This is a genomic window from Sphingomonas faeni, from assembly GCF_023195535.1.
In the GTDB taxonomy this organism is placed as follows: Bacteria; Pseudomonadota; Alphaproteobacteria; order Sphingomonadales; family Sphingomonadaceae; genus Sphingomonas; species Sphingomonas faeni_B.
Genome location: NZ_JALPNF010000006.1, coordinates 110,829 through 167,310 on the forward strand (window position 1 = coordinate 110,829; position 56,482 = coordinate 167,310).

Sequence of the window (56,482 nt, forward strand, 5' to 3'; positions counted from 1 at the left end):
ACGTTTGCCCGCTTATATGCCGGCAGCGCCCTCGTCCGGCGTCGTCGTTTCCACGACCGGCGGCGGGATAACCACGGGCGCCGGCTGCGGCTGGCCCGCCTGGCCAATCAGTGCGGTGTTCTCGATCACGTCGAGCGCCTGGCGTGCGGTGACGTAGCGCCGCGCGGCGTCCATCCAGTTGCTGGCCTGCGCCGCACCCGGCAAGCGCGCGACCTCGGCCCGTGCCGCCTCGACCTGGCCCGCTTCGAGCAACCGGCGCACGCGTGCGAGGCGGTCGGCGGGCATGGGCGAGGGCGTGCCGGCCTTGCGCAAAACTACCAGCGAATCGATCTGGTGCTGGATCGTGTCGAGCCAGCCTTCGCCGGTTGAGGTCGTGATGTCGGGCGCGATCGTGTCGAGGCCCTGGCGCAAATCCTCCAGCGTCACCGGCTGGCGCGCGGCCTGGATCAGCAGCATCGTCGCGCGCGGCTGGGCCTGGCCGAAGCGCAGCCGCAACTGCTCCTCGAGATAGCCGAGCCCGACCCCGCGATCGAGCGCGCGGCGGGCGGCGAACGCGACCATCAGCCCTTCCGCACGCGTCGCCTGTCCGCCGGCCGCACTGGCATCCGTCGTGATCGCCGCGGTGCGCGCCTCGAGCGCGGCCAATTGCGCCGCCAGCGTCGCCTCGCGCGTCGCCAGCACCGCGGTATCGACCGGCGCGGCCGCCTGCGGCTCGCCGTCGGGGCCCAGCGGCTGCGACGGGATATAGCCGGTCGCGGACGCCGAAGCCTTTTGCTGCGCCGTCGTCGCGGCGGCGGTGGAACGGGTGAAACCGAACCACGGCACGGTCTTGGCCGCATACGCCATCAGCGCGAGGCCGGCGATGAACGCAAGGCCCACCAGCGCAAGGATGACACCCATTCTAGGTCCGCGTGCCCGTGGGCGATCGGTCGGCACGTAGTCGCTCATGGCGTGCTTATCCCCGCCGCGCGCGCGCTGGTCAATCGCGCGCGTGTTCGCGGACGCAGCGGCCATCGCGACGACCGCCGAATCGCTCGGTTCGGGGGCAATCGCGACTTCGCCCCAGCCCGTCCCGGCCGCGTCGCCGACCGCCCGGCTGATCGCGACCAGCGCGATGCGGGAGCGATCCGCGCCTGCCCCATCGACCAGCTCGGCCAGCCGCGCGGCGGCGCGCGCGGAATGCACCAGGACCAGCGCATCCTCGAACGACCGCGCGACGTCCGCCGGCACCGGGACGGCCTCGCTCGCATAGACGGTGACCGCCTCGACGCCGTCCTGGGTCGGCGCCTGTTCGCGCCCGGCAAGATGCAGCAACCGCGCGAAACCCCGATCCCGCGCCTCGGCCACCACCGCGCGCGCATCCTCGCCGCCCGTCACCGCGACCGCGAACCCGGCCCCGCTCGCCGCCGCCGCCGTCGCCGCGCCGACCGCGACCACCGGCAACCGCCTGAAAAGGCCCAGCCCCGCGCCACCATGCCGCACCGCGTTCGCACTCGTCAGCAACAGCCCGTCGAACCCGGTGGGATTGGGCGGCGTCCAATAGACCGGCACCACCGCGAACAGCGGAACCTGCCGCACCTCCAGCCCGCGCGCGCGCAAGGCATCGGCGGTGCGCGTGTTGCCCGGTTCCGGCCGCAGCACCACGACCATGCGGGTCATCGGGGCTTCATGCGGAGAAAAGCCGCCTGACGCTGGCCGGCGCACGCGCGAGCAGATCCTCCGCGAGTGCCGTGCCGAGATCGTCGTCGACCGTGCCCTCGATCGATCCCGCGACGTCGCAAGACCCATCCTCGGCGATCAGCTCGGCGCGCAACGTCAGCGTCTCGCCTGCCAGCGACGCGAGCGCCGCGACCGGCGAATGGCAGTCCGCCCCCAGCCGCGCGAGCAGCGCGCGCTCGGTCAGCACGCACGCACTCGTATCATGGTGGTCGATCGCCGCGACGATCTCGCCCGCCGCGCTCCCCGCGAGCACCTCGACGCCGACCGCACCCTGGGCTGGCGCGGGCAACATCACATCGGTCGGGATCGCATGCCCGTCGTCGCGCCCGAGCCGGTCGAGCCCGGCGGCAGCGAGCAAAGTCGCATCCATCTCGCCGCTCGCCACCCGGCCGAGCCGCGTGTCGACGTTGCCGCGGATCAGCACGATCTCCAGGTCGGGCCGAAGCCGGAGCATCTGCGCGCGCCGCCGCGGCGAACTCGTGCCCACCACCGCGCCCGGCCGCAGGTCGGTGAGCGTCTCCGCCCCGATCAGCCGGTCGCGCACGTCGGCGCGTGGCAGCATCGCCGCGATCTTCAGCGTCGCGGGCCGGATCGTCTCGACGTCCTTCATCGAATGCACCGCGCAATCGATGTCGCCATCATGCAGCGCGCGATCGAGTTCCTTGGTCCACAGCGCCTTGCCGCCGATCTCAGCGAGCGCACGATCCTGCACGCGGTCGCCGGTGGTGCGGATCACGACGATCTCGACCGCGTCGTCGGACCAGCCATGCGCCGCGCACAGTGCATCGCGCACCATGCCCGCCTGGGTGAGCGCCAGCGGCGAACCGCGCGTACCGAGCCGAAAACGAGTCATCCTGCGCGCCATGCAGAAAGGGCGGGGCTTCGACAAGCTTCGCGCACCCATATACAGGTGTATGATGATCATCCTCGGTATCGAATCCTCCTGCGACGAAACCGCCGCCGCGCTCGTCACTGGCGACCGCCAGGTCCTCGCGCATCGGCTGTTGGGACAGGAGGCTGCACACGCCCCGTTCGGCGGCGTCGTCCCCGAAATCGCCGCGCGCGCGCACGTGGAGGCGCTGGAGCCGCTGATCGTCGCGGCCTTGGCCGACGCGAAGCTGACGCTCGCCGACGTCGACGCGATCGCCGCGACCGCCGGGCCGGGGCTGATCGGCGGCGTCATGGTCGGGCTGGTGACGGGCAAGGCGCTCGCGCACGCCGCAGGGAAGCCGCTGATTGCGGTCAACCACCTCGAAGGGCACGCGCTCTCGCCGCGGCTGTCCGATCCCGACCTGGAATTTCCGTACCTGCTGTTGCTGGTCTCCGGCGGCCATTGCCAGTTGCTGCTGGTCGAGGGCGTCGGCGCGTACCGGCGTTTGGCGACGACGATTGACGACGCGGCAGGCGAGGCTTTCGACAAGACCGCCAAGCTGCTCGGCCTCGGCTTCCCTGGCGGCCCTGCGGTCGAACGCGCCGCTGCGCTCGGCAATCCGAAGGCGGTCCCGCTGCCACGCCCGCTCAAAGGCTCGGCCGAACCGCATTTCTCGTTCGCCGGTCTGAAAAGCGCGGTCGCCCGGGTCGTCGGCCAATATTCGCCCGAGGACCTTGCCGCCTCGTTCCAGGCCGCGGTCGTCGACTGCCTGATCGACCGCACGACCAAGGCGCTGCGGACGTCGCACGGCGCCACCGCGCTCGTCGTCGCTGGCGGAGTCGCGGCCAACACCGCGGTGCGCGGCGCATTGCAGGCTCTCGCCAGCGATCACGGCCTCCGCTTCGTTGCGCCACCTTTGTGGCTCTGCACCGACAACGCCGCGATGATCGGCTGGGCGGGCGCCGAGCGCTTCGCCGCCGGACTCACCGACCCGCTCGACGTCGCCGCGCGCCCGCGCTGGCCGCTCGATCCCAACGCCGAAGCGGTGCGTGGTGCAGGGGTGAAGGCATGAAGATCGGCGTCATCGGCGGCGGCGCCTGGGGAACGGCACTCGCGCAGGTCGCGGCGCACGAAGGCCGCGACGTCGTCCTCTGGGCACGCGAAACCGCCGTCGTCGAATGCATAAACGCACACCATGAGAACAGCCTTTTCCTGGCCGGCGTTGCGCTCTCCCCGACGATCCGCGCGACCGACGACCTCACCGCGCTTGCCGACATGGACGCGATCCTCGTCGTCGCGCCTGCGCAGCACGTCGGCAGCGTCCTTGCCGCCGCCCCGGTCGGCCGCATTCCCCTCGTCCTCTGCGCCAAGGGCATCGAAGCCGGCAGCAAGCGCCTCGTCGGCGAAGTTGCCCGCGCCGTCCACCCGGACGCGCCGATCGCCGTGCTCTCCGGCCCCACCTTCGCGCACGAAGTCGCCGCCGGATTGCCCACTGCGGTCACGCTCGCCTGCGAGGATGCCGACCTCGGCGAACGCCTCGCGACCCGTCTCGCCGCACGCCATTTTCGCACCTACGCCTCGACCGACGTCGCCGGCGCGGAGATCGGCGGTGCGGTGAAGAACGTCCTCGCGATCGGTTGCGGCGTGGTCGAGGGCGCAGGGCTAGGCCAGAACGCCCGCGCGGCCCTGATCGCAAGAGGGTTCGCCGAAATGACGCGCTTCGGCCTCGCCCGAGGCGCGCGCGCGGAAACGCTCGCCGGGCTCTCTGGCCTAGGCGACCTAGTCCTGACCTGCTCCTCGACCAGCTCGCGCAATTTCTCGCTCGGCGTCGGTCTGGGGAGAGGCGACTCCGCCGCAACGCTGCTCGCCGACCGCCGCACGGTAGCAGAAGGCGCCTTCACCGCCCCCGTCCTCCGCGAAGCCGCCCGTGACGCCGGTGTAGACATGCCAATCACCGAAGCCGTCTGCCGCCTGTTGGACGGTGCCCCGGTAGGCGACGTAATCGGCGATCTGCTGGCGCGGCCGTTAAAGGGCGAGGCCGGCTAAAACTGTTTCCCCGCGAAGGCGGGGACCCAGACTGGGCTCCCGCCTTCGCGGGAGAACAAGGGGGGCTGACCTCGCGATCCTTCCCCGCCAGGGGGGGTGGCACCGAAGGTGACGGAGGGGGAGGACACGGAACAGACGTATCCCTTACCTCCCCCTCCGACTGGCAAGCGCCAGCCACCTCCCCCCGGCGGGGGAGGATTGAGGGTCACCGCAACACCCGCGCCGCCAGCCCCGCACAATCCGCATCCCCCGCGACCGGGCCCTGCTTCCCCGAAATCGCCCGCCCGATCGCCTTAAAGATATTCCCCACCGACTTCACCTCAGGCGGGATCGTCACGGTCGGCCGCTCGATCGTCCCCGTCATGTACGCCGCCCCCGGCAACCGCAGCAGCGCATCGCGTTTCGGCGCGCCGGTCAGTCGAATATCCAACGTCTCCCCCGGGAACACCACGCTGCCGGCCCCGCGCAACTGGCTGGCCGTCGTATCGACGATCATCGGATCGACCCGCCCGCGCCCGCCCGTCACGTCCAGCTTCAGCACCACGCACCGCAGGCCCGCCCGCTCGCCATCCTTCGCCAGCAGCGCCCGCGCCGCATCGAACCCCAGCGCGGCGGCGATTCCCTGCGGCAACTGCCCGTCGCGCGCGACGAACCCGATCGTCCCGTTGGACCGCCCGACCGCCGCCCGGATCGTCTCGCCGGGTCCTTTCAGCCGCACCCGCGCGCTGACGTTCCCGCTGAAATCGCCGCCGCCGCCCGCGATATCCTGAACGCTGCTCCCGCGCAGCGTCAGGTCGAGATCGACCGTCGGCACTTTCCGGTCGCCGCGCTGGTCAACCGTCACCTTGCCCGTGACGTTGCCATGCGGCAGTCGCGCGACCAGATCGCCGAGCGTCAGAAGTTGATGATCGATCGCCAGCGTGCCCTTTGCGGACAGGATCGGCGACTTGCCCTTGCCGCTGACGATCCGTCCGATCCGAAACCCCATCCGCGCATCGGTAGTGTCGATCTTGCCGATATCGATTCGCGTGTTGGGCACCAGCCGCGGCCCGATCCGGCGTTCCAGCGCGGCGCCCTCGGCCTTGCCCTCGTCCGACGCCAGATCGCCGAAATCGAACTGGCGCGACACGATGTCGCCGTCCACCTTGCTGCGCCCCGCCTGCTTGTCGACGGTCACGTGGCCCGCGAAATCAGACCGCCCGACCACGCCCTTCAGCTGCGTGATCGTCCATTTCGGCTGGTCGTGGCGGACATGCGCGCTGAACGACACCGGCTGCGTCCGGAACAGCCCCGCCTCGATCACCGCGTCGATCAGCTTCAGATCGGTCGCGCGTGCCGTGACGTCCAGCGTCATTGCATCGGTGTCGAGCGGCTTGTCCATGAGGCCCTTGGCGGTCACCGACAGCTTTTCGCCATCGATCGAGGCGGTGAACGGCCAGGGTTTGCCATGAAACTTCTCGACCGACGGCCCCGCGACGCCGATCCGCACCGCAGCGCCGCGGATCGTCCCACTCCCGTTCGCCCGGATCCCGTGGACCGGATCCGACGCGAACCGCGCCTTGAAGAAGCGATCCTCCTTGTCGTCGCGATACTCGATCACGCTGTCGCTGATCGTCAGTCCGTCGAGATCGGTCGAACTGCTCCCGCCTTTGGGCTTGCCGGGCCGCTCCCAATTCGTCCGCCCGTTCCTGTCGCGCACCATCACCAGATGCAGCCCGCGCGCCTTCACGTCGCGCGGCCCGAACGCGCCCTTCAACAAGGCGAGCCCGGAAAACGTCGCCTCGGCCTCGCGCAACTGCACGAAATCGCCTTTGCCGGCCCAGTCGGCCTGCGGAATCCGCACGTTCGTGATCCGGATCGTCGGATTGAACCCGAACGCGTCGACCCGCTCGATCCCGCCGATCGTCACAGGGCGCCCGAACCGCGCGGTCAACTGCCGCTCGATCACGCCTTTCAGCGATCCCCACGGAAACGCGGCAAGCCCCACCAGCCCCAACACGAGCACGCTCGCGACAACGATGCCGGTGACTTTAACCCAGCGTTTCTCGAATAATCCCCTCATCATAGCGGCGACGCGCCGCTGGGGAAATCGTTCCGCCTGCGTCAGGACCGCTGCCGCAGATTACATCCGTTCGCCCTAGCCATTGCACCACCCCGGCGGAGGCCGGAGCCCAATTGGGCAACGTCGCTAACGACGGACAGCGCTGCGTTACGACCACCTTTCCACTTGGGCCCCGGCCTCCGCCGGGGTGGTGAGGTGGGTCGAGCGCCTCAGAAATCGATCGCCATGCCCTTCAGCTCCCAATCGCCATAGCGCGTAGGATCGCGCGGCTCGGGGTCCTTGTCGGGCACGATCGCCTCGGGCTTCGGCACCGGCGTATTCTTCGCGAGATATTCGGGTGGCTTAACGTGATCGGGGCGCTGGCCCATCGCGGCTCTCCGGATTTGCGTGTTGGCGTCGTAACCGCCACATGGGCCCTGTCGCGCCGCTTTGCCACAACAGCCGCGAGACAAACCGAACGCGAAGGACCTTAATATGCCCGACTATACCCACGCCCCCGAGCCGCTTGGCGTCCCGACCCGCCGCGCCGCGCTCCGCCTGCTCGACGCCGTCCTGCGTCGCGGCGAGTCGCTCGAATCCGCACTGCCGGCCGCAACCCGCGCAATCCACGGTCCCGATCGCGGCCTCGCGCACGCGATCGCCGCGGAGACGCTGCGCCGTCTTCCCGATCTCGACGCGATGATCGATTCGGTCACCAAGACCAACCTGCCCGACGACGCGAAGGCGCGGATGGCGCTGCGGATCGCGCTGGTCCAGGTGCTGATCCTCGGCACGCCGTCGCATGCCGCGATCTCGACCGTGCTGCCGTTGGTAGACGGCGGCCCGCGCAAACTGGTGCACGGCGTGTTCGGGACGCTGTTCCGCGCGAACATGCTGCTCCCCGAAGTGCCGACGCTGCCGGCCCCCGTCGAACTGCGCTGGGAGGCCGCATGGGGCGAGGAGATGGTCGACGCCGCCGGCCGCGCGATCGCGCAGGTGCCGCCGCTCGACCTCACGATCGCCGACCCGTCCGAGACCGAAGGCTGGCGCGAGAAGCTCGGCGGCGAAAGCTTCATGCCCGGGCATCTGCGCTTGGGCGACCATGATTCGGTCCCCGACATGGCCGGCTTCGGCGACGGCGCCTGGTGGGTGCAGGACATCGCCGCCTCGCTCCCCGCACGGTTGTTGGGGAAGGGAGAGGGTCACGTGCTCGATCTCTGCGCCGCGCCTGGCGGCAAGACGCTGCAACTCGCGAGCGCCGGCTGGACCGTCACCTCGGTCGACAATTCGCAGAGCCGGATCAAGCGCCTCCGCGAGAATCTCTACCGCACGCATCTGAAGGCCGAGGTCGTCAACGCCGACATCCTCGAATGGGCGCCGGCCGAGCCCGCCGACGCGATCCTGATCGATGCGCCGTGCAGCGCAACCGGTATCTTCCGCCGCCATCCCGACGTCCTCCACCGCGTCCGCCCGTCGATCATCGCCGAGACCGCGGCGTTGCAGGCGCGGATTTTCGCCAGGGCGGCGGACTGGGTGAAGCCCGGTGGTACTTTGGTATACGCCACCTGCTCCCTGGAACCGTCCGAAGGCGAAGCGCAACTCGACGCATTCCTCGCCGCCCGCAGCGACTATTCGATCGCCCCGGTCGACCAGTCCGAACTCCCCGCCGGCATCACGCCAACAGAAACCGGCACCATCCGCACGCTCCCCGGCATGCTAGCGGACCAAGGCGGCTGCGACGGCTTCTTCATCGCCCGCCTGAAGCGCGCCTAAGCGATCCTCCCCCGCAAGGGGGAGGTGGCTGGCCCTTGCCAGACGGAGGGGGAGGGGGCGACAACACAGCTTCCGTGTCCTCCCCCTCCGTCACCTGCGGTGCCACCTCCCCCTTGCGGGGGAGGATTGAAAGACTTCGCACCAACCCAATCCCGCGCTAGGACAAATCCATGCAACCCGTCCGCATCGCCCCCTCGATCCTCTCCGCCGACTTCGCCAAACTCGGCGAGGAAGTCCGCGCCATCGACGCGGCCGGCGCCGACTGGATCCACATCGATGTGATGGACGGCCATTTCGTCCCCAACATCTCGTTCGGCCCCGCGGTCATGAAATCGGTCCGCGGCGTCACCACCAAGCCGTTCGACGTCCACCTGATGATCTCCCCCGTCGACGCGTATCTCGACGCGTTCGCGGAAGCGGGCGCCGACTGCATCACCGTGCACTACGAAGCCGGCCCGCACATCCACCGCTCGCTCCAGCACATCAAGGGCCTTGGAAAGCGCGCCGGAATCGTCATCTGTCCGGGCACCCCGGCGAAGATGCTCGACTACCTCATGGACATGGTCGACCTCGTCCTGGTGATGAGCGTCAACCCCGGCTTCGGCGGCCAGAGCTTCATCCCGAGCCAGCTCAAGAAGATTTCGGCGATCCGCACGATGATCGAGAAAAGCGGCCGCGCGATCGATCTCGAAGTCGATGGCGGCGTCGACGCCGAATGGGCCAAGCGCTGCATCGACGCCGGCGCCGACGCGCTGGTCGCCGGCACCTCGGTCTTCCGCGGCGGCCCCGACCACTACGCCGCCAACATCGCCGCGTTGCGGGGGTGAACGAGCGCTCTGATCCCGTGACCGATCCCGCCCCCGACGGGATCGACGAAGGCCGCCGCCTGATCCGTCTCGGCGGCGACAAGGGGCTGTCGCTCGCCGATCGCCTCGCCGAGCGCTTCCACCGGCTGACATGGCGCACCCCGCTCCACACGCTCCGCCTCAAGGGGCGTTATCCGCTCAAGCTGATCGCGGTCCCCGAAGACCCGATCCTCGGCGACATCCCCCGTGGCACGATGCTGCTCGAAGGCGTCCTGTCGTTCCGCGGCGAGGCGCGCGATATCGAGACGCTCGATCTCGCCAAGCCGCTCCCCAAGCCGTTCGCCGAATACCTCCACAGTTTCGCGTGGCTGCGTGACCTGTCGACCGTCGCGACCCGTGCGCGCGGCGCACCGATCGCCGAATACCTCATGGGCCTCTGGCTGTCCGCGCATGCCGACACGCAGGGCGGGATCGCGTGGCGCCCGGACATGTGGGGTCGGCGCATCCTCGCCTGGACCGCGCACGCACCGCTGATCCTGTCGTCGTCCGACCAGATCTACCGCTCCAAGGTCTTGAACGCGCTTGCGAAGGGCGCGCTCCACCTCGATCGCACCGCCGACAAGGCCCCGGCGGGCGCGCCGCGCATCGCTGCCTGGTGCGGAGTCGTCGCCGCCGGCCTGCTGATCCCCGGCGGCGAACCGCGCCAGGCGTTCGGCGAGGCCGGCCTCCTCCGCGCGCTCGGCACCGGCCTGTTCGACGATGACGGCTCGGTCTCGCGCAGCCCGGCGATGTTGCTCGACTCGATCCAGCTGCTGACGTTGCTTCAGGAAAGCTACGCCGCCCGCAGCGCCGAACTCCCCGAGACGGTGGCGGTCACGCTCTCCCGCATGGTCGCGGCGTTGCTCGGCGTCGCGCACGCCGATCGTGGCCTGTCGAGCTGGCAGGGCGGCGGCCCGGCCAGCGAAACGCAGGTCGCCGCGGTCATCGAAGCCAGTGGCGTCCGCACCCGCCCGCTCCGCCAGGCGCGCGACTGGGGCTATCAACGCCTCGCCGCCGGCACCGCCGTCCTGATCGTAGACGCGGCGCCGCCACCGATCGCCCGCCTCGTCGAAGGCGGCTGCGCCTCGACGCTCGCGTTCGAATTCTCGGACGGCCCGGCTCGGATCGTCGTCAATTGCGGCGGCGCGCGCGCGGGCATCGCCCAACTCCCGCCAGCGATGGTCGAGGGCCTGCGCTCGACGGCCGCGCACTCCACGCTGACGATCGCCGACAGCAATTCCACCGCGATCCACGCCGACGGCACGCTCGGCCGCGGCGTGGCGGAGGTCGAACTCAGCCGCCAGGAATCGGACGCTGCCAGCCGGATCGAGGCGAGCCACGACGGCTATGTCCGCCGCTGGGGTTTCCTCCACCGCCGCCAGCTGATGCTCACCGGCGACGGCCGCGAACTCCGCGGCGAGGACGCGCTGTTGCCGCAAGGCCGCAAGCGCCGCACAGGTTTGTCGTTGTTCGCGATCCGCTTCCATCTCGGCGAAGGCGTCCAGGTCTCCCCCACGGCGGACGGCCTGGGCGCGATCCTACGCCTTCCCGGCGGTCCGCTTTGGCAGTTTCGTTGTCGCGGTGGCGCGCTGGTGGTCGAGGGCAGCGTCTGGATCGACGCCGACGGCCGCCCCGTTGCGACGCAGCAACTGATGATTACGGGTGAAGCGGCGGCCGGCGGCGCGAGTGTGAGCTGGGCATTGAAAAAGGCCTGAAACTCTGATCCTCCCCTTGCAGGGGAGGTGGCTGGCGCTTGCCAGACGGAGGGGTGACACCCTCTCGATAGCGGATCACCCCTCCGTCAGCCCAAGCGGGCTGCCACCTCCCCTGAAAGGGGAGGATTAGCGCCCCCCTGTTCCCCAACGTCAACCGACGCTAAGGGACCGCCGCACGGCGAACCCCGACGAAAGACCCTCATGACCAGCATCCCGATCAAGCGCGCGCTCCTGTCCGTCTCCGACAAGACCGGGATCGTCGATCTCGGCAAGGCGCTCGCGAGCCACGGCGTCGAACTCGTCTCCACCGGCGGCACCGCCGCAGCCCTCCGCGCCGCCGGCCTGGACGTCCGCGACGTCAGCGAACTCACCGGCTTCCCCGAAATGATGGACGGCCGTGTCAAGACGCTCCACCCGATGGTCCATGGCGGGCTCCTCGCAGTCCGCGACGACGCAGGCCACGCCGCTTCGATGGCCGAGCACCAGATCGGCGCGATCGACCTCGTGATCGTCAACCTCTACCCGTTCGAAGCCACCGTCGCGAAGGGCGCGGACCGCGACACCGTGATCGAGAACATCGACATCGGCGGCCCCAGCATGGTCCGCTCGGCGGCCAAGAACCATGCCTATGTCGCGATCGTCACCGACCCCGCCGACTATGCGCTCGTCTCGGGCGGCACGACCACTCTCGAAGACCGCAAGCGTCTCGCCGCGAAAGCCTTCGCCACCACCGCCGCCTATGATTCCGCGATTGCGACCTGGTTCGGCACCGTCGACCAGGCCGAGGAATTCCCCGCCACACTGCCGATCACGCTCCAGCGCGGCGACACGCTTCGCTACGGCGAGAACCCCCACCAGTCCGCCGCCTTCTACACCGCCACCGGCTCGGTCCGCGGCATCGGCCAAGCTCGCCAGCTCCAGGGCAAGGCGCTCAGCTACAACAACCTCAACGACGCCGACGCTGCATTGGGGCTCATCGCCGAATTCCGCGACGCCGAGCCTTCCGTCGTGATCGTCAAGCACGCCAACCCCTGCGGCGTCGCCACCGCGTCCACGCTCGCCGAAGCCTATGCCGCCGCGTTCGCCTGCGACACCGTGTCGGCGTTCGGCGGCATCATCGCCGTCAACCGTAAGCTCGACGCCGAGACCGCGCGCGCAATCACCGGCATCTTCACCGAAGTCGTCGTCGCGCCCGACGCGGACGACGACGCGATGGCGCTGTTCGCCGCCAAGAAGAACCTCCGTTTGCTGCTCACCGGCGAGCTCCCCGATCCTGCGCGCACGGGGCTGACGGCGAAGTCGATCGCCGGGGGCTGGCTCGTCCAGGGACGCGACAACGGGACGCCGGGCGAGTTGACCGTCGTCACCAAGCGCCAGCCGACCGAGCAGGAGCTGATCGACTGCCGCTTCGCCTGGACCGTCGCCAAGCACACCAAGTCCAACGCGATCGTCTACGCCAAGGACGGCAGCACCGCGGGCATCGGCGCGGGCCAGATGAACCGCCTCGAATCCGCGCGCATCGCCGCGTGGAAGGCGAAGGACGCCGCGGACAAGGCCGGCTGGTCCACCCCGCGCACGATCGGCTCGGCGGTCGCCTCCGACGCGTTCTTCCCGTTCGCCGACGGGTTGCTGGCGGCGGTCGAGGCTGGTGCCACGGCAGTGATCCAGCCCGGCGGCTCGATCCGCGACGCCGACGTCATCGCGGCTGCGGACGAAGCTGGCCTCGCGATGGTCTTCACCGGCATGCGCCACTTCCGCCATTGAGTTGGGCGTGGCCGGCGGGGGAGACAAACCCCGCCACCCCACCCACTCCGTCATGCCGGGCTCGTTCCGGCATCCACGGTCCCGCAAACCAAACGCTCGCGAGTACGTGGCGCGGTAAATGCCGGAACAAGCCCGGCATGACGGAAAGATAGCTGCCCGTTTTTCGAGCACCTCCACCGCACTGCACAAGTTTTAATCCCAAACCGCCCCTCTACCCGCTCCCCAAGCACACCTCATCCCTCCACACCGCAACTGGCACGCACATTGCGAGGCGTCTCCCGTAACAAGGGGGAAGGGCCGCGATGAAACTCGTCATTGCCATCATCAAGCCGTTCAAGCTGGACGAGGTGCGCGAAGCGCTCACCACGATCGGCGTGGCCGGTATGACGGTCACCGAGGTCAAGGGTTTCGGTCGTCAAAAGGGCCAGACCGAGATCTATCGGGGGGCCGAGTACAGCACCAACATGGTGCCCAAGATCAAGATCGAGGTGGTCTGCGCCGCCAGCCTGTCCGACCGCGTGGTCGAGGCGATCCAGGCCTCGGCGAACACGGGCGCGATCGGCGACGGCAAGATCTTCGTGCTCGATGTCGGCCAGGCGGTCCGCATCCGCACCGGCGAAACCGACGATTCAGCGCTCTGAGGGGGGACATGATGAAGCTTGATATGAAGACAGCCGCCGTCGCGGCGCTAGGGTTCGGAGCGGCGATGATCGCCGCCGCACCCGCCTGGGCACAAGCTGCAGCCGCACCGGTGGTGGCCACCGTGAACAAGGGTGACACCGCCTGGATGATGACCTCGACGGTCCTCGTCCTGATGATGATCCTGCCCGGCCTCGCGCTGTTCTACGGCGGCCTCACGCGGTCGAAGAACATGCTGTCGACCATGACTCAGATCGGCGCCGTCGCGGCACTCGCGATGCTGATCTGGGTGATGTGGGGCTATACGCTGGCGTTCGGTCCGGACGTGAGCAACCCGCTGCTCAGCAACTTCATCGGCAGCCTCGACAAGGCGTTCCTCAAGGGCGTCACGCCCGCCTCGCAGGCGGCGACCTTCACGGCGGGCGTCGAGATCCCCGAATATGTCTTCATCTGTTTCCAGATGACTTTCGCCGCGATCACCATCGCGCTGGTCCTGGGCTCGGTCGTCGAGCGCATGAAGTTCTCGGCGGTGATGGTGTTCGGCCTGATCTGGCTTACCATCGTCTACTTCCCGATCGCGCACATGGTGTGGGCATCGAGCGGGTATTTCTTCAAGGCGGGCGCACTCGATTTCGCCGGCGGCACCGTGGTCCACATCAACGCCGGCGTCTCGGCGCTGGTCGCGGCGCTGATCCTCGGCAAGCGCATCGGCTACCCGAAGGAGCCGATGGCACCGCACTCGCTGGTCATGACCGGTATCGGCACCGGGCTGCTCTGGGTTGGCTGGTTCGGCTTCAACGCAGGCTCCGCTCTCGAGGCAAACGGCTCGGCCGCGCTCGCGATGCTCAACACCTTCGTCGCCACGGCCTCAGCCGCACTGTTCTGGATGCTTGCCGAGAAGCTCTCGGGTCACAAGGGTTCGGCCTTGGGCTTCTGCTCGGGTATCGTCGCCGGCCTCGTCGCGGTGACGCCGGCTGCGGGCAACTCCGGCCCGTTCGGCGCGATCATCCTCGGCGCGATCGCCTCGCTGATCTGCTTCATGGCGGTCTCGAAGCTCAAGCCGATGCTCGGCTATGACGACTCGCTCGACGCCTTCGGGATTCACGGCATCGGCGGCATGGTCGGCGCGATCGGCACCGCGGTGGTCTACGCCCCGTCGCTCGGCGGGCCCGGAGCTGCGGATTATGCGATGGGCGCCAAGCTCTTCGTGCAGCTCCAGGCGGTGATCGTGACGATCATCTGGGCCACGATCGGCACCACGATCGCGATCTACGTCGCCAAGGCCGTCACCGGCCTGCGGGTCTCGCCGGAAGTCGAGCACGAGGGTCTTGACATCGGCGAACACGGCGAGCGCGCCTACAACTGATCGGTAGCGGGCCGCCCGAGCCCGCACCCACGACGTTCCTCCTGCGGACAACCTTGGCTCGGTGTGGAAACACACCGGGCCTTTTTTTGGTGTCGATCGAAGGGGGACTTCGATCGAGGTCTGGAAAGCAGGAGCAGGATTGGGAGTGGGAGCGGGCGACACCTACTATGTTCTCCCGCGAAGGCGGGAGCCCAGTCTGGGTCCCCGCCTTCGCGGGGAAACAACGGCGCAGCGGGCGGACGAGTCCTGACCCAGCTTGGCGGGTCACCCCGAACCGGTTCCGTGCCATATCCCGTTCGACCCAACACCACCCCGGCGAAGGCCGGGGCCCAGTTGGAAAGGAGGCAATAACGAAGCGCCGCCGTCGTCAGCACCGTTCCCCCACTGGACCCCGGCCTCCGCCGGGGAGGTGCTTTTGCGATCCGGCTATTCTCGGAAGCATCGCATAGAGCCCGGTCACCCAACCCACCCCGTGGACCCCGGACTCGTTCCGGGGTCCACGGTTCCGCACACTCAAATCCGTCGAATACGCGGAACGGTGGATGCCGGAACCAGTCCGGCATGACGGAGCCTTTTGGAAAGGGACCGGTATCACGAAGCGTTGGGGGCGTGCTCAATAAGCGAGCCGGGCGGAAAGGAATCTCGCCGCTCTACACCCCCACACCGTTCGTGCTGAGTAGCGACCGAGTAGATCGGCAAGGAGCGTATCGAGGGCGCGTATCGAAGCACAGGCCCCGTGCCCCAACCCATCCTTCGATACGCCGCTTCGACAAGCTCAGCAGCTACTCAGGACGAACGGGGTGGGTGGAACGAACCGGCGAGGGGGTAGGCCGGGCGAGAGGAGCGGGCGCACAAAAGCAGCGAACCCAGCTAAAGCCCCCCGGCTAAACCCGAACGCTTTTCGGCGCCAACCGCCGGATATCCAGCACATCGACCTGCGCCAGCATCACCGCCCCCAGCGCACGGTCCCCGGTCTCCACCAGAATCCCCTCCCGCGTAGCGCGCACGCGCCGCCACGAAACCTCGCGCACAGCTAGCCGCTTCCCGATCCGCTTGACCGCCGCCACGCGCCCATCGTCCGCAATCGCCAGCGCCCCCCGGCCATCCGCCCCGACCACAGCGCCCGCCACCGCAAAACCGGCAAGCTGCGCCTGCGCCGCGTCCGCCGCTTCCTCGGGCGTCTCGATCTTCACGACCCGCCGCATCCGCACGACCACCCAGCCCAAGGCGCTAAGTAGAACCACCACGGCAGCCACGACGCCGCCGACGATCGCAGGCGTCATCGCGGCCCTGCGAGCGCGTCCAGCATCGGTCGAATCCCGCGCAGGTCATACCCGGCGTCCTCGGCCTGCGCGAGCAGCAGGTTCGGGTTCCGCCCCGCTTTCGCCGCCGCCAGCGCCCACAGATTGCAGCTCCGCGTCCCCGACCGGCAATACGCCAGCACCGGCCCGTCCGCATCGACCAGCGCCTGCGTCATCGCGTCGATCTGCGGATGCGAGAAGCCCGCATGAGTCACCGGGATCGCGACATAGTTGAGGCCCGCCGCCTCCGCCGCCGCACGGATCGCGTCGCCCGAAGGCTGTCCCGCATCCTCGTCGTCCGGCCGGTTGTTGACGATGGTCTTGAAGCCCGCCGCGGCGATCTCCGCGACGTGCTCGACCGCGATCTGCGGCGCGACCGAAATACTTTCGTTGATGTGCCGTATCATGCGGACTCGCGGATCACCTGGAGGAAGGCATCCCCATAGGCGTCGAGTTTCCGCGCGCCAATGCCTGAAAGCACCGCGAGCGCCGCCCGCGACGCCGGCCGCTGCGCCGCCATGTCACGCAGCACCGAATCATGGAAGATCACATACGGCGGAACGCCCGCCTCCTTCGCCAGATCGCGCCGCCGCACGCGCAGCGCCTCGAACAGCGGATCGTCCACGGGGTTCGGGGTCGCGCCCGGCGCGGCCTTGCGCCGCCGCTCGCGCTTCGGTGGCACGACGATCGACACCGTCGCTTCGCCCTTCAGGATCGCCTTGGCGGCAGGCCCGAACTCGAGGCCCCCATGCGGATTGGTGCGCAAGGCATCCTTCAGCATCAGCGCACGCGACACGGGCTTCAGCAACGCCACCTCGTCGCCGTCGACGATCCCGTACACCGACAGCGCCTCATGCCCGTTCATCAGGCTCCGCTCCGACGACACGCCGGTCAGGATCCCCTCGATATAGCCGACGCCGAACATCTGCCCGGTGCGAAACACCGCCGACAGGAATTTCCGCGCCGTCTCGGTCGCATCCACCGCATCGACATTGCCGAGGCAATTGTCGCAATTCCCGCAATCCTCGAGCCGCTCCTCGCCGAAATGCTTGAGCAGGATCCGCCGCCGGCATCCCGCGGTCTCGACCAGCCCGCCCATTGCGGTCAGCCGCTGCCGCTCGCCCGCCTGCCGCTCGGGCTCGACCTCGCCGATCCGCTGCCGGGCCCGCGCGAAATCCTCCGCGCCCCAGAACAGGTGCGCGATCGCCGGATCGCCGTCACGCCCCGCGCGCCCGGTCTCCTGATAATAGGCCTCGATCGATTTCGGCAGCCCGGCATGGCACACGAACCGCACGTCGGGCTTGTCGATCCCCATCCCGAACGCGACCGTGGCGCAGATCACCATGTCCTCGCTCGCGACGAAATCGGCCTGATTCTTTGCGCGCACCTGCGGATCGAGCCCCGCATGATAGGCCCGCGTCGGTCGCCCGCTCCGCCCCAGCGCCTCCGCCAACTTCTCGGTCGCCGCGCGCGTCTGTGCGTAGACGATCCCCGGCCCCGGTATCTTATCCAGGATGTCCGCGATCTGCCGGTTGACGTTGTCGCGCCCCGAAATCGCATAGCGGATGTTCGGCCGGTCGAACCCCGACACGATCAGGCCGTCTTGCGAAATCCCCAGCTGCTCGAGGATATCCGCCCGCGTATGCGCATCCGCGGTCGCGGTCAGCGCCAGCCGAGGCACCTCCGGAAAGCTGTCGAGCAACGGCCGCAGCAACCGGTAGTCCGGCCGGAAATCATGCCCCCACTCGCTGACGCAATGCGCCTCGTCGATCGCGAACAGGCTGAGCTTGGCCTGGCTGAGCAGGTTCCGGAAACTCTCGTTCGAAGCTCGCTCCGGCGCGACATACAGCAGGTCCAGATCACCCGCCCGGAACCGTGCGATCGTCTCCTCACGGTTCGTATCGACGCTCGTCAAAGTCGCCGCCTTGATCCCTACCGCGGTCGCCGCGCGCAGCTGGTCGTGCATCAGCGCGATCAGCGGCGACACGACCACGCACGTCCCCTCCAGCATCGTCGCCGGCAACTGGTAACACAGCGACTTGCCCGCCCCCGTCGGCATCACCGCCAGCGTCCGCTGTCCGGCGAGCACCCGATCGACGACATCGCGCTGCACGCCACGAAAGTCAGGAAAGCCAAAGATGCGCTGGAGATCTGGAAGGGGGTCGAGTGCCATTATCCCGGACCTAGGGTTCGTTCACCGTCGCCGCAATGGATGATCCGCGATCGGTCCGATCATCCCAATCGCCACGCTGCACGGACTAGATCGAAATCCGGGCAGGTTGTTCCGGTACCGTTATGGACCCGTGTAAATTCCCTGCGCATCCTCCCCCGTTCAATCCGGGGGACGCGCATGGAACTGAACATCAGGCTGGCCGAGCTGCAGAAGCGCACGATCGAACACCGCGAGGTGCTGCTGACCGAGGAAGCGGCGAAGACTGCGCTCGTCATGCCGTTCCTCCAGTCGCTCGGCTATGACGTCTTCAACCCGTCCGAAGTCGTCCCCGAATTCACTGCCGACATCGGCACCAAGAAGGGCGAAAAGATCGACTATGCGATCTGCGCGGGCGGGAAAGTGTCGATCCTGATCGAGTGCAAGCCGTCCTCGGTCCAGCTCAACGTCAACCATGCCGGGCAGCTGTTCCGCTATTTCAGCGTCACCGATGCGCGCCTTGCCGTGCTGACCAACGGCGTCGTCTACCAATTCTATTCGGACATCGAGCGCCCGAACAAGATGGACGACAAGCCGTTCTTCACCTTCACGATGGACGCGATCAAGCCCGGCGACATCCGTACGCTCGAGAAATTCACCAAGGCCGCGTTCGACATCGACAAGATCGTCCAGGAGGCCGGCAACCTCAAGACGCAGTCGCTGATCCGCCTCGAACTCGAAAAGGAGTTCGCCGAGCCCTCCGACGAGTTCGTCCGGATGATGGCGCAGCGCGTCCATGGCGGCCGTCTCACGCCGGCGATCAAGGACGGATTCGCCAAGCTTTTAGCTCCTGCGATCGCCGCGCTGATCCGCGATTTCGTCAACGAACGCCTTTCGTCGGCGTTGAAGGCGTCGAGCCCGGTCGAGGACCTGCCGCCGGGCGCGGACGACGACCCGTCCGACGGCGACGGCATCGTCACCACGCAGGAGGAGATTTCCGGCTTCCACATCATCCAGGCGATCGCCTCGCGCCTGGTGGATCCGAAACGCGTGATCGTCCGCGATGCGAATTCGTATTGCGCGATCCTGCTGGACGACAATAATCGGAAGACGGTCGCGCGGATGCACTTCAATGGCATCACGACCAAGTATCTCGGCATGTTCGCCGGCAATGACGAGACGCGCCATTTGCTGTCGGACCTGACGCACATCTATCAATATTCGGAGGCGATCGAGGCGAGGTTGCGCGAACTGGATCCGTCGATCCCGGCGTAGGGTGCGGAGTTTCGCCCCCGCTCTCCTTCCATTCCCTCGCGAACGCGGGCGCCCAGGACCCAGCAGCGCCATCGCTCGTGATTTGCGGACCACCGCGTTCGCGAGGGAACAGAGGATGTTGCGTGCATCGCAACGCTCGCCTTTAGGGTTGCACCCCGGCACCCGTCCCACAACCACCCCGGCGAAGGCCGGGGCCCAAGTGGAAAGGTGGCAATGACGACGCGCTGCCCTTCGTTAGCAACGTTCCCCAATTGGGCCCCGGCCTCCGCCGGGGTGGCCACCTAGTCGAACGTGGTCGCGAACTCGCCACTACCCCTCCGTCATGCCGGACTCGTTCCGGCATCCACCCGTCCCCGAAATCGAAACGTGCGAGTTTGCGGAACGGTGGTCCCCGGAACAGGTCCGGGGTGACGGCGTGTGGTATGGCGAGCGTTCGCCGTTAAACCAGGCGCCTGAGGCCCACCCCCTACTCCGCCGCCAGCGCCCCTGCATCATCCCCAGCCCGCTCCTGCGCCTGCCGGTTCCACATCTCCGCATACACGCCGCCCTGCCGCAGCAGGTCCGCATGCGTGCCCTTCTCGACGATCCGCCCCGCCTCCAGCACGACGATCTGGTCCGCATGCACCACCGTGGACAGCCGGTGCGCGATCACGATCGTCGTCCGCCCGCGCTCGATCGCCTCGAGCGTATCGAGGATCTCCGCCTCGGTCCGGCTGTCCAACGCGCTCGTCGCCTCGTCCAGAATCAGGATCGGCGGGTTCTTCAGTAAAGTCCGCGCGATTGCCACACGCTGCTTCTCGCCGCCCGACAGCTTCAACCCGCGCTCGCCGACACGCGTCTCATACCCCAGCGGCTGGCGCTCGATGAAGCCCGCGATGGCCGCACCCTTCGCGGCAACCTCGACCTCAGGCATCTCCGCCCCCTCGCGACCGTAAGCGATATTGTACCCGATCGTGTCGTTGAACAGCACCGTATCCTGCGGCACGATCCCGATCGCAGCCCGCAACGAAGCCTGCCGCACTTGCGCGATATCCTGCCCGTCGACGGTAATCCGCCCGCCCGTCAGGTCGTAGAACCGGTACAGCAGCCGCGCGAGCGTCGACTTGCCCGCGCCCGACGGCCCAACGACAGCCAATGTGGAACCTGCTGGCACGTCCAAATTCAGGTCGCTCAGGATCGGCCGCCCCGCGTCATAGCCGAACGACACCCCCTCGAACCGCACATGCCCCGCGCTTACCGCCAGCGCGGGCGCACCCGGCGCGTCGACGACGGTGGCCGGCGTATCGATCAGGTCGAACATCGCCGCCATGTCGAGCGCACCCTGCCGGATCGTGCGATACACCATCCCCAGCAGGTCGAGCGGCCGGAACAGCTGCGCCAGCAGTGTCGACACGAACACCACGTCGCCCGCCGACGCCTCGCCTCGGCTCCACCGCCACACGACGAACCCCATGCCGCCCGCCAGCATCAGGTTGGTGATCAGCGCCTGCCCGAGGTTCAGCCACGCGAGCGAATTTTCGCTCTTAACCGCAGCCTCGGAATAGGCCGTGATAGCCTGGTCGTACCGCCGCGCCTCGCGCTCCTCCGCACCGAAATACTTCACCGTCTCGAAGTTCAGCAGCGAGTCCACCGCATGCGCAACCGCCCCGGTATCGAGGTCGTTCATCCGCGCGCGCAGCGCATTGCGCCAGTCGGTCACCATCCGCGTGAAGAGGATATAGCCGACCACCATCACCACCGTCGCGACGACCAAGGGCCAGCCGAACTTGGTCCAGAACAGCCCGAGCACCAGCACCAGCTCGAACACGGTGGGAGCGATGTTGAACAGCAGGAAATACAGCATCGTGTCGATGCTCTTGGTGCCGCGCTCGACCACCTTGGTGACCGCGCCCGTCCGCCGCGACAGATGGAAATCGAGGCTCAGCGCATGCAGATGGCGAAACACCTGCGCTGCCAGCCGCCGCGACGCATCCTGTCCGACGCGCTCGAACACCGCGTTGCGCAGATTGTCGAACAACGTCGTCCCGAACCGCGACGCCGCATAGCCGACCACCAGCAACACGACCAAGGTCAGTGCCCCGCGATCGTCCCCCGCCATCCGGTCGACCGCGTATTTCAACGTAAACGCCGCGCCGAACACCTGGATCAGCTTCGACGCGATCACGAGCAGCATCGCGACGACGATCCGCACCTTCAGCTTGGGCTGTCCCGCCGGCCACAGGAACGGCAGGAAGCGGCGAAGCGTCGGCAGCAACGGCTGGTCCGCGCGGGTGGAGGTGTAGGTATCAGGGGGCATGGATCGATGCGATGTAGGCGCAGTCAAGCCCCGGTAAAAGCAGTTGGGGGAACAATCCTGCCGCTTCGTCGCTTTTATCGGTACGTCCTGCCGCAACGGCCTGTCGCAACCGGAGAGTGAAATGGAACCGCTGTTCTACGTCATGGCCATCATGGGTTGCGGCGACGGCAATGTGAACTGCACCGAGGTGCGCGTGATCCCGGCACGCTACGAGACGATGGCGCAATGCCGCGCCGCGTTGCCCGACCAGCTGGCGCAGAACACCGATGTTCCCTACCCGATGATCGGTGCCAACTGCCGTGCGAGCGGCATGGCCATGGCGAAGGCCGGCAAGGCCAAGCCGCAGGGCTAAACTGTTTCCCGGCGAAGGCGGGCACCCAGACTGGACTCCCGCCTTCGCGGGAGAACAAGCTAGACGCCGGTAGTTAGCGAGGCCGCGTCCACAGCCGAGGATCCCTCGGCGCCCGCGGATACAGTGTCTCCCGCCGCGCCGCTTGGCGCCCCGCCTTGGCGATAAACCCCAGCTTCTGCATCCCCGAGGTCGTCACCCGGTGGTCCCACGCATGCTCGCCCCGAGCGGCAACAGTCCGCCCGATCGCGCCATAGATTCCCGCCGCCGACAATACCGCCCACGCCGACCGGAACGACAACGCCGGCGTCCCCTCCCGCGCGCTGGCCTCGAAAGCCGCAGCTCGCTCCGCCATCCGCTTCGTCAACACGGCGAGCCGCGAGCGAAACGGCGGCTTCATGTGCTGACCCGGCGGAAAGTCCATCTCCACGAGCCAGTCCTCGGGCAGATAACACCGCCCGACCCGGTCATCCTCCTCGACGTCGCGCGCGATATTGGCGAGTTGGAACGCCATCCCCAGGTCGCACGCGCGATCGAGGGTGTCCTCGTCGTCGGGATCGACGCCCATCGCGATCGCCATCATGCACCCGACGACACCCGCGACATGGTAGCAATATTTGTAGAGATCGTTTTCCGACCGCGGCCGCCACTCGCGCGCATCGAGCGCAAACCCCTCGACCAGATCGCGCGCGAACCGCTTCGGCAGTCGGGTTTCGGCGGCGAAGATCCGCAGCGCATCGAAGGCCGGTTCGCCGACCACTTCGCCCGCCAGCGCCTGCTCGGTCATCGCCGACAACTGCACCAGCCGGGCAGGGGCGTCGTCGACCACGGTCATGCCGTGGCCATGATCCTGCCCGTCCGCGATATCGTCGCACCGCCGGCACCACGCGTACAGCAGCCAAGCCCGCTCCCGCGTCGGCTTGTCGAACAACAGGCTGGCCGCCGCAAAACTCTTCGATCCCCGCGAGATCGATTCGTGCGCGGTAGCGACGATCGCCTCCCGGCTTGGAAGCGCCTGACTCATTCTAGTCCCCCCGCGAAAGCGGGGGCCCAGGACCACAAACGCCGCGCCAGCGGCTTCTGGGCTCCCGCGTTCGCGGGAGAACGAGAATAGGCGGAGCTTACCGTCTCGATCTTCACAAATCCGACGCGTTCATCCGCACGATCGGCTGCGTCGGCACATGTTCCGCCATCCGGTCGAGCAGCACATCCAGCGTATCCGCCACGATCAGCAAGTCCCGGTGCTGCGGCCGCAGAAACCCGACCTCGCCTATCTTCTCCCAGAACGCGATCAGGTGGTCGTAATAGCCCGCGGTATTCAGCAACCCGACCGGATCCGCATGATAGCCAAGCTGCGCCCAGCTCAATGCCTCCCACAGCTCGTCCATCGTCCCGGTTCCGCCGGGGATCGTCACGAAACCGTCGGAAAGATCGGTGAACATCTGCTTCCGCTGATGCATCCCCGTGACGACGTGCAGCTCGGTAAGCCCGCGATGCGCGACCTCGGCATCGACCAAGGCTTGCGGGATAACGCCGATAACCTCGCCGCCGCCCTCGAGCGCGCCATCGGCGATCGCACCCATCAGCCCGGTCCGGCCGCCGCCATAAACGAGGCCAATCCCCCGCTCGGCAAACGCCAGCCCCAGCGCGCGAGCGCCTTCGATATAGGTGGGATCAGCCGGCGTCGCCGACCCGCAGTACACAGCAAGTCTCTTCATTCTGCCTCGCTAGGGGAAGCGCGCGGGGTGCTGCAAGGGAAGAATGGGTTCACGCGGAGACGCGGAGACGCGGAGGTGTCTCTTTCCGGACAGCGCTCGCGCTGTCTTCACTGAGGTTCCGCAAATCGTTGGAGACACGGTCGCTGCGCGACAAGCGCGACACCTCCGCGTCTCCGCGCCTCCGCGTGAACAAACCTTACTTCTCGCCTTCAAGCATCAAACGAGCCGTAGCCTTAGCACTCCCGACAACCCCAGGAATGCCAGCCCCTGGATGAGTCCCAGCGCCCACGAAGTACAGGTTCGGAATATGCTCATCGCGGTTGTGCACCCGGAAATACGCACTCTGCGTCAACACCGGCTCGAGCGAGAACGCGCTCCCCAGATGCGCATTCAGATCCTGCGCGAAATCCTTCGGCGCGTACGAGAATTTCGTCACGATCCGCTCGTGGATATCCGGGATCAACCGCCGCCCGATCTCGTCGAGGATGCGCTTCTCCAGGATCGGCGCGATCTCGTCCCAGTCGACCGGGAACTTCCCGAGATGCGGCACCGGTGCCAACGCATAGAACGTCGAATGCCCCTCCGGCGCCAGCGACGGATCGGTCACGGTCGGGTGATGCAGGTACAGCGAGAAATCTTCCGACAGCACGCCGTGATCGTAAATGTCCTCGAGCAGCCCCTTATAGCGCGGCCCGAACAGGATCATGTGGTGCGGGATGCCCGGCCACGTGCCCTTGATTCCGAAATGCACCACGAACAGCGACGGCGAGTATTTCTTCCGCTCGAGCGACCCGGTCTTGCGCTTGGCACTGCGCGAGGTCGACAGCAGGTCGCGATAGGTGTGCATGATGTCGCTGTTCGCGGCCACCGCATCCGCCTGACCCGACCAGCCGCTCGCGCACGTCACACCCGTAGCACGGTCGCCGAGAGTCCCGATCGACGTTACCGGATCGTCGAGCCGCAGCACGCCGCCCAGTCGCTCGAACTGAGTCACCAGCGCCGCCACCAGACGGTTGGTGCCGCCGCGGGCGAACCACACCCCGCCGTCACGCTCCAGCTTGTGGATCAGCGCATAGATCGCGCTCGTCGTCATCGGATTGCCGCCGACCAGCAGCGTGTGGAAGCTCAACGCCTCGCGCAATTTCTCCGACTTCACATAGCTCGACACGATCGAATAGACCGAGCGCCACGCCTGGTATTTCGCCAGCGCCGGCGCCGCCTTGATCATCGACCCGAAATCGAGAAACGCGACATGGCCGAGCTTTTCATAGCCCTCGTGAAACACCCCCGCCGAATATTCCAGGAACTTCTCGTATCCCGCCCAGTCGCCGGGCTGCAGCTTCTCGATCTCGGCGCGCATCTGGACGTCGTCGTTGCTGTAATCGAAATTCGTCCCGTCGGGCCAGTTCAGCCGGTAGAACGGCAGCACCGGATCGAGCGTCACGTCCTCGCTCATGTCGCGCCCGCTCAGCGCCCACAATTCGCGCAGGCAGTCCGGATCGGTGATCACCGTCGGCCCGGCATCGAAGGTGAAGCCATCACGCTCCCAATAATAGCCGCGCCCGCCCGGCTTATCCCGCGACTCGACGATCGTCGTCTGCACGCCCGCGGATTGCAGCCGGATCGCGAGCGCCAGCCCGCCAAATCCTGCGCCGATGACGATTGCGGTCTTCATGGTCTCATACTGCCTGCGATGGCGCGCACGGCGCGCGCGATGGGGACGGGGGGCTTGCCGGTCAGGACGCGCGCCTTGTCGGTCATGGTCGAGCGTCCGGCATAGAAGCGACCGATCAAGGCCGGCGACAGGCGGTAGAAGCGTTCGAGGATGCGATAGCGTTCCTCGGGCTCGGACGCGCGGAACAACATCGTGTCGAGCATCCGGTAGAAGCCGCGGCTTTTCCACGTCGCCCGCGCCATCGCATGCGTCGTGTCATGCAGTTTCGCGCCGGAGAAATCGCTGAGACCCGCCAGCATCGACGCCGTCCGCACCGCGTCCGGCAGCGAATAGCCGGTGGTCGGATGAAACATCCCCGCACGCATGCCCGCCTTGGCGACATGTGCCCCGCCCGAGCGCCAATACGCCTCGAAATCGCCGCCCATCGCGACCGGCAGCACACCTGATTCCACGCGCGCAGCCTGCGCCACGGCCCAGCCGCGAGCCTCGGCATAGTCGTGGACGCGGGTCGTGAGCGTCTCGACATCGAGGTCGGGGGTGTCGCTGTAATAGGTGTCCTCGACGAACATCCGGTCGTCGGCCAGCGGCAGGCAATAGATGAAGCGATAGCCGTCGATCTGCGGCACGGTCGCGTCCATCACGATCGGCGTGGGGCTATCGTGCGGCGCCTTCAGCACCAGTTCGCGCCCGACGAACTTCTGCCATGCCAGATCGAGCAGCGACAGGTCGCCAGGACCCCGCGCGTCGATCACACCCTTGGCTTCGATCCGGTCGCCGTTCGCGAGCACTACCGCGGTCGGACTCGCGCCCGACACCTTCTGCCCGAGCATCAGCGCATCCGCCGGCAAAACCCGGCGTACTTCGCGGTCGAGCCGCTCGCTCTCGATCGAAAAATAGGTCTCATCGATCGTCCGCGCATGCGCCGGAAAGCGCACGTCATAGCCCTGCCATGCGTGCACCACGAGCGGCGCGACGATCCAGCGAGCGCCTGCCGCCACGTCGCTGCCGAAGAACGACCAGAGATGATTGCCGCCGACCATCGGCGCGGCGTCGATCAGCCGCACGTCGAGCGCCGGATGCTTCGCTTTGAGCGCCAGCGCGATCATCCCGCCGGCCAAGCCCGCGCCAACGATCGCGACGTCGCAAGAAATCGTCGATGCCATCCCCCCGGACTAGCGCAAACCGCCCGCCGCGAAAACAACCTTTCCCGGGCAATCGAATGCGAAAACAACCTGCATCGCCGGAGGGCACCGGAAGCCCAGAATCCCGCAGTCGCCCCTTCCTGGAAGGGAGGGGAGCCAAACTTCCACCATGTATGGATGGTATAGTCAGTACCACCCCGGCGAAGGCATTGGCGCAAATGGGAGACGCGCGAGACGACGGTAGCGCGCCGTTATTCCACCTCCTCGCCCGGACCCCGGACCCCGGCCTCCGCCAGAGGGAGGCGTCCGCCGCAGGGGTCTTTGCTCCAACGGTCGACCTATTCGCTCAGCAAGGGAGACGCGCGACCAAAGGATACCCCCGCCGCCAAATCCGCCCTAAACTCCCCCGATGTCCGCCCCCACGCTTACCACCGCCCGCCTGACGCTGACCGGCCACGTCGCCGCCGACCTCGAGGACTGCGCCGCGATGTGGACCGACCCGCGCGTTTACACGATGATCGGCGGGCAGCCGCGCACCCGCGAGGACGTCTGGATCCGCCTGCTCCGCTCGATCGGCCAATGGACGCTGTTCGGGTACGGCAGCTGGATCGCGCGCGAAACCGCGACCGGTCGGCTGATCGGCGAACTCGGTCTCATCGAGGCGCGCCGCGCGATCGAGCCATCGATCGATGCGCGTTCGGAATTTGGCCCCGAAGTCGGCTGGACCCTTACCGGCGCCGCGCAAGGCCAGGGCTACGCTTCCGAAGCGCTCGCCGCGATCCTCGCCTGGACCGACGCGCGAATCCCTGCGACGACCTGCATCATAGATCCCGCTAACGCCTCTTCGATCCGGCTCGCCGATCGTCTCGGCTACCGCCTGCACACCACCGGCACCTACCGGGACGCGCCGATCCTGATCTTCGACCGCACCGCGCCTTCACTAAATCCCGGGGCTATTGCTGCGCGGTAACGACCGGCTTCTGCACCGAAGCGATCGGCATCGGATCGCCCGCCCGGTCGTAGAACGCCATCAGCACCAGCCCCAGCGCCAGGATGCTGCCAGCGATCACGTAGATCAGCCCCTTATGGTCCTTGCCGGTATCGTGGCCCGTATCCCCGCGTGCGGCGCTGTGGTTTGCCATGCATCACTCTCCGATTGGCAGGTCATCCTGCTCTGAAAGGAAGGCTAACATCTTTCCGCACCCTGCATAGAGCCTATCGCAACCCCAAGAGATTCTCGGGGGATGGGCCCCAAGTCCGCGGAGAGAAAATGGTAGTTACGTGACGTTCGTCCGTGTGTCCGCAAGTGAGCGCTTGCTGCCTGCCAACCAACCCCTGACCCTGATGCGAAGCTTTTGATTCTTGCATCGCACCCATCACGGCCCGCCACCGCAAACCCCATTACCCAACGCGCCGAAATCCCCTATGGTACGCTCATGTGGCTTGCCATCCTCCTCTCCGCGATCGCGATGACCGTGATCGTCGGGGTCCGCTATCTCGTCGTCTCCGGCGCGTTCGCCGCCGTCACGCGCGCGCGTCATCCGGGGCTCTATCGCGGTCTGGATGCGCAGATGCGGCGCGAGATCTGGTGGAGCATCGCGTCGGCGGCGATCTACGGCGTGCCCGCAGGGATAGTCGCCTGGGGCTGGCAGAATCGTGGCTGGACGCAGGTCTATAGCGACGTCCACGCCTATCCGCTCTGGTACCTGCCGGTGTCGGTTCTCGCCTACATGGTTGCGCACGACGCCTGGTTCTATTGGACGCATCGCTGGATGCATCGGCCCAAGCCGTTCAAGCTCGCGCATGCGGTCCATCACGCCAGCCGCCCGCCGACCGCGTGGGCCGCGATGGCGTTTCACCCGATCGAGGCCATCACCGGCGCTGTGATAATTCCGCTACTGGTCTTCCTGATTCCGATCCATGGCGGCGCACTGGGTCTGGTACTGACGATCATGACCGTTATGGGGGTAACCAATCACATGGGGTGGGAGGTTTTCCCCCGGTTCATGTGGCGCGGCGCACTGGGGGGCTGGCTGATCACGGCGAGCCATCATCAGCGCCATCACGAACAATACGGGTGCAACTATGGCCTTTATTTCCGCTTTTGGGATCGGCTTTGCGGCACCGACAAAGGACTTGGCGATTTCGCCAAATCGCACGCGAAAGCGGCTGCGCGTGTCGCGGTTGCCACCGGTAGCGGCGGGCGCGCTGGCGTGGCTGACGCTGGCAGCAACGGCACCCGTCACGCGGCTTGACGTAGAGATCGACAATATCCGCTCGGCAAAGGGCGTGATCCGGATCTGCCTGACCGCCGACCCCGACAATTTCCCGGCCTGTGTCGACGACGCCAACGCGCTCACCCGGTCGATCCCCGCCAACGTCCATATCACCAGCTTTCCGGGTCTTCCCCAGCGCGGGTATGCGCTCGCGGTGATCCACGACGAGAACAACAATGCTAAGCTGGATACGCTCGCGGGCATCCCGCGCGAGGGATATGGCTTCTCGCGCAATGCCGCCGTTCGGTTCGGTCCGCCACGCTTTTCCGCCGCCCGGTTCATGGTTGCCGGTGATGCCGAATTGCAACAGGTGAAAATGCGTTACATCTTCTGACCGATCGTAGCGGACCGAAAAGGGTTTCGCCGCGTTGCGGCGGGGAACCTTTTGTCCGGAGCATTTCCTTGCGCGCACTCACTCTCTTCACGTCTGCCGCAATCGCGGTGCTCGCGATCGCCACGCCCGCGCTCGCTCAGACGGACCCAAACCCGTCGCCGCCGATCACCGACCCGCGCGACAACAACCGCGTCACGGTCGCGCTCGGCGTGGTGTCGATGCCAGACTACGAGGGCGCGGACAGCAATTCCTTCACGCCCGCCGGTGCGTTCGTTGGCACGGTCCGCGGCCATGACTTCTTTCTCCGCGGCACGCAGCTGTACTTCAACCTGATCCCGAACACGGGCGAGGTCGGCACCAATTTCGAACTCGGTGTCATCGGCGGCGTCCGTCGCGATCGCACCGGCGACATCGACAACCGCCAGGTCCGCGCGCTCGGCAAGATCGACACCGCCTACGAACTCGGCGGCTATGTCGGCGTCGCCCGGACCGGCGTCATCACCAGCGATTACGACACGCTCACCGCGCGCGTCGCGTACGTTCACGACGTGTCGGGCACGTACGACAGCTACGTCGTCACGCCGCAGGTGAACTACACCACGCCGCTTTCGGTGCGCACGCTCGTCTCGCTCGGCGTGTCGGCGGATTATGCCGGCAAGGGCTTCGGCCGCACCTATGCGGCGGTGACGCCGATCGGCTCGCTCGCTAGCGGCTTGCGCACCTACGACGTCAACGACAGCGGTTTCCGCCGCGTCAATGCGTCGCTGTTCGTGGTGCAGAGCCTGTCCGGCGATCTCCGCCACGGCTTCGGCGTCGGGGCTGGCGTGCTCTACGGCCGCATGGTCGGCAAGTACAAGGACAGCCCGATCGTCGCCGACGTCGGCGACGCCGACCAGTGGCTCGGCGCGATCGGCCTGACCTACACCTTCTGAGCCAAGCCCTCTGACCCATCGATCCTCCCCCGCAAGGGGGAGGTGGCTGGCCTTGCCAGACGGAGGGGGAGGTAGCGCAAACGCCGGTTCAGTGTCCTCCCCCTCCGTCGCCTACGGCGCCACCTCCCCCTGGCGGGGGAGGATCGTAAGGTAGAGATTCGACGAAAAGCCCCTACCTTGAAGGGAAGGGGAAAGTAGACCGCAAGGCCTCAACCGCCAGCGACTTCCCACCGACGAGAGCCAGCCGGCCACTAAAACTGCCGCGGCCAAAGCGCCCCGAAGCTCCCGCAACGCCAGCCACCGAAGCTCCCGCAAAACCGCCGCGACCCGATCTTCCGAACGCTCCCGCGAATTCGCCCCGAGCGCCTTCGCAAGACCGCCCCGCCGCCGCTTCACCACACCGCCACCCCACCTGAAATTTATTTCACGACATTGCCGTTAATGCTGCGTCCATTTCCCCATTGCGTCCGTTTCTCGAAATGGACGGCAGATTTCTGCCCGCAATAGAGCGCGTTACGAGTCGGGCCTTGGCGACAGGGTGTTACTCTCATCGGTCCGGATTGTTCGATTGTTTTAATAACTCCGACGTCTGCAACAACAAGGGGAGGACCCTGATATGACCGAGAGCGTGCACCTGATCGAAGCCCTCGATGCGCGAGTGGAACGGCGCAGCGAGCGGCGTGAGTTCTTCAAAAATGCGCTTGGCGCCGCTGCGATCACCGCGGCCGGTGCGACCGCCTTGTCGATGTCAAGCGCCGCGGCGGCCCAGTCCGTCACCGATGCGGACGTCCTGAACTTCGCGCTCAACCTCGAATATCTCGAGGCGCAATTCTATTCCTACGCCGCCTATGGCACCGGGCTCGACAACAGCCTGCTCGGCGGCACCGGCACCCAGGGTGCGGTGCGCGGCGGTCGCCAGGTCAATTTCACCGATCCGATAGTCTCGCAATACGCCCGCGAGATCGCGCAGGACGAGATTGCGCATGTCAGGTTCCTCCGCACCGCGCTCGGCACCGCCGCCGTCGCGCAGCCTGTGATCGACGTCAGCGTCTCGCCGACCAGCGCTTTCTCGCTCGCCGCCCAGGCCGCCGGGCTCGTGCCCGCCGGCACCGCGTTCGATCCCTACGCCACCGACGAGGCGTTCCTGCTGGGCGCGTTCATCTTCGAGGACGTCGGCGTGACCGCGTACAAGGGTGCCGCCCCGCTGTTGACCAGCAAGGCGTATCTCGAGGCCGCCGCCGGCCTGCTCGCGGTCGAGGCGTATCACGCCGCGATCGTCCGCACGACGCTGTACGGCAAGGGCATCGCGACGCCGTCGCTGCGCACCTCCGCCGATGCCATCTCGCGCGCACGTGACAGCCTCGACGGTGGCGGCGCCAACACGACGATCTTCGGTGCGAACGACATCGATCAGGGCATCTCGTCGTACAGCGCGACGCCGATCAACCTCGCCACCACGCAGGCCGCGGTGACCGTGTCGAACATCGTCCCGCTCGACAGCAACGGCGTCGCCTATAGCCGCTCGGTGAGCCAAGTGCTCAACATCGTCTATCTCAACAATGGTGCGGCATCGGCCGGCGGGTTCTTCCCGAACGGCATGGCCGGCAACATCAGGACGAGCACTGCGGCAGCCTGATCGATCGGCCCGATCATATCGGCCCGATCACCTCAGCCCAGCCCAACGCTCATCTTCGCTATTCAGGGATTAACCCAATGACCGATCTCAATACCAAGCTCGAGATATTCGATGCGATTGCCGCACGCCGTAACGAGCGTCGCGGCTTCCTCCGCTTCGCCGGCGGCTCGGCCCTCGCCATCGGTGGCGCAAGCCTGCTTGCGGCCTGCGGCAACGACGATGAAGATCTCGCACCCGCTCCCACGCCGACCCCGACACCGGCCGCCGCCATCAACGATGCGGATATCCTCAACTACGCGCTCAACCTCGAATATCTCGAAGCGCAGTTCTACGCCTTCGCGGCATTCGGCGTCGGGCTGAACGCCAGCCTGCTGACCGGCACCGGTACGCAGGGTGCCGTCACCGGCGGCGCACAGGTACCGTTTCAGGATGCGATCGTCCGCGAATATGCCCGCGAGATCGCGATCGACGAGGTCGCGCACGTCGCGTTCCTGCGTACCGCTCTCGGCACCGCCGCCGTCGCTCAACCGGCGATCGACATCTCGGTTGGAACGGTCGCCGCGCCGGGTGCGTTCACGGCCGCAGCACGCGCAGCCGGCGTCGTCTCTGCATCGCAGGTGTTCAACCCCTATGCCGACGACAACAGCTTCCTGCTCGGCGCGTACATCTTCGAGGATGTCGGCGTCTCGGCGTACAAGGGCGCAGCGGCGCTGATCGCCAACAAGACCTATCTTGAGGCGGCCGCCGGCATCCTCGCGGCAGAGGCCTATCACGCTGGCCTGATCCGCACGATCCTGTACCGCAAGGGCTTGGATACACCGTCGCTGCGCACCATCGCGGGCCAGATCAGCGACGCGCGCGACAGCCTGGACGGCAGCAGCGACATCGATCAGGGCATCACCGGTACCGATGCGACGATCTCGAACATCGTCCCGACCGACGCCAACGGTCTGGCCTATAGCCGGTCGATCGCGCAGGTGCATAACATCGCCTATCTGACCAATACCGCAAAGATCGGCGGGGGCTTCTTCCCCAACGGGACCAACAACCGCACCGACGCACTTCGGAGCAGCGGCGCCAACGCGTGATCGCCGTCACGGACTGAAACAGAAATCTCGGATCGCGGCGCATTCAGGAGCGCCGCGATCCTTGTTTGGGGAATGACCATGAAACACTTCACAAAGCTCACCATGCTCGCCGGTCTCGCGACCGCGGGCATTTTTGCCGTTCCCGCCGCCGCGCAGGACATGACCACCGACCGGGACAGCAAGCCGTTCTCGGGTGTCTACATCGGCGCGGCCGGCGGCTACGACGTCCAGCCCAACGATGTCGGCTCGTCGATCCTGTTCGATCGCAACGGCGACGGCAATTTCAACGAAAGCGTCAACACCATCACCGGTGGCAACGCGTTCTCGCCGGGCTTCTGCAACGGTTCCGCGCGCACCGCGGTCGTCGATTTCGGGTGCCGCAACGACGATGACGGCTGGTCCTATTATGGCCGCGCCGGCTTCGACGTGCAGAGCGGCCCGTTCGTGGTCGGCCTGGTCGGCGAATTCGGCAAGTCCGACATCACCGACAGCGTCGCCGGTTTCTCGACCACGCCCGCCAGCTACACGATGGCCCGCAAGCTGAAATGGGAAGCTTCGGCTCGCGTCCGCGCCGGCCTCGCCGCGCGCAACACGCTGTTCTACGCCACCGGCGGCGCCGGCTATGCCAAGATCGACAATCTGTTCTTCACCACCAACACCGCCAACGCGTTCGCAGCTACCGGCTCGAACAATCGCTGGGGTTATGTCGGCGGCGGCGGCATCGAGCAGAAGCTGACCCGGAACATCTCGATCGGCATGGAATACACCTATCACCAGTACAAGGACGACGACGCCCGTGTTCTCGTGACTGCCGGCACCGCGCTTGCGGGCAGCCCGGTCTTGCTGGCGAACAACCCATTCGTGCTAGCTCCGAATACCAGCGGCACCACCTTCCGCCGCAGCGACGAGAACTTCCGCTGGCATTCGCTGCGCGGGACGGTGTCGTTTAGATTTTAAGGCATGACGTAACCAATCACTCCGTCACCCCGGACTAGTTCCGGGGTCCACCGCGCCGCAAAATCGACACCCCCGATTGCGCGGCACGGTGGATGCCGGAACAAGCCCGGCATGACGAAGTAATCTTGGCTCTGCCACACTGAAAGGCCGCAGCCCCAAACCAGGGCAGCGGCCTTTTCCTTTGTCTGCACAACCTCAATCCTCCCCCGCCAGGGGGAGGTGGCACCGAAGGTGACGGAGGGGGAGGACGCGCAACAGCAGTTACCCTTACCGCCCCCTCCGTCTGGCAAGCGCCAGCCACCTCCCCCTTGCGGGGGAGGATCGCAAAGGCACCGCCCCCACTCCCGTTCGCCCTGAGCGAAGTCGAAGGGCAGGCCCAAACGCAAACGCCTCGACTGTCCGCACCACCACCAAATTCCCCATTGCACCCCATCCCAAGCCGCCTATGCTCACCCCACCCCGGGGGAGCGCTAATCCGCGCTTGAGAGGAAGGCTGGAGCCTTCGACCCGCTGAACCTGATCCGGTTGATACCGGCGGAGGGAGGGAGCGGTCGCCACAGAACCGCAATCCTTGCTCCGAGACCTTTAGGAGCAAGCGCATGGCCGACATCGAAGTACGCATCCCGACAGCAGACATCGGCGTAACCACCGGCCCGATCCGAGGCTCGCGGAAAATCCACGTCGCGGTCCCCTCCAGCCCCGACGTCCGCGTCGCCATGCGCGAGATCGTCTTGGACCCAAGCTGCTCCGAGCCCCCCCTGCGCGTCTACGACACCAGCGGCCCTTACACCGACCCACGCGCGCAAATCGACATCAACGCCGGCTTGCCGCCAATCCGCCGCCAATGGATCGAGGCTCGCGCCGATGTCGAGAGCTACGACGCGCGTGAAATCCGCCCCGAGGACAACGGGCAGTTGGGCCCGGACCGCTCCGGCGGCGTCCCGCAATTCCCCGGCAGCATCAAGCGGCCCTTGCGTGCGAAGGCAGGCCAGAACGTCAGCCAGATGCACTACGCGCGACGTGGGATCATCACCCCTGAAATGGAATACGTCGCCACCCGCGAGAACCTCGGCCGCGCGATGCTCAAGGAGTACAGGCGAGACGGCGAGAGCTTCGGCGCGCAGATCCCCGACTTCGTCACCCCGGAATTCGTCCGCGACGAGATCGCTCGCGGCCGCGCGATCATCCCCAACAACATCAACCATCCCGAATCCGAACCGATGGCGATCGGCCGCAACTTCCTCGTCAAGATCAACGCCAACATCGGCAACAGCGCGGTCGCCAGCAACGTCGCCGCCGAAGTCGACAAGCTCGTCTGGTCGATCCGCTGGGGCGCCGACACGGTCATGGACCTCAGCACCGGCCGCAACATCCACGACACCCGCGAATGGATCCTGCGCAACTCGCCCGTCCCGATCGGTACCGTGCCGATCTACCAGGCGCTCGAAAAGGTCGGCGGCGTCGCCGAAGACCTCACCTGGGAGATCTTCCGCGACACGCTGATCGAGCAGGCCGAGCAGGGCGTCGATTACTTCACGATCCACGCCGGCGTCCGCCTCGCCTACATCCCGATGACCGCGAAACGCGTCACCGGCATCGTCTCGCGCGGCGGCTCGATCATGGCGAAATGGTGCCTCAGCCACCACAAGGAGAGCTTCCTCTACGAGCGCTTCGACGAGATCACCGAGATCATGAAGGCGTACGACATCGCCTACAGCCTCGGCGACGGCCTGCGCCCCGGCTCGATCGCCGACGCCAACGACGAAGCGCAGTTCAGCGAACTGTTTACGCTCGGCGAACTCACTCACCGCGCGTGGAAATCTGATGTCCAAGTCATGATCGAAGGCCCCGGCCACGTGCCGATGCACAAGATCAAGGAGAACATGGACAAGCAACTCGAGGTCTGCGGCGAGGCGCCGTTCTACACGCTAGGGCCGCTCACCACCGACATAGCCCCCGGCTACGACCACATCACCAGCGGCATCGGCGCCGCGATGATCGGTTGGTACGGCACCGCGATGCTCTGCTACGTCACGCCGAAGGAGCATCTCGGCTTGCCGGATCGCGACGACGTGAAGGTCGGCGTAGTCACGTACAAGCTGGCCGCGCATGCCGCGGATCTGGCGAAGGGGCATCCGGCGGCGCAGATGCGCGACGATGCGCTGTCACGTGCGCGCTTCGAGTTTCGCTGGCGCGATCAGTTCAACCTGTCGCTCGATCCCGACACGGCGGAGTCCTATCACGACCAGACGTTGCCGGCCGAGGGCGCCAAGACCGCGCATTTCTGCTCGATGTGCGGGCCGAAATTCTGCTCGATGAAGATCACGCAGGAGGTCCGCGACTTTGCCGCCAAGCAGAACGCGCCGGCGGATACGTTCCTTGCGGCGGACGTCGATGCGGGTGATGTTGAGCGGGCGATCTTCGCGACCGGCAACAACGCCGACGCGGAGAAGGGCATGGCCGACATGAGCGAGAAGTTCCGCGCGAAAGGCAGCGAGATCTATCTGCCGGCGGAGTGATCGGAGACTGTGCGATCCTCCCCCGCCAGGGGGAGGTGGCGCGTAGCGACGGAGGGGGAGGACACGGAACTGACGTGGTCGTTTACCTCCCCCTCCGTCTGGCAAGCGCCAGCCACCTCCCCCTGGCGGGGGAGGATCAGTCTTACCGATCAGGTCAGGCTGGCGCGGCCGCCGGCGTGGCGGTCGAGGCGGCCGGCGAGTTCGAGTTCCAATAGCACCGTGTGGACGACGGCGGGGCTCAGGCGCGACTGGCGGATGAGTTCGTCGATCGCGACGGGGACGGGGCCGAGCAGGTCGGTGATCCGGCACCGGTCGGTATCGGTCGCGTCTTCGGCGGGGGAGCCTGCATAGGCGTCGATCGGCGAACGGACCGAGCGCGGGTCGAACGGGCGGATCTGTTCGAGGATGTCGCCGGCGGACTGCACCAGCGTGGCGCCTTCGCGGATCAGCAGGTTGCAGCCTTGCGCGCGGGGATCGAGCGGGCTGCCGGGGACGGCCATGACTTCGCGGCCGGATTCGTTGGCGAGGCGCGCGGTGATCAGCGAGCCGGATTTCGGGACGGCCTCGACCACCACGGTACCGATCGCGAGGCCCGCGATGATGCGGTTGCGCGAGGGGAAATTGCGCGCTTTCGGCTCGGTGCCGGGGGGCTGTTCGGCGAGCAGGAGGCCTTCGGTGGCGACGCGCTCCTGCAACGCGGTGTTGTCGGGCGGGTAGGCGATGTCGATGCCGCTGGCGATCACGCCGATCGTGCCGCCGCTGGAGCCCGCGCCGAGCGCGCCGATATGGGCGGCGGTGTCGATGCCGCGGGCTAGGCCGGAGACGATCGTCGTGCCTTCTTCGGCGAGTTGCAGCGCCAATTGTCTCGCAAAGCGGCACGCGGCGGCGGACGCATTGCGCGCGCCGACCATGGCGATGCAGGGGCGGGTGGCGTGGGTGAGGTCGCCGCGGAAGATCAGCGCTGGGGGCGCCGTCTCGATCTCGGCGAGCAGGCGGGGATACTCGGCGTCGTCGAGGAAGAGGTAACGCGCGCCGAGTTTCGCGGTTGCGGTGATTTCGCGTTCGGCCAGCGCCGCCTCGGCGATCCGGGGGCTGCGTCCGCCGCCGCGTTGGGCGAGCATCGGGAGCGCCTCGATGGCGGCGTCCGCGCTGCCGAAGCGGGCGATGAGCTGGCGATAGGTGACCGGTCCGATCCCGGTCGTGCGGATGAGCCGAAGACGTGAGACCGTCGGGTCAGCCACTCGTTTTCCGGCTGGAGCCGATCCGCGGCTCGGTGCCCGAGAACAGACGCTCGACGTTCTCACGGTGCTTCCATAAGACGATCAGCGCTAGTGCGAGGAGGAGCAGGACTAGGTCGAAACGACCGAACAGCGCGGCGGCAAACGGCGCGCTGAGCGCGGCGGCCATGCCGGCGACCGAGGATATGCGAAGGCCCGCCAGAAGGCCCAGCCAGACGACCGCGTAGACCAATCCGAGCGGCCAGTAGAGCGCGACGACGATCCCCATCAGCGTGGCGACGCCCTTCCCGCCCTTGAACTTCAGCCAGACCGGGTAGCAATGGCCGATGAATGCACCGGCCGCGGCCAGCAGCGCGTTGCCGGGGAACAGGTGTGCGACCAGCAGGACGGCGACCGCGCCCTTGGCCATGTCGAGCAGCAGCGTGGCGGCGGCGAGACCCTTCCGTCCGGTGCGCAATACGTTGGTGGCGCCGATGTTGCCCGAGCCGATCGTCCGCAGATCGCCTGCGCCGCCGAGCCGCGTGAGGATGACGCCGAACGGGATCGAGCCGAGCAGATAGCTGAGCACGAGCGATAGCGTGGGCGCGACCCAGAGAATTTCCGTCTGCAAGTATGTCCCCCGTTCCGAGGGCGCTTATAAACGACGCGGGGCTGACGGCAAATGGCGTCGAGCGGGTGCCGACCTCACAGCACCCTCCGTCATCCTGACGAAAGTCAGGACCCAGAGCCACGGAGGACAACGCTTGCAACCCTGGGTCCTGACTTTCGTCAGGATGACGGGGGGAAGGCTCTGGTTTGCCTAAGGCGTTCCGTCCTAAGGCGCATGGATGGACACGCGCCCCATTCTGTTCTTCGATTCCGGTGTCGGCGGGTTGTCGATCGTCGGTCCGGCGCGCGCCGCACTTCCGGATGCGCCGTTCGTCTACGCCGCCGACTCGGCCGGGTTTCCCTACGGCACGAAGAGCGAGGTCGAGATCGCCGCCCGCGTGCCGGTGTTGCTGGGCCGGCTGGCGGAGCGGTATCGGCCGCGGTTGATCGTGATCGCGTGCAACACCGCCTCGACGATCGCGTTGCCGGTGGTGCGCGCGGCGCTCGATTTGCCAGTGGTCGGGACGGTGCCGGCGATCAAGCCCGCTGCCGCGCTGTCGGTCATGCGGACGATCGGCGTGCTGGGGACCGAGGCAACCGTGCGGCAGGCGTATGTCGATGATCTGGCGGCGCGGTTCGCGGGCGATTGCACGGTGCTGCGCTACGGCTCGGCGGCATTGGTCGAGATGGCGGAGGCCAAGCTGCACGGGCGGGCGGTGGCGCCGGAGCGTTATGCGGCGGTGCTCGACGGGCTGTTTTCACAACCCGGCGGCGATCGGATCGATGTGATCGTCAACGCCTGCACGCACTTCCCGCTGGTCGAGGCAGAGTTGGCCGCGGCGGCGCCCGGGGTGCGGTTCGTCGACGGCGGTCCCGGCATCGCGCGACGGATCGTTCACCTGATGCAGGGCGAATCATGGTCGGGAGCGGGCGAGGGTGTCGCGGTCTTCACTCGGTTGGGGGAAGACGAACATGCGCTAGGACCCGCCCTGGCGGCACGTGGGTTCACCACGATTGAGCAGCTTTAGGCGTTAACCTGGGACAATGTGGCATCTTGCTTCGGGCGCGCATCGTGGCAATGTGCTGCCAGGACGAGGAAAGCGATCACCGTAAGAGCGGTATTACGCTGGAACTGAGTGAAAGTGAGGCGTAGTGCCCAAGGCCATGATTATCGACGGCAAAACGGCAACGGACGGCATTAGTGGTCCGCGAGTCGATTATTCGCGCGTGTTCACGCAGGCGATCGACCGGTTGCATGCCGAGGGGCGCTACCGCGTGTTCATCGACATCCTCCGCAACAAGGGTGCGTTTCCGAACGCGCGTTGTTTTGCCGGGCATAACGGGCCGAAGCCGATCACGGTGTGGTGCTCGAACGATTATCTCGCGATGGGCCAGCATCCCAAGGTGATCGCGGCGATGGAAGAGGCGCTGCACGACGTCGGCGCGGGCTCGGGCGGCACGCGCAACATCGGCGGCAACACGCATTACCATGTCGATCTGGAGGGCGAACTCGCCGACCTGCACGGCAAGGAAGCGGCTTTGCTGTTCACGAGCGGGTACGTCTCGAACGAGGCGACCTTGGCGACCTTGGCGAAGGTGCTGCCGGGCTGCATCATCTTTTCGGACGAACTGAACCACGCGTCGATGATCGCGGGGATTCGCAACTCGGGCTGCGAGAAGCGCGTGTTCCGCCACAACGATCTCGCGCATCTGGAAGAATTGCTGGCCGCGGAAGACCCTGCCGCGCCGAAGCTTATCGCGTTCGAGAGCGTGTATTCGATGGAGGGCGACATCGCGCCGATCTCCGCGGTGTGCGATCTCGCCGACCGGTACAACGCGCTGACCTATTGCGACGAAGTCCATGCGGTCGGGATGTACGGCGCGCGTGGCGGCGGCATCTCGGAGCGGGACGAGGTCGCGCACCGGATCACGATTCTCGAGGGTACGCTGGGCAAGGCGTTCGGCGTGATGGGAGGCTATATCGCCGCCGACCGCACGATCGTCGACGTCATCCGGTCCTATGCGCCGGGATTCATCTTCACGACCTCGCTGTCGCCGGTGCTGGTCGCTGGCGTTCTCGCGAGCGTTCGGCATCTGAAGGCGTCGAGCGTCGAGCGCGAGGGGCAGCAGGCTTCCGCTGCGATGCTCAAGGCGATGCTGAAGGACGCCGGGCTGCCGGTGATGATCGGCGACACGCATATCGTGCCGCTGATGGTCGGCGACCCGGTCAAGGCGAAGAAGATCAGCGACGTGCTGCTCGCCGAATACGGCGTGTATGTGCAGCCGATCAACTACCCGACCGTGCCGCGCGGCACCGAGCGGCTGCGCTTCACGCCGGGACCTGCGCATACCGAGGCGATGATGCGCGAACTGACCGACGCGCTGGTGGAGATCTGGAGCCGGCTGGATCTGCGCAAGGCTGCCTGAGGCTGGTCCCGCCCAGGCGGGGCAGCGATAGTTAGTCGATCGTGATGGTGCCGTCGGTGCCGGGGACGTCGAGGGCTTCGCCAAAGCCAACCGAATGGAAGCGCGTATAATCGCCTTCCACAGGTTTGGCGTAAACGTGGACCACGGATCTGCTGCCATCGACGACCCAGTAATGCGGAATGCCGCCGCGCGCATAAGCGAAGCGCTTCATCGTGGTGTCGCGCGCAACCGACGTTTCCGCGACTTCGACGACGAGCAGGAAGTCGGCGGCGAGCAACAGGCGGTTTTCTTCAACCGATGTACGTAGAACTGCGACGTCGCAACCAAGCACCGTATCGTTACCCAGATCGACGCCGGCCTCGCCAACGATTCTCGACTCAGCAAATAGACGCGACAGGCGAATGGCAATCTTGGCCTGGCGCGACGCGTGCGCAAACTGGGGCGGGTTCATCCGGACGAGTTCCCCTTCGACCAGTTCGACTTTCATGTCGTCGAACGCGCCGGACTCACCCATGCGTAGGAACTCGGCGGTGGTGAAACGCGCCATTTCCTGCCGATCGGTGCGGAGACTCGCGGCGAATGTATTCATGACCGATTCGTACCATGAATCGAGCCAACCAGCGAATCGTACGGCGTGGCCTTAAAGCGCGGCGGCCAGCAATGTCAGGACGCCGAGGCCGAGCGACAAGGGCACGCGCAAGGCCATCCAGCCGGGCGGAGCGAGGCCGGCGCGGACCAGCGCGCGGTCGACAAGCAATGCACCGATCAAGCTGATACCGAGCACCACCAGCGACGGGCCGGGCCAGCGCAGGCCGACCATCCAGGGCCAGGCGGTCGCCAGCGCGATCAGCGACGGGGCGACGCTCGCGAACCAGAGCCAGCGGGGCGGTGAATCGGTGCGCGCGGCGAGGCCCCACCAGAGGCCGCCGAGGAAGCTCAGGATGATCGCGGCATAGGCGTAGGCGATCGCCAGCGCGGAATAGCGACTTTGCGGATCGCCGCTCAGCAGCAGCGCTACCGCCGCGAGTTGCGGGAGCAGGCCACTCAATCCCAGCAGGCGCGCGATCGGCGGGATGCCGCCGGTCGCGGTAGGTCGCGTGGTCATCAGACGGGCATCAAACGGGCATCAGACGCGGGCGACCACGCCGGTCGCGACGACCGGGCCGGTCGGCAGGCCGGTCGGCGAGCCGCCAATCGGTTCGACCGAGATGGCGAGCGTAGCGCCGGTGGCTATGCGACCGCGGTCGACACCCCTTGGTGCCAGTACGGTCGGCTGGCCCGACAGCAGGCCGAGCGAATGCGGCACGCCGTCACCGCCGATCACCCAGAGCTCTGCGACTCGTGCCTGCGGGACGCCGGGGCCCGCCGCGACCCGGAGCGCGCCGTTGGCAGGATCGTAGATCGCCGCGATCGGCGACTTCGCATCGCCCAGCATCGCAACGAGCACGCTGGTCGGTCGCGGGACCGGAATCGGTTGCGACACCGGTACGGTCGGCTCAGGACGGAGCATGACGAACAGCAGCAGGCACGCCGCGATCGCGCTGGTGAAGGCGGTTAGCGCGGGCCACGGGAAGCGGCTGGCCTTGGCGGGTGTCGTCGTGCCGATCGCCGCGCCGTCGAGGCTCGCTTCGATCCGCTCGGCGATATGCGACGGCGCGGCGCGTTCGGGCCACAGGTCGAATAGCGCTGCCAGGCGCGACCGCCACCATTCGACCTGTGCGGCAAAACCGGGTTCGGCAAGTACGCGACGCAGAGCCACGCTCCGCTCTTCGCCTTCGAGCAGCCCGAGCGCGAGTTCGGCGGCCGCCACATCTTGGGGCACGCCAGTATCGGCGATCGAATCAGCCATCGAGACAGTCCTTCAGGCGCGCGAGACCGCGGCGGACCCAGCTCTTCATCGTGCCCAGCGGCACGGCGCGCTTGATCGCGAGTTCGGCGTAGGTGACGCCGTCGAAGAACGCGGTACGAATCGCGTCGCGCTGTTGCGGTTCGAGGCTGTCGAGGCATTCGATCAGTTCACGTGACGATTCGCTGGCGAGCAACGCCGCTTCGGCCCCTTCGCCGGGGTCGGCGATGTCGGGCGCGTCGTCGAGCGGGCTGGTACGGCGGACGCCCTGCGCGCGCTGCCAATCGATGGCGCGGTTGCGCGCGATCGTCGCCAACCAGGTTATCGGGCTCGCGCGGCCGGGTTCCCAGGCACCGGCGCGTTTCCAGATCGTGAGATAGACCTCGTGCAGCACATCCTCCGCGGCTTGGGCGTTGCCACAGATACGGTGGGTGATGCCGAAAAGCTTCGCGCTGGTCAGCGTATAGAGTTCGCGAAATGCCTCGCGATCCTCCTGGCCGGTACGCAGCAGCACTTCGGAGAGGTGCGCGCGGGCGGCGTCTGCGTTCAGATGTGCGGTTGTCACGACGGCGAACCTAGCGGCTAAGTCGGTCGCGGCAATAGCCTTCGCCGGGCTTTACGGTGAGGCAGTCGGATTTGCCGGACAGATATTTGAGCCCGGTCGCATCGCCGTCGGTCGGGCGCAGGGTCTCGGGAATGTCGTTGCGGATGAACGTGATGGTCCTGCCGTTCGCGGTGCCGTCGAATGTGCCCTTATGGTCGAGGTCCCACTGCATCGTCAGATCGTAGTGACCGGGCGCGCCGGCGTGGGCGATATCGAGGACCATGCCCTCCACCCCGACCCAGCGGCCGGCATAGTCGCGCGGTGCGGGTGCGGTCGCTTTGCGCTCGACTGACCCTGCCGACGTCATGTTGCCGTCGCTGCTGGTGTCGGGTGCGGCGCCCGAGCAGGCGGCGAGCGCTACGGTTGCGAGCAGAGTGAGGGCTTTCATGGACGTCTCCTTCACGGTCGGCGTTCAGCGTGGATGCCGACCTTAGCGCGTCATCCTGACGAAAGTCAGGACCCAGAGCCACGGGTGATGCGCTATGTTACTCTGCGTCCTGACAATTGTCAGGATGACGAAGCCGCTGCGAACAGGTGTGGCAAATCCGGCCCCGTGCCGGTAAGGGGCTGGGCACCCGATCTCCCGTCACAGGAACACGCCAGGTGCGCATCGCCATCGCGTCCGATCACGCCGCCGTTTCGTTGAAAGCGGTGCTCGCAACGTGGTTGCGGGATATGGGGCATGACGTGCTCGATCTCGGGCCAGAGGGCACCGCCAGCGTCGATTATCCCGATTACGGGTACAAGCTCGCGTCTGCCATCGCCGATGGCAGCGCGGAACGCGGTATTGCGCTGTGTGGCTCCGGGATCGGCATTTCGATCGCCGCCAACCGTAACTCCGCCTGCCGCTGCGCGCTCGTCTCCGAACCGCTGTCGGCGAGCCTAGCGCGCGTGCATAACGACGCCAACGCCATCGCGATGGGCGCGCGCCTGATCGGCGAGGAAATGGCCAAGGCGTGCGTCGAAGCGTTTCTCACCGCCGATTTTGCCGGCGGCCGTCATCAACTCCGTGTCGACAAGTTAAAGGTCCCCGCATGAGCACCCAGCCCGAAACCCTCCAGCGCGAACTCCACGACGTCCAGCCGGACGGCTTTTTCACGCGCACTCTCGCCGATGCGGATGCCGCCGTGTTCGCCGGCGTCGAGGCCGAACTCGAACGTGAGCAGACACAGATCGAGCTGATCGCGTCCGAGAACATCGTCTCGAAGGCGGTGCTCGAGGCGCAGGGCTCGGTGTTCACGAACAAGTACGCCGAGGGTTATCCGGGCAAGCGTTACTACCAGGGCTGCGCGCCGTCCGACGTGGTCGAGACGCTCGCGATCGAGCGCGCCAAGCAGATCTTCGGCTGCGGGTTCGTCAACGTGCAGCCGCATTCGGGCGCGCAGGCGAACGGCGCGGTGATGCTCGCGCTGGTCAAGCCGGGCGACACGATCCTCGGCATGAGCCTCGATGCGGGCGGTCACCTGACGCATGGCGCGAAGCCGGCGATGTCGGGCAAGTGGTTCAACGCGATCCAGTACGGCGTCGATGCGACCACGCACCTGATCGACTACGACCAGGTCGAGGCGCTGGCGGTCGAGCATCAGCCTAAGCTGATCATCGCGGGCGGTTCGGCCTACCCACGCACGATCGACTTTGCGCGCTTCCGGGCGATCGCGGACAAGGTCGGCGCGTATTTCATGGTCGACATGGCGCATTTCGCCGGGATCGTCGCGGCTGGCCTGCACCCGACGCCGTTCGGCCACGCGCATGTCGTGACGACCACCACGCACAAGACGCTGCGGGGCCCGCGCGGCGGCATGATCATGACCAATGACGAGGCGCTGGCGAAGAAGTTCAACTCGGCGGTGTTCCCGGGCCTTCAGGGTGGGCCGCTGATGCATGTGATCGCGGCGAAGGCGGTTGCGTTCGGCGAGGCGCTGCAGCCCGATTTCAAGAGCTACATCGCGGCCGTCGTCGAGAACGCGAAGGTGCTGGCGGCAACGCTCAAGGAGCGTGGCTCGGACGTCGTCTCGGGCGGCACCGACACGCATCTCGCGCTGATCGACCTCACGCCGCTGGGCATCACCGGTCGCGATGCGGACGAGGCGCTGGAGCGCGCAGGCATCACCTGCAACAAGAACGGCATCCCCAACGATCCGCTGCCGCCGGTCAAGACCAGCGGCATCCGCGTCGGTTCGCCCGCGGGTACGACGCGCGGCTTCGGCCCGGCGGAGTTCCGCGAGATCGGCAACATGGTCGCCGACGTGCTGGACGGCCTCGCGAAAAAGGGCGAGCATGGGGACCCGGAAGTCGAGGCGGACGTTCGGACCCGCGTGCGGGCCCTGTGTGCACGCTTCCCGATCTATCAAGGATAAGACATGTCGAAGATCGATGACATCCAGAACGACATCAAGGCGACCCCCGGCCTCGGCAAGAGCATGGCCAAGTGGAGCGCACTCGGCGCGGTCGTGGCGATCCCGGTGCCGGTGATCGGCCCGATCTTCGGCGCGCTCGCGGGCGCGGGCTACGCCTATTACAAGGGCAAGAAGAAGGTCTGAATGCGCTGCCCCTTCTGCGGACATGAAGACAGCCAGGTAAAGGACAGCCGCCCCACCGAAGATGGGGCGGCGATCCGACGCCGGCGCCAGTGCGAGGGGTGCGCCGCGCGTTTCACGACGTTCGAGCGTATCCAGTTGCGCGAGCTGTTCGTGTTGAAGAGTGAGGGGCGCAGGGAGCCGTTCGACCGGGAGAAGCTGCTGCGGTCGTTGTCGATTGCGATGCGGAAGCGAGCGATCGAGGCCGGGCGGATCGAGAAACTCGTGAGCGGGATCCAGCGTCGGCTGGAGACGCTGGGGGAGAATGATGTCACGTCGAAGCGGATCGGCGAGATGGTGATGGACGGGCTCAAGGGGCTCGATTCGGTCGCGTATATCCGGTTTGCGAGTGTGTATCGGGATTTTAGCGAGGCTAAGGACTTCGAGGCTTTTGCCGGGAGTGTCGAGGAGGTTGGGCGGGCGGAGTGATCTGGGGCTGTCCTTCGATACACGCTCTCGACTTCGCTCGATCGCTACTCGGGACGAACGGAAGGGGGGGAAGTCCGAGCCTTTCGCGACGCCCCTGGCAGGTAGGCCACCCTTCCTGTACCTGTGGTCCATCCCCTTCCGTTCGTTCTGAGTAGGGACTGAGCCCGGCGAAGGCCCGTATCGAAGGACAGGTTGCATGAGCTTTTACGCCTACATGCTCCGCTGTTCCGACGGCAGCTACTACATCGGCCACACCGACGCGCTTGAACGCCGGATCGCGCAGCACCAGCACGGTGAGTTGCCGGGATACACCCACAACCGGCGCCCGGTGACGCTGATATGGGCGCAGGATTTTCCGAGCCGGATCGAAGCACTTGAGGCGGAACGCCAGCTAAAGGGATGGAGCCGCGCGAAGAAAGAAGCATTGGCGGCGGGCGATTGGGAGGCGGTGCGCTTTCTCGCGCGCAAATCCTTCGATACGGGTCTTCGGCTTCGCTCAGCCCCTACTCAGGACGAACGGGGTGGGGTGGGTGAGCGGGATGGTTTGGCCGAGCACGATGGATTGGCCGAGCACGACGAATTTGATGAGCTTGGCGAGATTGGTGGATTTGGCGACGTGATTGACGAATACATGATTGGTACGGACGCGGCTGGCGGCAGCGAAGTGCTCCCGGATGGGGCAAGCATGGCTGGCGCTTTGACTCCACCCCCCGTCATCGTCCTCGTCCGCCCCCAGCTCGGCGAGAACATCGGCAAGGCCGCGCGCGCCATGCTCAACTTCGGGCTCACCGAAATGCGTCTCGTCTCCCCGCGGGACGGCTGGCCCAACCCCTCCGCCGGCCCCGCCGCCAGCGGTGCCGACATCGTTCTCCAGGACGCGCAGGTGTACGACAGCGTCGCCGCCGCCACCGCCGACTGCGCGCAGGTGTATGCCACGACGGTCCGCAAGCGCGGCGTGACCAAGCCGGTCGTGACCCCCGAACAGGCCGCGACCGAGATCCACGCCGCCCCCGGCCGCTCCGCGATCCTGTTCGGGCCCGAGCGCTCGGGCCTCGAAACCGACGACGTCGCGGTGGCGCGGACGATCATCACCGTGCCGATCAATCCGGAATTCGGATCGCTCAACCTCGCCCAGGCGGTGATCCTGGTCGCCTATGAATGGTCGAAAGGCCTCACCGCCGAGCGCGAACTGTCGCAGCCGTCGATCAACCCGATCATGCCGCCCGCACCGCAGGAGGAGCTCGACGGGATGATCGGGCAGCTCGATGCTATGCTGATGAGGGCGGGGTTCTTCCACCTGCCCGACAAGATGCAGTCGACGCGGCGGACTCTCCGCACGCTGCTGACCAAGCCGGGCTGGTCGAGCCAGGAGATCCGGACCCTCCGCGGGGTGCTGTCGTCGCTGGCGGGGAAGAGGCCGCGGGTCTGATCCCCGACTGACCCACCAGCCTCCGTTCGCCCTGAGCGAAGTCGAAGGGTGTGCCCCAAGCGAAGGTGCTTCGACTTCGCTCAGCACGAACGGGGTGGGTGGACGGGGTGGGGTTTGGGGCTTGTCGGACGTTTTAGCGCCGGTCGAACGCAGCTAGCTCATACGCGATCGAGGCTTCGACCAAGACCTCCCACAAGTCCGCTATGACCGCGTCCGGCAGCCCCAACCTTACCGCCTCCGCCCGCGCATTCTCGATCACCTGAGTCTTCCGCGCCTCGTCGCGCACATGCCCGCGCTCCGGCTTGATGCGCGCGGCGGCGTCCATGTATGCGAAGCGCTTGGCGAGCAGCGCAACCAAGTCGCGGTCGAGCGCGTCGACGCCTGCGCGGACCTCGGTCATGGTGGTGCAATCGGGGCCGGATAGGATAGTCATCGCGGTCTCTTGCCGACCCTCTCGCACCCTGTCCAGCATGACCGCCGAGCTTGACTCTGGCGCCCCCTCCGTCTAGGCGCCCGCCTTCGCAATGGCCCTGCACCCCGGTGAAGCGGTGGCCCTGCCTTGTCCGGACCTTTGGGTCTTAACGACGACCAGCAGAGCGATACCGGGACCAACGTTGTTTGCATTTGCAAAGGTTATACTATGTCGAAGCGTCAAAGCGCGAAGTACAAACTCGATCGCCGTATGGGCGAGAACATCTGGGGTCGTCCCAAGTCGCCGGTCAACAAGCGCGAATACGGCCCGGGCCAGCACGGCCAGCGCCGCAAGGGCAAGGTCAGCGATTTCGGTATCCAGCTGCGCGCCAAGCAGAAGCTCAAGGGCTATTACGGCGACGTGACCGAGAAGCAGTTCCGTGCGTGCTACCATGAGGCTGCGCGTCTGAAGGGCGATACCTCGCAGAACCTCATCGGCCTGCTCGAGCAGCGCCTCGACATGATCGTCTACCGCGCAAAGTTCGCGCCGACGATCTTCGCCGCTCGCCAGATCGTCTCGCACGGCCACATCCGCGTCAACGGCGTGAAGTGCAACATCGCCTCGCGTCGCTGCTTCGTCGGCGACGAGATCACGCTTGGTTCGAAGGCGCAGGAAATGGCGCTGGTCATGGAAGCGCAGAGCCTCGCCGAGCGCGAGATCCCCGACTACGTCGCTCCCGACGGTGCGGCCAAGGTTACCTTCACGCGCGTCCCGACGCTCGACGAAGTGCCTTATCCGGTGAAGATGGAGCCGAACCTGGTCGTCGAGTTCTACTCGCGCTGAGTTGAGTATAACGAGACCGGCCGGCGGTGCTCAGGCACCGTCCGACGACGTGGCTTCGCCACGGCGCGGTTTGGAACAGAAAAGGGCGGTCCCGTTGGGGCCGCCCTTTTTTCGTGTCACATCCCCAAGGAAGCCCGCAGGAAGGCATCTGCCTTCGTCAGCATCGCGGTCCGCGCGACGTCGTCATCGAGTTGGTGATCGAGTCCCGTAAACTCGACCAGTTCGACCTCGCCGCCGGCGCCCTTTAGTTTCGACGCCATCAATCGAGACTCGCCGATGCCGACGTTGCGATCCTGGTCGCCGTGGAACAGCAGCACGGGCACCTTGATCTTGTCGGCATGGCGCGCGGGCGACCCTGCCTGGATATGTGGTCCGTGGCCGATAAAGGCGTCGACCATGGTGTAGTTGCTGAAATTGCGGGCTTCTGATCGCAGCGCCTCGAGATCGGTCACCGGCGCGATCGCGACGATCGCCTTGAACAGCCCAGGATCGAGCACCGCAGATTGCAACGCCGCATAGCCGCCATAAGACCAGCCGACGATCGCCAGCTTGTCTGGTGCGGCGATCCCCTGCGACACCAGCCAGCGGCCGGCATCATCGACATCGGCGATTGCGGTCCGCCACGACTGGAAGCCATTTTTCTGGAACCAGGCGGAGCCATAGCCGGTTGAGCCGCGGAAGTTGGGCTGGAGCACCGCGAACCCGCGTGCGGCGAAATACTGCGACAGCCAGTCGAAGCCCCATTCATCGCGTGCGCCCGGTAAGCCATGCGGCATCACGATCGCGGGCAGGCCCTTGCCGTCGCGTCCCGCGGGTAGCGTTAGGTAGCCGGGGATCATCGTGCCGTCGGCGGCCTGGAAGGTGATCGCTTTGACGGGGGCAAGCGTCGCCTTCGCCAACTCCTGCCGCGCAGGCAGAACTTCGCCCATTTTCTTGGTGGTGCGGTCGAGCAGGTAATAGCGGCCGGGATCGACATCGCTGCCGGCGAATAGCAACAGCTTGGTTTCGTCCGCGCTGGCATCGACGAAGGTGATGATCGGCTGGCCCGGCAGCGCCCGGTGCAGCGATGCCGCAAGTGTCTTCAGGGCAGGATCGAAGAACGCCACTTCGCGTCGATCGGTGGCGTAGGACGCGCCGACGACGCGATTCTGCCGGCCGATCCGGATCAGTGTGTCGACATCGACATCGGGTCGCGTGAGAACGAGGTTTCGCTTCAGGCTGCCGTCGAGCGTGATGCTGTACAGCGCCTGGCGTCCGTCCGCATCGTCGAAACCATAGACGACGTTCAGGCCGTGATCGACTGCATAGGGATCAAAGCCGATGGACCCACCGCTCGGTTGCGCGACGACTTGGCTGAGCGGCAGCCAGTTACGATCGTCGGGCTTGCGGTAGGAATAGACGATCTTGCCGCGATCATAGCCCGAACTGGATTTCTCACGTGTCCCCATGATCCGGACCGTGCCACGACCGTCGCTGATATATTCGGCGGCAGAATTGCGGGCTGGTTCGACGGTTCGACGCGACAGCGTGAGGGTATCGATCCGTTCGACGCCCAGACCATCCGCGCTGCTGGCGAGATGGGTGCCGATTGTGCTTTCAGGAACGAACTTGCGCGTCATCAGGACCGCGCCATTCACGCCGTCGGCGGTCCAGTCGATGACTGCGCCGCCGTCCTGCATGATGTCGAGCGAACGGTCGTTGGTGCGTGCGCTGAGCATCTTCATGTTGCCGCCGTCGCTGTCGACCGCCAACGCCCGGCTGAAACCAAGCAGTCCGGCCCCGCTTTGCGCGGTGGTTGAGATGCGGCAGATCAGTCGGGTGTTCGTCGACCAGTGACAATCGCGCAGGCTCTCGGGATCGCCGGACGACATGAGGATCGCGTCGCCGATCTTGCCGCTGGCCATGTCGAAGATGCGCAGCGCGGCACCACGGCCACGGGTCGGGATGAGGATCGCGATGCGCGCGCCGTCGGGCGACATGCTCATCTGCTGGAGCTCGCGTGCGCCGAATGCGGCCGCCACTGGGCCGGCGGGGTCGACCGCGGCCTGCGCCGCTGGAACGGTCAGCATGCCCCCGATCGCGACACCAGCGCCTGCTCTCCTCAGCAACCGCATCATCATCATCTTCCCCCGATAAGGTCCCTGAGCGCGATCCTATCGACGATGGGGAGGACGGCAAGCATAGCGGTGCTTGCGTGGTGCAGGAGGCGCTGCCAGAACGCCCGCCAACGTATCGGGGGAGACGATCATGCGCGCCGCTATCTTGCCTTTTTTGCTGCTCGGGACCGCCGCGTCCGCTCAGACGTCGTCGACACCCGCTCCCGCGATCTCGGTCGAGACGTTGAAGACCGTCACGCAGGTGCTGTCGTCGGACGCGTATGAAGGCCGCGCGCCGACCACCCCCGCCGAGGCGAAGACGGTTGGCTATATCGTGGAGCGGATGAAAGCGGCGGGGCTCAAGCCCGGCAACAAGGGCGCATGGACGCAGGACGTGCCGATGGTTGAGATCACCGCGACCGCCGTGCAGCCCTATGTCTTCACAGGTGGCAAGACGCCCGTAAGCCTCGCCTATCGTACCGAAATGGTCGCGGGCACCTATCGCGTAGTACCGAAGGTATCGGTGGCGAACAGCGACGTGGTGTTCGTCGGCTATGGCATAACCGCACCCGAAAAGGGCTGGGACGATTATGCCGGCGTCGACGTGAACGGGAAGACGGTCGTCATCCTCATCAACGACGCCGACTGGCAGACGATGTCGCGTGAGGGGCCGTTCGAGGGGCGCGCGATGACGTGGTACGGGCGCTGGCCGTACAAGTTCGAGAACGCCGCCAAGCACGGCGCCGCGGCGGCGATCATCGTCCATGATACCGAGCCGGCGGCGTATCCGTGGGCGGTGGTGCAGTCGTCCTGGACCGGGCCGCAGCTGGAACTGGACGAGAAGGGCGATCATCTCGACCAGTCGCAGATCGTCGGCTGGATGCAGCGCGCGTCGGCCGAGCGCGTGTTCGCGAGCGCGGGCAAGGATTACGCGACGCTCGCCGCGGCGGCGAAGGTGAAAGGGTTCAAGGCGGTGCCGCTCGGGCTGAAGCTGTCGGGCGGGTTCACCAACACCATCAAGCGCCAGGCGTCGAAGAACGTCATCGGCGTGCTGCCGGGGACTGCGAAACCCGACGATTACGTGATGTATTCGGCGCATTGGGATCATCTCGGGCGCTGCGATCCGGTCGATGGCGACGACATCTGCAACGGGGCTGCGGATAACGCGACGGGTGTCGCCGGACTGATCGCGCTGGCCGAGGCGCAGGCCAAGGCGGGCCCGGCCAAGCGCTCGATCGCGTTCCTGGCGGTGACTGCGGAGGAGTCCGGGCTGCTCGGGTCGCGTTATTATGCCGAGCACCCGATCTATCCGCTGGCGCACACCGTCGGCGGGGTGAACATGGACGTGCTCAACACCGATGGCCGCGCCAAGGACTTCGTCCTGGTCGGCGCAGGGAAATCCGAGATCGAGGATCTGGTGAAGCCGTTCGTCGCTGCCGAGGGCCGCGTGATCGGCGTCGAGGCGAACCCGGAGCGGGGCGGCTATTACCGGTCGGATCACTTCAGTTTTGCCAAATTGGGCGTGCCGATGCTCGATGGCGGCAGCGGCGAGGATATGGTCGTCGGCGGCACCGCGGCGGGGCATGCCGCGCGCGAGGATTATGTCGCACACCGCTATCACAAGCCCGCGGACGAATATGACGCGAAGTGGGACTGGTCGGGCGTGGTCGACGACCTGACGATCTATTACGGCCTCGGGCGGAAGCTTGCGGACGATACCAGTCTGTGGCCGAACTGGTATAAGACCGCCGAATTCCGCGGCATTCGTGACCGCGACCGCGCAGGAGCCAAGTGAAGTGACGACGACCACCCCCGCCGAATGGGCGCATCATAAAGCCGTCTGGATCGGCTTTCCTAGCCATGCGGACCTATGGCTGGAGGATCTGGAGCCGGCGCGGGACGAGGTCGTTGCGTTCGCCAAGGCGGTGCATGCCGAGGGCCGGGGCGAGACGGTTATCCTGGTTGCGGCGGACGTCGGGTCGGCGACCACCGCCAAGAAGCTGGCGCCGTTCGCGCAGGTGGTGGTCGAGCCGTTCGGCGATATCTGGCTGCGCGATACCGCGCCGATCATCGTCGGCGACGGCAGCGCGCGCGACTTCCGGTTCAACGGCTGGGGCGGGAAATACGATCTGCCGGGTGACGACACGATCGGGCAGCGGCTGGCGGCGAGCCGGCACAAGCGGGTCGAGACGTGCGACTGGGTGCTCGAAGGCGGCGCGATCGATGGCGACGGCACCGGGACGGTCGTGACGACACAACAGTGCCTGCTCAACCGCAACCGCAATCCGTCCCTCAGCAAGGCGGATATCGAGGCGCGGCTGGCGTCGGATCTGGGCTATACCCGCGTGGTGTGGCTGGGTGACGGATTGGTCAACGATCATACCGACGGTCATGTCGACAACCTCGCGCGGTTCGTCGGCGAGGGGCGCGTAGCGATCCCGAAGCCGACCGATAACGATCCGAACTGGCAGGTGTACCAGAACGCGGCGCGAGACGCGCGGGCGGCGGGGCTGGAGGTCGTGACGATCCCGTCGCCGGGCCGCGTGCTGCGCGACGAGGAGGTCGTGCCGGCGAGCTATATGAACTTCTATATCGGCAATGCCGCGGTGGTGGTGCCGTTGTACGGGGCTGAGAACGACCAGGCGGCGGTGGTGGCGATCCAGGCGCTGTTTCCGGACCGTGAGGTGGTGGGGCAGCGTGCGGATCATATCCTGACGGGCGGCGGGAGCTTCCACTGCATCTCGCAGCAGATTCCGGGGTAGCCCGGTAACTGCCGTTCGTCCTGAGTAGCTGTCGAGTAGCTCCGCAAAGGAGCGTATCGAGACGGCGTATCGAAGGACAGGTTGGCGCGCGGAACCTGTACCTCGATACGAACCCTCGATACGCCCGAGCGGGCTACTCGGTCTCTACTCGGCACGAACGGTATGGGAGCTGCCGGGTTTGTCCCGTCCCCTGTATCAACCACCACCCCGGCGAAGGCCGGGGCCCAATTGGGGGGCGTAGCCAACGGAGGACCACCCTTCGTTACGCCAACCTTTCCAATTGGGCCCCGGCCTCCGCCGGGGTGGTGGCTAGCGGAGCGGGCTCAGCGGCTCCAGCGGGCCCAGATTGCGGTGGGGAGCGTCAGCCCGCGCGCTTCTTCGCGGACGCCCAACTCGCCGACTTCGACCTTGCCGGGGAGATCCGCGAAGACCTGGTTCAGCAACTCCCCGATCGCCAGCGCGGACATCCGCACCGCGTAGACGGTCAGGAACAGAAACCGCGAATTCTCGTCGAGCAGCCTGCGGCAGTCGGCGATCAGCTTCGGCAGATCTTCCTCCAGCCGCCAGACCTCGCCCTCCGGCCCACGCCCATATTTCGGCGGATCGAGCAGAATCCCGTCATACCGCCGCCCCCGGCGCACTTCGCGCGCGACGAACTTCGCGGCGTCGTCGGTCATCCAGCGGATCGGCGCGTCGGCCATGCCCGACAGTTTCGCGTTGGCCTTGGCCGCCTCGACCGACTTCTTCGACGCGTCGACGTGCACCATGCGCACGCCCTTGGTCGCCATCGCCAGCGTGCCGACGCCGGTATAGCCGAACAGGTTCATGCATTCGGGGCTGTCGAGCCCCGCGACGCGCTCGCGCATCCAGCTCCACACCGGCGCCATGTCGGGGAAGAATCCGAGGTGGCGGAACGGCGTGGTCTGCGCGGTGTACGACACCTCGTTCCACTTTAGCGTCCAACCTTCGCGGGGCACGGGTTCGGAGAATTCCCAGCGACCGCCGCCGTCCTCGTCGGAGCCGGGGACGAATTCGCCCTGCGCCTGCCAGTCGGTCAAGGCGGGCGCCCACATCGCCTGTGGCTCGGGCCGGATGAAGCGGAAGCGGCCATAGCGTTCGAGCTTCTTGCCGTGGCCGGAGTCGATCAGGCCGTAATCCGCCCAGGGTTCGCCGATGAGGGTTTCGAGATTCATGCCGACGGCTTTGCCCGCTCGGTGATGTAGGCGGTGATCGCCTCGAACGTCGCCGGCAGAGTTGCGTAGCGCTCCTCACGCTGGAACAGGTCGCCGACGCGGGCGGGGAGCGACGGACGGACGCCCGTGGCGCGCTCGACCGCGTCGCCGAACTTGGCCGGGTGCGCGGTGGCGAGCGTCACGATCGGCACGCCGGCGGGGACTTCGGTACGCAGCGCTGCGGCGAGGCCGATCGCGGTATGCGGGTCGATCACTTGGCCGGCATGCTCGTGTGCCCAGCGCATCGCCAGCGTCATGTCGTCGAGGTCGATGCGCTCGCTCTGGAAGAGGGCGGAGGCGCCTTGCGACTGCGCGTTGGTAAGGCGCATCGCTCCCGAAGCTTCGAAGCCGGCCATCTGTGCGGCCAGCGCGGCACCGTCACGATCGCCGAGGTCGAACAACAGGCGCTCGAAATTCGAGCTCACCTGGATGTCCATCGACGGGGTCGGGGTCTGCTGGACGCCGCCCTTCGAGTAATCGCCGGTGCTGAGCGCGCGGTGGAGGATGTCGTTGACGTTGGTCGCAACGACCAGCTTGGCCACCGGAAGCCCCATCTTCGCCGCGACATAGCCGGCGAATACGTCGCCGAAATTGCCGGTCGGCACCGAGAATGCGACTTCGCGCTCGGGCGCGCCGAGGCGGACGGCGGCGTAGAAAAAGTAGACTACCTGCGCCATCAGCCGGGCCCAGTTGATCGAGTTGACCGCCGACAGCGCGAACCGGTCGGAGAAGGCGCGGTCGTTGAACATCGCCTTTACGAGCGCCTGCGCATCGTCGAAGCTGCCCTCGATCGCGATGTTGTAGACATTGGGGCTGAGCACCGTGGTCATCTGGCGGCGCTGCACGTCGGAGATGCGGCTGACCGGGTGGAGCATGAAGATGTCGATGCCCTCGCGTCCGGCGACCGCGTCGATCGCCGCCGAGCCGGTGTCGCCGCTGGTCGCGCCGACGATCGTCAGGCGCTTGGTCGTACCGGCGAGGAAGCGCTCGAAGAACAGGCCGAGCAGCTGGAGCGCGACGTCCTTGAACGCGAGCGTCGGGCCGTGGAACAGTTCGAGCAGCCACTGGTCATGGTCGAGCTGGACCAGCGGGGTCACCGCTGCGTGCGAGAAGCGGCCGTATGCCTGTTCGCAGAGGGCCTTCAGCTCGTCGCGGGACATCGCATCGCCGACGAATGGGGTCATCACGGCGACCGCGGTGTCGACATACGAGAGCCCGGCGAGCGCAACGATCTCGTCGCGGGTCATCGTCGGCCACCCCTCGGGGAGGTAGAGGCCACCATCGGACGCGAGGCCGGTAAGCGTCGCCGCTTCGAAATCGAGGATTGGCGCCGAGCCGCGGGTGCTGATGTAACGCATGGCCAAGCCGGTTAGCGAATGGGCGGGAAGGCGACAAGCTTTCGGGCGCGCGCGGTGTGTGATCCCGTCGGTCCCCAGTTCCCAGTCCCTTACGTCAGCGGCAGTCCGTTGCCCCTAGCCCCGTTCCGTCACCCCAGCGAAAGCTGGGGTATCTCACGAGGCAGATGAAGCGAGCCAAACGGGGATATCCCAGCTTTCGCTGGGATGACGGTGTTT

At 66.6% G+C, this 56,482-nt stretch carries 52 protein-coding genes and 1 riboswitch; of the genes, 28 read left to right on the plus strand and 24 right to left on the minus strand.

What is annotated here, in order from left to right; all coding sequences use genetic code 11:
- Positions 1-12: 12 nt before the first annotated feature.
- Positions 13-1,659, minus strand: a complete 1,647-nt coding sequence (locus SPHN_RS12745) for a uroporphyrinogen-III synthase (protein ID WP_248523841.1) — start codon at positions 1,657-1,659, stop codon at positions 13-15.
- Between the two features lie 7 nt (positions 1,660-1,666).
- Positions 1,667-2,572 (minus strand): hydroxymethylbilane synthase, encoded by a 906-nt coding sequence (gene hemC / locus SPHN_RS12750; protein WP_248523842.1) that lies wholly within the window; start codon positions 2,570-2,572, stop codon positions 1,667-1,669.
- 61 nt (positions 2,573-2,633) lie between these two features.
- Here hemC and tsaD point away from each other — a divergent pair, with 61 nt between their 5' ends.
- Entirely contained in the window at positions 2,634-3,662 is a 1,029-nt protein-coding gene (gene tsaD, locus SPHN_RS12755; RefSeq protein ID WP_248523843.1) for a tRNA (adenosine(37)-N6)-threonylcarbamoyltransferase complex transferase subunit TsaD, read from the plus strand.
- Entirely contained in the window at positions 3,659-4,636 is a 978-nt protein-coding gene (locus tag SPHN_RS12760; RefSeq protein WP_248523844.1) for an NAD(P)H-dependent glycerol-3-phosphate dehydrogenase, read from the plus strand. Before tsaD ends, SPHN_RS12760 begins: the two co-directional genes overlap by 4 nt.
- Before the next feature lie 205 nt (positions 4,637-4,841).
- Here the strand turns inward: SPHN_RS12760 and SPHN_RS12765 are convergent, their stop codons facing one another.
- A complete protein-coding gene (locus SPHN_RS12765) occupies positions 4,842-6,698 on the minus strand; it encodes an AsmA family protein (protein WP_248523845.1) in 1,857 nt (618 codons plus the stop codon).
- Positions 6,699-6,907: 209 nt separating this feature from the next.
- The gene (locus SPHN_RS12770; RefSeq protein WP_107963485.1) at positions 6,908-7,066 is read right to left on the minus strand and encodes a DUF1674 domain-containing protein; all 159 of its coding nucleotides are present in this window, start codon (positions 7,064-7,066) and stop codon (positions 6,908-6,910) included.
- Between the two features lie 106 nt (positions 7,067-7,172).
- Here SPHN_RS12770 and SPHN_RS12775 point away from each other — a divergent pair, with 106 nt between their 5' ends.
- From SPHN_RS12775 to SPHN_RS12800, 6 genes are all read left to right on the plus strand, one after another.
- Complete coding sequence (locus SPHN_RS12775; RefSeq protein ID WP_248523846.1) at positions 7,173-8,450, plus strand: RsmB/NOP family class I SAM-dependent RNA methyltransferase; 1,278 nt, start codon at positions 7,173-7,175, stop codon at positions 8,448-8,450.
- Positions 8,451-8,620: 170 nt separating this feature from the next.
- Positions 8,621-9,277 carry a ribulose-phosphate 3-epimerase gene (rpe, locus tag SPHN_RS12780; RefSeq protein ID WP_248523847.1) on the plus strand — a complete coding sequence of 219 codons (657 nt, stop codon included), beginning with the start codon at positions 8,621-8,623 and terminating at the stop codon, positions 9,275-9,277.
- Entirely contained in the window at positions 9,274-11,010 is a 1,737-nt protein-coding gene (locus SPHN_RS12785) for a heparinase II/III family protein (RefSeq protein ID WP_432715089.1), read from the plus strand. Before rpe ends, SPHN_RS12785 begins: the two co-directional genes overlap by 4 nt.
- A 201-nt stretch (positions 11,011-11,211) precedes the next feature.
- A complete protein-coding gene (gene purH / locus SPHN_RS12790; RefSeq protein ID WP_248523850.1) occupies positions 11,212-12,774 on the plus strand; it encodes a bifunctional phosphoribosylaminoimidazolecarboxamide formyltransferase/IMP cyclohydrolase in 1,563 nt (520 codons plus the stop codon).
- Positions 12,775-13,076: 302 nt separating this feature from the next.
- Positions 13,077-13,415, plus strand: coding sequence for a P-II family nitrogen regulator (locus tag SPHN_RS12795; RefSeq protein ID WP_056053652.1), 339 nt, complete (start codon positions 13,077-13,079; stop codon positions 13,413-13,415).
- 23 nt (positions 13,416-13,438) lie between these two features.
- Complete coding sequence (locus tag SPHN_RS12800) at positions 13,439-14,779, plus strand: ammonium transporter (RefSeq protein ID WP_248523852.1); 1,341 nt, start codon at positions 13,439-13,441, stop codon at positions 14,777-14,779.
- Positions 14,780-15,663: 884 nt separating this feature from the next.
- Here the strand turns inward: SPHN_RS12800 and SPHN_RS12805 are convergent.
- From SPHN_RS12805 to recQ, 3 genes are read right to left on the minus strand one after another with little or no spacing between them, the layout of a single operon-like run.
- On the minus strand, positions 15,664-16,062 hold the full coding sequence (locus tag SPHN_RS12805; RefSeq protein WP_248523854.1) for a hypothetical protein: 399 nt from the start codon (positions 16,060-16,062) through the stop codon (positions 15,664-15,666).
- Complete coding sequence (locus SPHN_RS12810) at positions 16,059-16,487, minus strand: TIGR01244 family sulfur transferase (protein ID WP_248523856.1); 429 nt, start codon at positions 16,485-16,487, stop codon at positions 16,059-16,061. Before SPHN_RS12810 ends, SPHN_RS12805 begins: the two co-directional genes overlap by 4 nt.
- On the minus strand, positions 16,484-18,253 hold the full coding sequence (gene recQ / locus SPHN_RS12815) for a DNA helicase RecQ (protein ID WP_248523857.1): 1,770 nt from the start codon (positions 18,251-18,253) through the stop codon (positions 16,484-16,486). The genes SPHN_RS12810 and recQ overlap by 4 nt, the downstream gene beginning before the upstream one ends.
- Before the next feature lie 177 nt (positions 18,254-18,430).
- Here recQ and SPHN_RS12820 point away from each other — a divergent pair, with 177 nt between their 5' ends.
- Positions 18,431-19,504, plus strand: a complete 1,074-nt coding sequence (locus SPHN_RS12820) for a type I restriction endonuclease (RefSeq protein ID WP_248523859.1) — start codon at positions 18,431-18,433, stop codon at positions 19,502-19,504.
- Positions 19,505-19,970: 466 nt separating this feature from the next.
- Here SPHN_RS12820 and SPHN_RS12825 read toward each other — a convergent pair whose 3' ends face one another.
- Positions 19,971-21,800: an ABCB family ABC transporter ATP-binding protein/permease gene (locus SPHN_RS12825; protein ID WP_248523861.1), complete on the minus strand. Its 1,830-nt coding sequence runs from the start codon at positions 21,798-21,800 to the stop codon at positions 19,971-19,973.
- Positions 21,801-21,921: 121 nt separating this feature from the next.
- Between SPHN_RS12825 and SPHN_RS12830 the strand changes: the two genes are divergently transcribed.
- Positions 21,922-22,152, plus strand: a complete 231-nt coding sequence (locus tag SPHN_RS12830) for a hypothetical protein (RefSeq protein WP_248523863.1) — start codon at positions 21,922-21,924, stop codon at positions 22,150-22,152.
- 73 nt (positions 22,153-22,225) lie between these two features.
- On the opposite strand, the gene SPHN_RS12835 is transcribed toward SPHN_RS12830, so the two are convergent.
- The 4 genes from SPHN_RS12835 to crtY all read right to left on the minus strand — a co-directional run bounded on the left by SPHN_RS12835 (position 22,226) and on the right by crtY (position 26,705).
- Positions 22,226-23,173, minus strand: a complete 948-nt coding sequence (locus tag SPHN_RS12835; protein WP_248523865.1) for a phytoene/squalene synthase family protein — start codon at positions 23,171-23,173, stop codon at positions 22,226-22,228.
- 112 nt (positions 23,174-23,285) lie between these two features.
- Complete coding sequence (locus tag SPHN_RS12840) at positions 23,286-23,867, minus strand: TIGR00730 family Rossman fold protein (RefSeq protein WP_248523867.1); 582 nt, start codon at positions 23,865-23,867, stop codon at positions 23,286-23,288.
- A 196-nt stretch (positions 23,868-24,063) separates the two neighbouring features.
- A complete protein-coding gene (locus SPHN_RS12845; RefSeq protein ID WP_248523869.1) occupies positions 24,064-25,542 on the minus strand; it encodes a phytoene desaturase in 1,479 nt (492 codons plus the stop codon).
- A complete protein-coding gene (gene crtY / locus SPHN_RS12850; protein ID WP_248523871.1) occupies positions 25,539-26,705 on the minus strand; it encodes a lycopene beta-cyclase CrtY in 1,167 nt (388 codons plus the stop codon). The genes SPHN_RS12845 and crtY overlap by 4 nt, the downstream gene beginning before the upstream one ends.
- Positions 26,706-27,093: 388 nt before the next feature.
- Between crtY and SPHN_RS12855 the strand changes: the two genes are divergently transcribed.
- Positions 27,094-27,654: a GNAT family N-acetyltransferase gene (locus tag SPHN_RS12855; RefSeq protein WP_248523873.1), complete on the plus strand. Its 561-nt coding sequence runs from the start codon at positions 27,094-27,096 to the stop codon at positions 27,652-27,654.
- Here SPHN_RS12855 and SPHN_RS12860 read toward each other — a convergent pair.
- Entirely contained in the window at positions 27,638-27,826 is a 189-nt protein-coding gene (locus tag SPHN_RS12860) for a hypothetical protein (protein ID WP_248523875.1), read from the minus strand. The two genes, SPHN_RS12855 and SPHN_RS12860, sit on opposite strands and share 17 nt — an antisense overlap.
- Before the next feature lie 294 nt (positions 27,827-28,120).
- Here SPHN_RS12860 and SPHN_RS12865 point away from each other — a divergent pair, with 294 nt between their 5' ends.
- The 7 genes from SPHN_RS12865 (at position 28,121) to thiC (ending at position 36,426) form a co-directional block, all read left to right on the plus strand.
- Complete coding sequence (locus SPHN_RS12865) at positions 28,121-28,939, plus strand: sterol desaturase family protein (protein ID WP_248523877.1); 819 nt, start codon at positions 28,121-28,123, stop codon at positions 28,937-28,939.
- The gene (locus SPHN_RS12870; RefSeq protein WP_432715090.1) at positions 28,860-29,294 is read left to right on the plus strand and encodes a DUF2141 domain-containing protein; all 435 of its coding nucleotides are present in this window, start codon (positions 28,860-28,862) and stop codon (positions 29,292-29,294) included. The genes SPHN_RS12865 and SPHN_RS12870 overlap by 80 nt, the downstream gene beginning before the upstream one ends.
- 68 nt (positions 29,295-29,362) lie before the next feature.
- On the plus strand, positions 29,363-30,226 hold the full coding sequence (locus SPHN_RS12875; RefSeq protein ID WP_248523879.1) for a MipA/OmpV family protein: 864 nt from the start codon (positions 29,363-29,365) through the stop codon (positions 30,224-30,226).
- A gap of 616 nt (positions 30,227-30,842) precedes the next feature.
- A complete protein-coding gene (locus SPHN_RS12880) occupies positions 30,843-31,862 on the plus strand; it encodes a ferritin-like domain-containing protein (RefSeq protein WP_248523881.1) in 1,020 nt (339 codons plus the stop codon).
- A gap of 77 nt (positions 31,863-31,939) precedes the next feature.
- Positions 31,940-32,950: a ferritin-like domain-containing protein gene (locus tag SPHN_RS12885; protein WP_248523882.1), complete on the plus strand. Its 1,011-nt coding sequence runs from the start codon at positions 31,940-31,942 to the stop codon at positions 32,948-32,950.
- Positions 32,951-33,028: 78 nt separating this feature from the next.
- The gene (locus SPHN_RS12890; RefSeq protein WP_282580563.1) at positions 33,029-33,907 is read left to right on the plus strand and encodes an outer membrane protein; all 879 of its coding nucleotides are present in this window, start codon (positions 33,029-33,031) and stop codon (positions 33,905-33,907) included.
- Positions 33,908-34,357: 450 nt separating this feature from the next.
- Positions 34,358-34,467: riboswitch (TPP riboswitch) on the plus strand.
- A gap of 39 nt (positions 34,468-34,506) precedes the next feature.
- A complete protein-coding gene (thiC, locus tag SPHN_RS12895) occupies positions 34,507-36,426 on the plus strand; it encodes a phosphomethylpyrimidine synthase ThiC (RefSeq protein WP_248523884.1) in 1,920 nt (639 codons plus the stop codon).
- Between the two features lie 149 nt (positions 36,427-36,575).
- Here thiC and dprA read toward each other — a convergent pair whose 3' ends face one another.
- Together dprA and plsY are read right to left on the minus strand one after the other, a co-directional pair.
- On the minus strand, positions 36,576-37,667 hold the full coding sequence (gene dprA, locus SPHN_RS12900; protein ID WP_248523886.1) for a DNA-processing protein DprA: 1,092 nt from the start codon (positions 37,665-37,667) through the stop codon (positions 36,576-36,578).
- Positions 37,660-38,274: a glycerol-3-phosphate 1-O-acyltransferase PlsY gene (gene plsY, locus SPHN_RS12905; protein WP_248523889.1), complete on the minus strand. Its 615-nt coding sequence runs from the start codon at positions 38,272-38,274 to the stop codon at positions 37,660-37,662. Before plsY ends, dprA begins: the two co-directional genes overlap by 8 nt.
- A 217-nt stretch (positions 38,275-38,491) precedes the next feature.
- Between plsY and murI the strand changes: the two genes are divergently transcribed.
- Both murI and hemA read left to right on the plus strand, forming a co-directional pair.
- Positions 38,492-39,280, plus strand: coding sequence for a glutamate racemase (murI, locus tag SPHN_RS12910; RefSeq protein WP_248523891.1), 789 nt, complete (start codon positions 38,492-38,494; stop codon positions 39,278-39,280).
- Positions 39,281-39,416: 136 nt separating this feature from the next.
- Complete coding sequence (gene hemA / locus SPHN_RS12915) at positions 39,417-40,679, plus strand: 5-aminolevulinate synthase (RefSeq protein ID WP_248524039.1); 1,263 nt, start codon at positions 39,417-39,419, stop codon at positions 40,677-40,679.
- A 31-nt stretch (positions 40,680-40,710) separates the two neighbouring features.
- Here hemA and SPHN_RS12920 read toward each other — a convergent pair whose 3' ends face one another.
- The 5 genes from SPHN_RS12920 to SPHN_RS12940 all read right to left on the minus strand — a co-directional run bounded on the left by SPHN_RS12920 (position 40,711) and on the right by SPHN_RS12940 (position 43,517).
- Positions 40,711-41,226 (minus strand): Uma2 family endonuclease, encoded by a 516-nt coding sequence (locus SPHN_RS12920; RefSeq protein WP_248523894.1) that lies wholly within the window; start codon positions 41,224-41,226, stop codon positions 40,711-40,713.
- A 93-nt stretch (positions 41,227-41,319) separates the two neighbouring features.
- Positions 41,320-41,784 carry a DUF3429 domain-containing protein gene (locus SPHN_RS12925; RefSeq protein ID WP_248523896.1) on the minus strand — a complete coding sequence of 155 codons (465 nt, stop codon included), beginning with the start codon at positions 41,782-41,784 and terminating at the stop codon, positions 41,320-41,322.
- Between the two features lie 21 nt (positions 41,785-41,805).
- A complete protein-coding gene (locus SPHN_RS12930) occupies positions 41,806-42,528 on the minus strand; it encodes an anti-sigma factor (RefSeq protein WP_248523898.1) in 723 nt (240 codons plus the stop codon).
- Complete coding sequence (locus SPHN_RS12935; protein ID WP_248523899.1) at positions 42,521-43,090, minus strand: sigma-70 family RNA polymerase sigma factor; 570 nt, start codon at positions 43,088-43,090, stop codon at positions 42,521-42,523. The genes SPHN_RS12930 and SPHN_RS12935 overlap by 8 nt, the downstream gene beginning before the upstream one ends.
- Before the next feature lie 10 nt (positions 43,091-43,100).
- Positions 43,101-43,517, minus strand: a complete 417-nt coding sequence (locus tag SPHN_RS12940) for a hypothetical protein (protein WP_248523901.1) — start codon at positions 43,515-43,517, stop codon at positions 43,101-43,103.
- 215 nt (positions 43,518-43,732) lie between these two features.
- Between SPHN_RS12940 and rpiB the strand changes: the two genes are divergently transcribed.
- From rpiB to SPHN_RS12965, 5 genes are all read left to right on the plus strand, one after another.
- A complete protein-coding gene (rpiB, locus tag SPHN_RS12945) occupies positions 43,733-44,167 on the plus strand; it encodes a ribose 5-phosphate isomerase B (RefSeq protein WP_248523903.1) in 435 nt (144 codons plus the stop codon).
- Entirely contained in the window at positions 44,164-45,486 is a 1,323-nt protein-coding gene (glyA, locus tag SPHN_RS12950) for a serine hydroxymethyltransferase (protein WP_248523905.1), read from the plus strand. Before rpiB ends, glyA begins: the two co-directional genes overlap by 4 nt.
- Positions 45,487-45,489: 3 nt before the next feature.
- Positions 45,490-45,669 (plus strand): hypothetical protein, encoded by a 180-nt coding sequence (locus tag SPHN_RS12955; RefSeq protein ID WP_031394946.1) that lies wholly within the window; start codon positions 45,490-45,492, stop codon positions 45,667-45,669.
- Entirely contained in the window at positions 45,670-46,134 is a 465-nt protein-coding gene (gene nrdR, locus SPHN_RS12960; protein WP_248523907.1) for a transcriptional regulator NrdR, read from the plus strand.
- Between the two features lie 196 nt (positions 46,135-46,330).
- Positions 46,331-47,563 carry a TrmH family RNA methyltransferase gene (locus SPHN_RS12965; RefSeq protein ID WP_248523909.1) on the plus strand — a complete coding sequence of 411 codons (1,233 nt, stop codon included), beginning with the start codon at positions 46,331-46,333 and terminating at the stop codon, positions 47,561-47,563.
- 133 nt (positions 47,564-47,696) lie between these two features.
- On the opposite strand, the gene SPHN_RS12970 is transcribed toward SPHN_RS12965, so the two are convergent.
- Entirely contained in the window at positions 47,697-47,996 is a 300-nt protein-coding gene (locus SPHN_RS12970) for a chorismate mutase (protein WP_248523911.1), read from the minus strand.
- A gap of 207 nt (positions 47,997-48,203) precedes the next feature.
- Here SPHN_RS12970 and rpsD point away from each other — a divergent pair, with 207 nt between their 5' ends.
- Positions 48,204-48,818, plus strand: a complete 615-nt coding sequence (rpsD, locus tag SPHN_RS12975; protein ID WP_056017869.1) for a 30S ribosomal protein S4 — start codon at positions 48,204-48,206, stop codon at positions 48,816-48,818.
- Positions 48,819-48,934: 116 nt separating this feature from the next.
- Here the strand turns inward: rpsD and SPHN_RS12980 are convergent, their stop codons facing one another.
- Complete coding sequence (locus tag SPHN_RS12980; RefSeq protein WP_248523912.1) at positions 48,935-50,887, minus strand: alpha/beta hydrolase family protein; 1,953 nt, start codon at positions 50,885-50,887, stop codon at positions 48,935-48,937.
- 178 nt (positions 50,888-51,065) lie between these two features.
- Between SPHN_RS12980 and SPHN_RS12985 the strand changes: the two genes are divergently transcribed.
- Positions 51,066-52,709: a M28 family metallopeptidase gene (locus SPHN_RS12985; RefSeq protein WP_248523914.1), complete on the plus strand. Its 1,644-nt coding sequence runs from the start codon at positions 51,066-51,068 to the stop codon at positions 52,707-52,709.
- 1 nt (position 52,710) lies between these two features.
- Positions 52,711-53,676, plus strand: a complete 966-nt coding sequence (locus SPHN_RS12990) for an agmatine deiminase family protein (RefSeq protein WP_248523916.1) — start codon at positions 52,711-52,713, stop codon at positions 53,674-53,676.
- A 323-nt stretch (positions 53,677-53,999) separates the two neighbouring features.
- Here SPHN_RS12990 and SPHN_RS12995 read toward each other — a convergent pair whose 3' ends face one another.
- On the minus strand, positions 54,000-54,869 hold the full coding sequence (locus SPHN_RS12995) for a class I SAM-dependent methyltransferase (protein ID WP_248523917.1): 870 nt from the start codon (positions 54,867-54,869) through the stop codon (positions 54,000-54,002).
- Positions 54,866-56,266: a threonine synthase gene (gene thrC, locus SPHN_RS13000; RefSeq protein WP_248523919.1), complete on the minus strand. Its 1,401-nt coding sequence runs from the start codon at positions 56,264-56,266 to the stop codon at positions 54,866-54,868. The genes SPHN_RS12995 and thrC overlap by 4 nt, the downstream gene beginning before the upstream one ends.
- Between the last annotated feature and the right edge of the window lie 216 nt (positions 56,267-56,482).

What these genes read in the sequence shown, in the direction of transcription:
- SPHN_RS12885 (WP_248523882.1), top strand. Translation starts at nt 31,940, where the DNA reads ATGACCGATCTCAATACCAAGCTCGAGATATTCGATGCGATTGCCGCA.
- recQ (WP_248523857.1), bottom strand. Translation starts at nt 18,253, where the DNA reads ATGGCACTCGACCCCCTTCCAGATCTCCAGCGCATCTTTGGCTTTCCT.
- SPHN_RS12845 (WP_248523869.1), bottom strand. Translation starts at nt 25,542, where the DNA reads ATGAAGACCGCAATCGTCATCGGCGCAGGATTTGGCGGGCTGGCGCTC.
- SPHN_RS12965 (WP_248523909.1), top strand. Translation starts at nt 46,331, where the DNA reads ATGAGCTTTTACGCCTACATGCTCCGCTGTTCCGACGGCAGCTACTAC.
- glyA (WP_248523905.1), top strand. Translation starts at nt 44,164, where the DNA reads ATGAGCACCCAGCCCGAAACCCTCCAGCGCGAACTCCACGACGTCCAG.
- rpsD (WP_056017869.1), top strand. Translation starts at nt 48,204, where the DNA reads ATGTCGAAGCGTCAAAGCGCGAAGTACAAACTCGATCGCCGTATGGGC.
- SPHN_RS12925 (WP_248523896.1), bottom strand. Translation starts at nt 41,784, where the DNA reads ATGACCACGCGACCTACCGCGACCGGCGGCATCCCGCCGATCGCGCGC.
- SPHN_RS12940 (WP_248523901.1), bottom strand. Translation starts at nt 43,517, where the DNA reads ATGAAAGCCCTCACTCTGCTCGCAACCGTAGCGCTCGCCGCCTGCTCG.
- SPHN_RS12800 (WP_248523852.1), top strand. Translation starts at nt 13,439, where the DNA reads ATGAAGACAGCCGCCGTCGCGGCGCTAGGGTTCGGAGCGGCGATGATC.
- SPHN_RS12760 (WP_248523844.1), top strand. Translation starts at nt 3,659, where the DNA reads ATGAAGATCGGCGTCATCGGCGGCGGCGCCTGGGGAACGGCACTCGCG.
- SPHN_RS12995 (WP_248523917.1), bottom strand. Translation starts at nt 54,869, where the DNA reads ATGAATCTCGAAACCCTCATCGGCGAACCCTGGGCGGATTACGGCCTG.
- tsaD (WP_248523843.1), top strand. Translation starts at nt 2,634, where the DNA reads ATGATGATCATCCTCGGTATCGAATCCTCCTGCGACGAAACCGCCGCC.
- SPHN_RS12880 (WP_248523881.1), top strand. Translation starts at nt 30,843, where the DNA reads ATGACCGAGAGCGTGCACCTGATCGAAGCCCTCGATGCGCGAGTGGAA.
- SPHN_RS12810 (WP_248523856.1), bottom strand. Translation starts at nt 16,487, where the DNA reads ATGATACGGCACATCAACGAAAGTATTTCGGTCGCGCCGCAGATCGCG.
- SPHN_RS12980 (WP_248523912.1), bottom strand. Translation starts at nt 50,887, where the DNA reads ATGCTGACCGTTCCAGCGGCGCAGGCCGCGGTCGACCCCGCCGGCCCA.
- SPHN_RS12795 (WP_056053652.1), top strand. Translation starts at nt 13,077, where the DNA reads ATGAAACTCGTCATTGCCATCATCAAGCCGTTCAAGCTGGACGAGGTG.
- SPHN_RS12865 (WP_248523877.1), top strand. Translation starts at nt 28,121, where the DNA reads ATGTGGCTTGCCATCCTCCTCTCCGCGATCGCGATGACCGTGATCGTC.
- SPHN_RS12860 (WP_248523875.1), bottom strand. Translation starts at nt 27,826, where the DNA reads ATGGCAAACCACAGCGCCGCACGCGGGGATACGGGCCACGATACCGGC.
- SPHN_RS12930 (WP_248523898.1), bottom strand. Translation starts at nt 42,528, where the DNA reads ATGGCTGATTCGATCGCCGATACTGGCGTGCCCCAAGATGTGGCGGCC.
- thiC (WP_248523884.1), top strand. Translation starts at nt 34,507, where the DNA reads ATGGCCGACATCGAAGTACGCATCCCGACAGCAGACATCGGCGTAACC.
- SPHN_RS12820 (WP_248523859.1), top strand. Translation starts at nt 18,431, where the DNA reads ATGGAACTGAACATCAGGCTGGCCGAGCTGCAGAAGCGCACGATCGAA.
- hemA (WP_248524039.1), top strand. Translation starts at nt 39,417, where the DNA reads ATGATTATCGACGGCAAAACGGCAACGGACGGCATTAGTGGTCCGCGA.
- SPHN_RS12775 (WP_248523846.1), top strand. Translation starts at nt 7,173, where the DNA reads ATGCCCGACTATACCCACGCCCCCGAGCCGCTTGGCGTCCCGACCCGC.
- nrdR (WP_248523907.1), top strand. Translation starts at nt 45,670, where the DNA reads ATGCGCTGCCCCTTCTGCGGACATGAAGACAGCCAGGTAAAGGACAGC.
- murI (WP_248523891.1), top strand. Translation starts at nt 38,492, where the DNA reads ATGGACACGCGCCCCATTCTGTTCTTCGATTCCGGTGTCGGCGGGTTG.
- SPHN_RS12765 (WP_248523845.1), bottom strand. Translation starts at nt 6,698, where the DNA reads ATGAGGGGATTATTCGAGAAACGCTGGGTTAAAGTCACCGGCATCGTT.
- hemC (WP_248523842.1), bottom strand. Translation starts at nt 2,572, where the DNA reads ATGACTCGTTTTCGGCTCGGTACGCGCGGTTCGCCGCTGGCGCTCACC.
- SPHN_RS12835 (WP_248523865.1), bottom strand. Translation starts at nt 23,173, where the DNA reads ATGAGTCAGGCGCTTCCAAGCCGGGAGGCGATCGTCGCTACCGCGCAC.
- SPHN_RS12970 (WP_248523911.1), bottom strand. Translation starts at nt 47,996, where the DNA reads ATGACTATCCTATCCGGCCCCGATTGCACCACCATGACCGAGGTCCGC.
- SPHN_RS12840 (WP_248523867.1), bottom strand. Translation starts at nt 23,867, where the DNA reads ATGAAGAGACTTGCTGTGTACTGCGGGTCGGCGACGCCGGCTGATCCC.
- SPHN_RS12890 (WP_282580563.1), top strand. Translation starts at nt 33,029, where the DNA reads ATGAAACACTTCACAAAGCTCACCATGCTCGCCGGTCTCGCGACCGCG.
- purH (WP_248523850.1), top strand. Translation starts at nt 11,212, where the DNA reads ATGACCAGCATCCCGATCAAGCGCGCGCTCCTGTCCGTCTCCGACAAG.
- SPHN_RS12920 (WP_248523894.1), bottom strand. Translation starts at nt 41,226, where the DNA reads ATGGCGCGTTTCACCACCGCCGAGTTCCTACGCATGGGTGAGTCCGGC.
- SPHN_RS12825 (WP_248523861.1), bottom strand. Translation starts at nt 21,800, where the DNA reads ATGCCCCCTGATACCTACACCTCCACCCGCGCGGACCAGCCGTTGCTG.
- thrC (WP_248523919.1), bottom strand. Translation starts at nt 56,266, where the DNA reads ATGCGTTACATCAGCACCCGCGGCTCGGCGCCAATCCTCGATTTCGAA.
- crtY (WP_248523871.1), bottom strand. Translation starts at nt 26,705, where the DNA reads ATGGCATCGACGATTTCTTGCGACGTCGCGATCGTTGGCGCGGGCTTG.
- rpe (WP_248523847.1), top strand. Translation starts at nt 8,621, where the DNA reads ATGCAACCCGTCCGCATCGCCCCCTCGATCCTCTCCGCCGACTTCGCC.
- SPHN_RS12770 (WP_107963485.1), bottom strand. Translation starts at nt 7,066, where the DNA reads ATGGGCCAGCGCCCCGATCACGTTAAGCCACCCGAATATCTCGCGAAG.
- SPHN_RS12855 (WP_248523873.1), top strand. Translation starts at nt 27,094, where the DNA reads ATGTCCGCCCCCACGCTTACCACCGCCCGCCTGACGCTGACCGGCCAC.
- SPHN_RS12805 (WP_248523854.1), bottom strand. Translation starts at nt 16,062, where the DNA reads ATGACGCCTGCGATCGTCGGCGGCGTCGTGGCTGCCGTGGTGGTTCTA.
- SPHN_RS12955 (WP_031394946.1), top strand. Translation starts at nt 45,490, where the DNA reads ATGTCGAAGATCGATGACATCCAGAACGACATCAAGGCGACCCCCGGC.
- SPHN_RS12985 (WP_248523914.1), top strand. Translation starts at nt 51,066, where the DNA reads ATGCGCGCCGCTATCTTGCCTTTTTTGCTGCTCGGGACCGCCGCGTCC.
- SPHN_RS12830 (WP_248523863.1), top strand. Translation starts at nt 21,922, where the DNA reads ATGGAACCGCTGTTCTACGTCATGGCCATCATGGGTTGCGGCGACGGC.
- SPHN_RS12745 (WP_248523841.1), bottom strand. Translation starts at nt 1,659, where the DNA reads ATGACCCGCATGGTCGTGGTGCTGCGGCCGGAACCGGGCAACACGCGC.